The sequence below is a fragment of the Desulfurellaceae bacterium genome (assembly GCA_021296095.1).
In the GTDB taxonomy this organism is placed as follows: Bacteria; Desulfobacterota; Binatia; order Bin18; family Bin18; genus JAAXHF01.
Window position 1 is genome coordinate 1 of sequence record JAGWBB010000051.1, and the last position, 47,598, is coordinate 47,598.

46 protein-coding genes and 2 tRNA genes are annotated in these 47,598 nt (G+C 62.6%); 18 read left to right on the forward strand and 30 right to left on the reverse strand.

Annotation, left to right across the window (positions count from 1 at the left end):
• Positions 1 to 56 precede the first annotated feature (56 nt).
• The 12 genes from J4F42_13120 to J4F42_13175 all read right to left on the reverse strand — a co-directional run bounded on the left by J4F42_13120 (position 57) and on the right by J4F42_13175 (position 13,986).
• Complete coding sequence (locus J4F42_13120; protein MCE2486452.1) at positions 57 to 365, reverse strand: hypothetical protein; 309 nt, start codon at positions 363 to 365, stop codon at positions 57 to 59.
• 1 nt (position 366) lies between these two features.
• Positions 367 to 765 carry a CRISPR-associated protein Cas8a1/Csx13 gene (gene cas8a1, locus J4F42_13125; GenBank protein ID MCE2486453.1) on the reverse strand — a complete coding sequence of 133 codons (399 nt, stop codon included), beginning with the start codon at positions 763 to 765 and terminating at the stop codon, positions 367 to 369.
• Positions 704 to 1,942 (reverse strand): type I-MYXAN CRISPR-associated Cas8a1/Cmx1, encoded by a 1,239-nt coding sequence (gene cas8a1, locus J4F42_13130; protein MCE2486454.1) that lies wholly within the window; start codon positions 1,940 to 1,942, stop codon positions 704 to 706. Before cas8a1 (J4F42_13130) ends, cas8a1 (J4F42_13125) begins: the two co-directional genes overlap by 62 nt.
• Complete coding sequence (gene cas3, locus J4F42_13135; protein ID MCE2486455.1) at positions 1,930 to 3,681, reverse strand: CRISPR-associated helicase Cas3'; 1,752 nt, start codon at positions 3,679 to 3,681, stop codon at positions 1,930 to 1,932. The genes cas8a1 (J4F42_13130) and cas3 overlap by 13 nt, the downstream gene beginning before the upstream one ends.
• A 91-nt stretch (positions 3,682 to 3,772) precedes the next feature.
• Complete coding sequence (locus J4F42_13140; GenBank protein MCE2486456.1) at positions 3,773 to 4,756, reverse strand: transcriptional regulator; 984 nt, start codon at positions 4,754 to 4,756, stop codon at positions 3,773 to 3,775.
• Between the two features lie 83 nt (positions 4,757 to 4,839).
• The gene (gene murJ / locus J4F42_13145; protein MCE2486457.1) at positions 4,840 to 6,420 is read right to left on the reverse strand and encodes a murein biosynthesis integral membrane protein MurJ; all 1,581 of its coding nucleotides are present in this window, start codon (positions 6,418 to 6,420) and stop codon (positions 4,840 to 4,842) included.
• Positions 6,421 to 6,663: 243 nt separating this feature from the next.
• Positions 6,664 to 6,894, reverse strand: coding sequence for a hypothetical protein (locus tag J4F42_13150; protein MCE2486458.1), 231 nt, complete (start codon positions 6,892 to 6,894; stop codon positions 6,664 to 6,666).
• The gene (locus J4F42_13155; GenBank protein ID MCE2486459.1) at positions 6,891 to 7,907 is read right to left on the reverse strand and encodes an FAD binding domain-containing protein; all 1,017 of its coding nucleotides are present in this window, start codon (positions 7,905 to 7,907) and stop codon (positions 6,891 to 6,893) included. Before J4F42_13155 ends, J4F42_13150 begins: the two co-directional genes overlap by 4 nt.
• Before the next feature lie 21 nt (positions 7,908 to 7,928).
• A complete protein-coding gene (locus tag J4F42_13160) occupies positions 7,929 to 10,289 on the reverse strand; it encodes a xanthine dehydrogenase family protein molybdopterin-binding subunit (GenBank protein MCE2486460.1) in 2,361 nt (786 codons plus the stop codon).
• A 3-nt stretch (positions 10,290 to 10,292) separates the two neighbouring features.
• On the reverse strand, positions 10,293 to 10,937 hold the full coding sequence (locus tag J4F42_13165) for a (2Fe-2S)-binding protein (protein ID MCE2486461.1): 645 nt from the start codon (positions 10,935 to 10,937) through the stop codon (positions 10,293 to 10,295).
• 38 nt (positions 10,938 to 10,975) lie between these two features.
• A complete protein-coding gene (locus J4F42_13170; protein MCE2486462.1) occupies positions 10,976 to 12,514 on the reverse strand; it encodes an AMP-binding protein in 1,539 nt (512 codons plus the stop codon).
• A 308-nt stretch (positions 12,515 to 12,822) separates the two neighbouring features.
• Positions 12,823 to 13,986: an amidohydrolase gene (locus J4F42_13175; GenBank protein MCE2486463.1), complete on the reverse strand. Its 1,164-nt coding sequence runs from the start codon at positions 13,984 to 13,986 to the stop codon at positions 12,823 to 12,825.
• A 141-nt stretch (positions 13,987 to 14,127) separates the two neighbouring features.
• On the opposite strand from J4F42_13175, the gene J4F42_13180 reads away from it, so the two are divergent.
• From J4F42_13180 to leuB, 13 genes are all read left to right on the forward strand, one after another.
• Positions 14,128 to 14,214, forward strand: a tRNA-Leu gene (locus J4F42_13180).
• Positions 14,215 to 14,308: 94 nt separating this feature from the next.
• The gene (locus tag J4F42_13185) at positions 14,309 to 17,593 is read left to right on the forward strand and encodes a valine--tRNA ligase (protein ID MCE2486464.1); all 3,285 of its coding nucleotides are present in this window, start codon (positions 14,309 to 14,311) and stop codon (positions 17,591 to 17,593) included.
• A gap of 5 nt (positions 17,594 to 17,598) precedes the next feature.
• Complete coding sequence (gene nadC, locus J4F42_13190) at positions 17,599 to 18,447, forward strand: carboxylating nicotinate-nucleotide diphosphorylase (protein ID MCE2486465.1); 849 nt, start codon at positions 17,599 to 17,601, stop codon at positions 18,445 to 18,447.
• A gap of 27 nt (positions 18,448 to 18,474) precedes the next feature.
• Positions 18,475 to 19,311, forward strand: a complete 837-nt coding sequence (locus tag J4F42_13195) for a biotin--[acetyl-CoA-carboxylase] ligase (protein MCE2486466.1) — start codon at positions 18,475 to 18,477, stop codon at positions 19,309 to 19,311.
• Complete coding sequence (locus J4F42_13200; GenBank protein MCE2486467.1) at positions 19,295 to 20,059, forward strand: type III pantothenate kinase; 765 nt, start codon at positions 19,295 to 19,297, stop codon at positions 20,057 to 20,059. Before J4F42_13195 ends, J4F42_13200 begins: the two co-directional genes overlap by 17 nt.
• A 51-nt stretch (positions 20,060 to 20,110) precedes the next feature.
• Positions 20,111 to 22,186, forward strand: coding sequence for an elongation factor G (fusA, locus tag J4F42_13205; GenBank protein MCE2486468.1), 2,076 nt, complete (start codon positions 20,111 to 20,113; stop codon positions 22,184 to 22,186).
• Between the two features lie 74 nt (positions 22,187 to 22,260).
• Positions 22,261 to 22,494, forward strand: a complete 234-nt coding sequence (locus J4F42_13210) for a hypothetical protein (GenBank protein MCE2486469.1) — start codon at positions 22,261 to 22,263, stop codon at positions 22,492 to 22,494.
• 100 nt (positions 22,495 to 22,594) lie between these two features.
• Positions 22,595 to 23,146 carry an acetolactate synthase small subunit gene (gene ilvN / locus J4F42_13215; GenBank protein MCE2486470.1) on the forward strand — a complete coding sequence of 184 codons (552 nt, stop codon included), beginning with the start codon at positions 22,595 to 22,597 and terminating at the stop codon, positions 23,144 to 23,146.
• Positions 23,143 to 24,159 carry a ketol-acid reductoisomerase gene (gene ilvC / locus J4F42_13220; GenBank protein MCE2486471.1) on the forward strand — a complete coding sequence of 339 codons (1,017 nt, stop codon included), beginning with the start codon at positions 23,143 to 23,145 and terminating at the stop codon, positions 24,157 to 24,159. The genes ilvN and ilvC overlap by 4 nt, the downstream gene beginning before the upstream one ends.
• Before the next feature lie 56 nt (positions 24,160 to 24,215).
• Positions 24,216 to 24,884 carry a phosphatidylserine decarboxylase family protein gene (locus tag J4F42_13225; protein ID MCE2486472.1) on the forward strand — a complete coding sequence of 223 codons (669 nt, stop codon included), beginning with the start codon at positions 24,216 to 24,218 and terminating at the stop codon, positions 24,882 to 24,884.
• The gene (pssA, locus tag J4F42_13230; protein MCE2486473.1) at positions 24,881 to 25,738 is read left to right on the forward strand and encodes a CDP-diacylglycerol--serine O-phosphatidyltransferase; all 858 of its coding nucleotides are present in this window, start codon (positions 24,881 to 24,883) and stop codon (positions 25,736 to 25,738) included. Before J4F42_13225 ends, pssA begins: the two co-directional genes overlap by 4 nt.
• Positions 25,739 to 25,992: 254 nt before the next feature.
• A complete protein-coding gene (locus J4F42_13235) occupies positions 25,993 to 27,549 on the forward strand; it encodes a 2-isopropylmalate synthase (protein MCE2486474.1) in 1,557 nt (518 codons plus the stop codon).
• 45 nt (positions 27,550 to 27,594) lie between these two features.
• On the forward strand, positions 27,595 to 28,668 hold the full coding sequence (leuB, locus tag J4F42_13240; GenBank protein ID MCE2486475.1) for a 3-isopropylmalate dehydrogenase: 1,074 nt from the start codon (positions 27,595 to 27,597) through the stop codon (positions 28,666 to 28,668).
• Between the two features lie 46 nt (positions 28,669 to 28,714).
• On the opposite strand, the gene J4F42_13245 is transcribed toward leuB, so the two are convergent.
• The 9 genes from J4F42_13245 to J4F42_13285 form a co-directional block, all read right to left on the reverse strand.
• Positions 28,715 to 29,287 carry an NUDIX hydrolase gene (locus J4F42_13245; protein ID MCE2486476.1) on the reverse strand — a complete coding sequence of 191 codons (573 nt, stop codon included), beginning with the start codon at positions 29,285 to 29,287 and terminating at the stop codon, positions 28,715 to 28,717.
• 15 nt (positions 29,288 to 29,302) lie between these two features.
• On the reverse strand, positions 29,303 to 29,719 hold the full coding sequence (locus tag J4F42_13250; GenBank protein MCE2486477.1) for a CoA-binding protein: 417 nt from the start codon (positions 29,717 to 29,719) through the stop codon (positions 29,303 to 29,305).
• Positions 29,706 to 30,206 carry a hypothetical protein gene (locus tag J4F42_13255; GenBank protein MCE2486478.1) on the reverse strand — a complete coding sequence of 167 codons (501 nt, stop codon included), beginning with the start codon at positions 30,204 to 30,206 and terminating at the stop codon, positions 29,706 to 29,708. The genes J4F42_13250 and J4F42_13255 overlap by 14 nt, the downstream gene beginning before the upstream one ends.
• Before the next feature lie 49 nt (positions 30,207 to 30,255).
• A complete protein-coding gene (locus J4F42_13260; GenBank protein MCE2486479.1) occupies positions 30,256 to 31,185 on the reverse strand; it encodes an SDR family NAD(P)-dependent oxidoreductase in 930 nt (309 codons plus the stop codon).
• A gap of 189 nt (positions 31,186 to 31,374) precedes the next feature.
• Positions 31,375 to 32,787 carry a type I glutamate--ammonia ligase gene (gene glnA, locus J4F42_13265; GenBank protein ID MCE2486480.1) on the reverse strand — a complete coding sequence of 471 codons (1,413 nt, stop codon included), beginning with the start codon at positions 32,785 to 32,787 and terminating at the stop codon, positions 31,375 to 31,377.
• Between the two features lie 45 nt (positions 32,788 to 32,832).
• Positions 32,833 to 33,171 (reverse strand): P-II family nitrogen regulator, encoded by a 339-nt coding sequence (locus J4F42_13270; GenBank protein MCE2486481.1) that lies wholly within the window; start codon positions 33,169 to 33,171, stop codon positions 32,833 to 32,835.
• 183 nt (positions 33,172 to 33,354) lie between these two features.
• Complete coding sequence (gene plsY / locus J4F42_13275; protein MCE2486482.1) at positions 33,355 to 34,002, reverse strand: glycerol-3-phosphate 1-O-acyltransferase PlsY; 648 nt, start codon at positions 34,000 to 34,002, stop codon at positions 33,355 to 33,357.
• Between the two features lie 38 nt (positions 34,003 to 34,040).
• Positions 34,041 to 34,117: transfer RNA gene (locus J4F42_13280), tRNA-Pro, on the reverse strand.
• Between the two features lie 127 nt (positions 34,118 to 34,244).
• A complete protein-coding gene (locus tag J4F42_13285) occupies positions 34,245 to 34,679 on the reverse strand; it encodes a hypothetical protein (GenBank protein MCE2486483.1) in 435 nt (144 codons plus the stop codon).
• A gap of 268 nt (positions 34,680 to 34,947) precedes the next feature.
• Here J4F42_13285 and rlmD point away from each other — a divergent pair, with 268 nt between their 5' ends.
• Both rlmD and J4F42_13295 read left to right on the forward strand, forming a co-directional pair.
• Entirely contained in the window at positions 34,948 to 36,240 is a 1,293-nt protein-coding gene (rlmD, locus tag J4F42_13290) for a 23S rRNA (uracil(1939)-C(5))-methyltransferase RlmD (protein MCE2486484.1), read from the forward strand.
• An 87-nt stretch (positions 36,241 to 36,327) separates the two neighbouring features.
• Positions 36,328 to 36,594: a hypothetical protein gene (locus J4F42_13295; protein MCE2486485.1), complete on the forward strand. Its 267-nt coding sequence runs from the start codon at positions 36,328 to 36,330 to the stop codon at positions 36,592 to 36,594.
• A gap of 40 nt (positions 36,595 to 36,634) precedes the next feature.
• On the opposite strand, the gene J4F42_13300 is transcribed toward J4F42_13295, so the two are convergent.
• Complete coding sequence (locus J4F42_13300) at positions 36,635 to 37,021, reverse strand: Rieske 2Fe-2S domain-containing protein (GenBank protein MCE2486486.1); 387 nt, start codon at positions 37,019 to 37,021, stop codon at positions 36,635 to 36,637.
• 76 nt (positions 37,022 to 37,097) lie between these two features.
• On the opposite strand from J4F42_13300, the gene J4F42_13305 reads away from it, so the two are divergent.
• Positions 37,098 to 37,724, forward strand: a complete 627-nt coding sequence (locus J4F42_13305) for a hypothetical protein (GenBank protein ID MCE2486487.1) — start codon at positions 37,098 to 37,100, stop codon at positions 37,722 to 37,724.
• A 6-nt stretch (positions 37,725 to 37,730) separates the two neighbouring features.
• Here the strand turns inward: J4F42_13305 and J4F42_13310 are convergent, their stop codons facing one another.
• The 3 genes from J4F42_13310 to J4F42_13320 form a co-directional block, all read right to left on the reverse strand.
• A complete protein-coding gene (locus J4F42_13310; GenBank protein ID MCE2486488.1) occupies positions 37,731 to 37,934 on the reverse strand; it encodes a CDGSH iron-sulfur domain-containing protein in 204 nt (67 codons plus the stop codon).
• Positions 37,935 to 38,681: 747 nt separating this feature from the next.
• Positions 38,682 to 39,812, reverse strand: coding sequence for a glycine oxidase ThiO (gene thiO / locus J4F42_13315; protein ID MCE2486489.1), 1,131 nt, complete (start codon positions 39,810 to 39,812; stop codon positions 38,682 to 38,684).
• Between the two features lie 38 nt (positions 39,813 to 39,850).
• On the reverse strand, positions 39,851 to 40,696 hold the full coding sequence (locus tag J4F42_13320) for a heme-dependent peroxidase (protein ID MCE2486490.1): 846 nt from the start codon (positions 40,694 to 40,696) through the stop codon (positions 39,851 to 39,853).
• 192 nt (positions 40,697 to 40,888) lie between these two features.
• On the opposite strand from J4F42_13320, the gene J4F42_13325 reads away from it, so the two are divergent.
• On the forward strand, positions 40,889 to 42,034 hold the full coding sequence (locus J4F42_13325) for a CoA transferase (protein MCE2486491.1): 1,146 nt from the start codon (positions 40,889 to 40,891) through the stop codon (positions 42,032 to 42,034).
• A gap of 188 nt (positions 42,035 to 42,222) precedes the next feature.
• On the opposite strand, the gene J4F42_13330 is transcribed toward J4F42_13325, so the two are convergent.
• Both J4F42_13330 and J4F42_13335 read right to left on the reverse strand, forming a co-directional pair.
• Positions 42,223 to 42,852 carry a glutathione S-transferase gene (locus J4F42_13330; GenBank protein ID MCE2486492.1) on the reverse strand — a complete coding sequence of 210 codons (630 nt, stop codon included), beginning with the start codon at positions 42,850 to 42,852 and terminating at the stop codon, positions 42,223 to 42,225.
• A 177-nt stretch (positions 42,853 to 43,029) separates the two neighbouring features.
• Positions 43,030 to 43,488, reverse strand: a complete 459-nt coding sequence (locus J4F42_13335) for a VOC family protein (protein MCE2486493.1) — start codon at positions 43,486 to 43,488, stop codon at positions 43,030 to 43,032.
• A 189-nt stretch (positions 43,489 to 43,677) separates the two neighbouring features.
• Here J4F42_13335 and J4F42_13340 point away from each other — a divergent pair, with 189 nt between their 5' ends.
• Complete coding sequence (locus J4F42_13340) at positions 43,678 to 44,805, forward strand: amidohydrolase (GenBank protein ID MCE2486494.1); 1,128 nt, start codon at positions 43,678 to 43,680, stop codon at positions 44,803 to 44,805.
• 105 nt (positions 44,806 to 44,910) lie between these two features.
• Here J4F42_13340 and J4F42_13345 read toward each other — a convergent pair whose 3' ends face one another.
• From J4F42_13345 to J4F42_13355, 3 genes are read right to left on the reverse strand one after another with little or no spacing between them, the layout of a single operon-like run.
• Positions 44,911 to 46,311 (reverse strand): amidase, encoded by a 1,401-nt coding sequence (locus J4F42_13345; protein MCE2486495.1) that lies wholly within the window; start codon positions 46,309 to 46,311, stop codon positions 44,911 to 44,913.
• A 3-nt stretch (positions 46,312 to 46,314) separates the two neighbouring features.
• A complete protein-coding gene (locus J4F42_13350; protein MCE2486496.1) occupies positions 46,315 to 46,506 on the reverse strand; it encodes a hypothetical protein in 192 nt (63 codons plus the stop codon).
• 37 nt (positions 46,507 to 46,543) lie between these two features.
• Complete coding sequence (locus J4F42_13355) at positions 46,544 to 47,503, reverse strand: isocitrate lyase/PEP mutase family protein (protein ID MCE2486497.1); 960 nt, start codon at positions 47,501 to 47,503, stop codon at positions 46,544 to 46,546.
• Between the last annotated feature and the right edge of the window lie 95 nt (positions 47,504 to 47,598).

Consider the following 47,598-nt stretch of genomic DNA (forward strand, 5'->3'; position numbering starts at 1 on the left):
TTTGGCTACCGCGAACAGTATAGCTCATCAGGGTAGGCAATTCTCACGGCTTCTCCCTAACTGATGACACGCCCTAGGAGATCGTCATCAATATGGGTATTTCCGCCCTTCTTTTTCCATCCTTCAAATTGATGGTCTTGCCATGTGTTTGTCCGTGTATCTTCGTCCCAGCGTCTGTTCGTCTCTTCGACATCCGCCAAGCGGCGACGAAGGGCGAAGCGCACAGCTTCAGCGCTCACCGTCGTATGGACCTGTCCTTGCCACAGCAGCTTCTGAAGAGTGGTGATGTTTCCATCGCTTTCTCCACGGTTGTTCGCGGCGGTTCCGTGATGGGTGATAATAGCGGCAAAAAGATGTTGACTCATATTATTCCTCCACTTCGTCTGTTTCAGTCTCAGTCAGATCAATGTTTTCCTGTTCTTTTCCTTGGTAACTCGCAAGAGCAATTAAGGCTAAATCGCGCGTCAGTTGCCATTTTGTATTGCTCAACAGCGGCAAGATATGCGGCCAAGATTCCCGTAACACGCTATTGGAACCCGCCCTGCTCCACAGGTCGGCAAGTGCGTGCCTGAGGGCATCGGCAGTCTTCGCGCCGACAAAAGCAAGGCGTTGGCGCTCATACTCGCGAGTCATACGGTTCTTCATTGCAGCTTGCTTCCCTGCATTCTCGGCTGCAATGCGTCCGTACCGACATCGCATAGCCTCATGTACAGCCCGGACGATTACTTCTTCTCCGGGGTGGTCCCAGTGAATTTCTTCGGTCATTGTATGTAGAAGCGGTCTCAAAAACCTGTCTGATAAGGTAGAATGGGGGTAAGGTCAAGGACAAGGAGAGGCTGATGGCCGGCCGCGACCAAGGGCGCCCCAAGGCAAGGTTTTCGGCAATAAACGGCCGAGCGTAGCTTTTGGGCCAGAAATACTCGCCTTTCTTGGTTTGCCGCGGCGAAGGGGGCGCGAGAACGGCCATAGCAATCTCGAACTGGTCAAGCGCGATATCCGTTGCGTCAACGCTTACCTCCGTTACCGCAGAAGGAGGTTGTAGGCGTGAGTTCCAGTCATTTGGGCAACACCAGACACAACGGAGGGCAGAGAGTGTTTCAAGGTCAAGGAGATTTCTGCTGCGCAATCGAAGTTCCGCTTGAAGGGCGGCATCAGCCACGTTGGAGATTTGGCAGTCCCGCGCGTTCCTGGGGATAATAGTCGGCAAAAAATACTCTACTTCTAAGAGCGTGTTCAGGTCGGGAATCAGCAGAGCCGCACCGGGTTTGAACCTCCGGGTTCCTCGATCATTGACCTTTTTCCCTCCAGCCTTCAAAGCCATTGTTCCGACAGGGGCAAACAGCAGTGGAAGGACAAGCTCTGCGCTCTGTGTCACCTGACTTGCAGAATGGGCAGCGTGTCGCTGAATTGCCCCTGGAAAGAGTGCGCTCGTCAGCCCAATCGGTTCTGTCAGACTGTCAACAATAAGCGCACTTCCATCCTTCCCCTTACCACGTCCTTGGGTATTCTGATGCTTGTACCACGATAGCGGCAAATACCGGTATGAGACGGGCTTATCGTCAATTTCGTAGGTGCTTTCTATTGCGGTCTCACTCCCCCTTGAGGTGGGTCCGTGGTCATAGAAGCTTAATAGCAGCCCTTCGTGTAAAGCCGCCCGTACTTCAAGCGGTAGAGAGAGTTCTCCATACTGCCCTGGTAGATAGATAAGCCCCTCTTGAATCTGAAAGGCACAGTTGAACAGCCGATCAAAGAATGGCTTAGCTCCTGCTTCTTCCCAACTGAGAGTCACCGAGCGTTCATCAATGGTCCATCGCCCAGGCGGGCGCTCCTCATCTGGAAGGCTTTTTTCGATCCAGCGTAGAGTACTGACCAGTCCTCCCAGCCCCGCTCTGTGAAGAGGGGTCATTCCTGGCGCGAAAAGATCACATGTCAACGATTCCATCTGGCTCCTCTTTCCGGGTGGTAGTTAATACATTCAGGAGGCGGCACCTTGGCGAACGCCACTTGAGACCATCTCTTCCAGTCAAGCCAATTCGGTTCTGTCATCGGAATGCGGACCCGGACGGGATCCATTTCCCCGCGTTCTACTGCGAGCGCGTCTCCCTGGAGCAGGACGGTCAGCCCTGGCGTAGATTCTCTGAGATGACGTGGAGTTGTTTCAAATCCGCCGTCTATCCAGGCGCTTTCCAAGGGTTTTTGCCGCCCCCCCTCATCCAGTCCACTCCACGTCTGAGCGAGATCGCTTTGAGAGATGGCCCCCATTCCGAGGCGTTCCAGCCATAGACGAGAGGCGGCAAAGGGGTCCGGTTCGTCTTGGCTTTTATACGGGGCGGGGGTGTCGGGTTCGATGATGAGAAAAGGCTTCGGAGCCTGCGGATTCTTTGGCGTTGAGCGTCGATTGAGACGGCCTAAGCGCTGTATGAGCGCTGGAACCGGGGCTAAATCCGTCACCAGCAGATCAGCCGAAAGGTCCAGACTCATCTCTGCCACTTGCGTGGCGATGGCAAGCACCGGTCCGTCTTGGCGAAAGGCAGAAATAATCCGGCCATGCTGCCGGACGCGGTCTTCGTATCGAAAACGGCTATGGTACACGAGTGGTTGAAAACCCCGTCCAGAAGCCTCATCGGCAAGGCTGAGCGCACGCCCTACCGTATTCGCGACCCACAAGATTTTCTCGCTGTCTCTGAAGCGCTGCTCTACGATACCCCACGGGTCGTCAGTGGCGAGTCTTTGGTAGCGAGGGAGTATTTCCAGGTCTGTCGGACCAGAAACGGTTTCCAAAGATTCACCGATTGAGGAGAGCGCATCCTTGAGGGCGTTAAGCCGCGATTGTGGCAGGCTTGCTGTCATCAGCAGACATGGCACGCCGCGACAGTTCAAGAGGAAACGGAATAGGCTGGAGAATAAGCGCTCATCATAGGCATGGATTTCGTCAAAAACGAACGCTGCATTGACGAACGCCGGCCAGGCATACAGCCCCCTGCGTTGGTTCTGTGTCAAGCCGAGTACGGTGTCTACCGTGCAACTGGTAATAGAGGTAGACCATGCCTCAAGAGCGGCAAGAGGATTGACCTGCTCTCCTTCGTCATCGACTCCAAGTAACTCCAAGTCCACAGCAGCTCGGCTGTGAACGAGTTGAGTGTTCAATGTTGGGTCAATCAAATAGTCACGAAAACCTTCGGTGGCTGTTCCTGTTGTCGGGTATGAAAAGAAGAGACGTTTTCCAGGAGCCCTTTGGGATGCCCAGACATACGCCCCGAGTGTCTTTCCGCTACCACACCCGGCTTGAGCAAGGACAACCCGTGTCGTTGTCTTTCCGAGTGCTTCTTGGAGAAAGCCCTTGATCGTGACCAGCCGGGCGCGGAGACGAGCGACCGGACGCAGAGCACGGACTTCCGGTACCCCGACGCTGAGCGGGTGTTCGTCTACCTCTACCCTTTTCCCGGCCAGCTTCAGATATGCCTGAATCTGTTGGTCTGGAAGACGTAGAATCAGGCGCGAGAAATCCGCCAAGTGCAGCGCGCCGTTGCCGCTATACATGCCCCGAATGGGCTGCACGCCGATGTCTTTTGCCGTGTGAATGTCCGGCAGAATCCGGCTCAGCGCGGCGTATAAGGCATAGCCGTGGTCAACCGGAACGACCGATCCAGTCAGGCGAAATGCCAAATCAATCGAATCCATATACTGCTTTCCTTTCCCCCTCACCCCAGCCCTCTTCCAAGGGAGAGCGAACATAACGGGCATGCTTAGCAGACAGGTGTGACATCCGGGGTCACTCGTGCTCAGAAATTTTTCGGGCTTCTTCCCGAACTTGGTCCCTGAACGACGCCGGGCTGACGACCTGCACCCCGCTGCCAAAGTGCAACACCCAACCGACCAGCTCACGGGTATCCGCAGCGCGCAGCGACATACGCAGACGGCCATCCTTTTCGAGCGTGGTCTTCTGGCTGGGATGCCACTGGCGGTCTTTGACCCAGGCCGTGGTGGGTTTGTCGAACAATAGCTCGATCTCAATCGGCTTGCCGCGCATGACGACCAGGGCGTCTCTGACATAGGCGTCCAGATCGAAATCGAGCGGCATCTGACACGGGCGGTTGGTCAGCGTCAAGGACCGAATCCGGTCCACTGCAAATATGCGCACATCTTGGCGCAGGTGACAGTGACCGATCAGATACAGCCCGCCGTCTATGTACCGCAGGTGGTAGGGATCAACCTCGCGGCGGCTGGTCCGGTCGCGCGAGGCCGTGTAGTAGCGCATCTGCACGGTGCGGGTCTGGGCAATAGCCTGGGACAGCTGGTCTATGGTCTGCCGGTGCTGACTGTAGCGCTTGTGGGCGCCCACACCGACCGAAAAATGGCCGCGTAGCTGTTCGATATAGCGTGTCCCCTCAGCCGGCAACGCGGCCGCAGCCTTGTTCAAAGCCGAGTCGAGCGACGCCTTGAGTTCGGTTCCGTCCAGAGGCTTGAGCAAGTCCCGGCTGAAGACCAGGGCCATGAGTTCGGTTGGCGAGAGGGTCAACGGCAGGGCCTGACGATAGCCGTCCATCAGACGCCAGCGCGTCCGACCGTTGCCGCGCTCCGCTATCAGAGGAATATGGGCGGCCTCCAGGGCTTCGAGGTCGCGCCGAATCGTCCGGGGATGGCGCGACAAGTCTTCTGGCAGAGACGCGGCCAACTCTTGGAGGGTCGCTCCTCGGGAGTGCTCCAGCTTCTGCAACAGCAACCACTGACGGGTGACCTGATCGTTACGCGGCACCTTCTTCTCCCTCAGTCTCAACAGGGGATGTCAGAGAACGATTTTCTCTGAAGGCCATAAATTTTCTGAGAAGCTGCCCCCGTCTACCCCCCCAGCTTGCGCCTGAGCAGCCGCCACAGTGCCCACACTTCTTCGACCTTGAACACAAAGCCCAGCATGAGGTACAGCCCGCTCCCGGCTGCGACGATGGCGGCCAGCTGCGTGAGGTAGAGCGGCGTCATCAGCGAGCCCGGCACGTCGGCCAGCGGCTGACTCAAGCCAAACACACACCCGCCCAGGGCTGCGGCCAGCAGGAAATGGGTGGCGAACTGACGGGCCAGCAGCGCTTCGTTCAGCGGCCCGCGACGGCGACGGAAAATGGCGTACAGGATCAGCGTGTTCAGGCCCGAGGCGAGCGAGATCATCAACGCAATGCCCCAGTGACCCCACACCTGCATCAGCAGCCAGCCACCAAGCGCGTTGAGGCCGACCGAGACCAGACCGACCACGGCCGGAGTACGGGTATCCTTAGTCGCGTTGAACAGCCGGACCATGACCTGACTGCTGCCGTAGGCCACGATCCCGACGCCGTAGGCCATCAGCGCCTGGCTGGTCAGCACGACATCCTCGGGCGTGAACTGACCCCGCTGGTACAGCAGACGCGTGATCGGCATGGCCAGGCCGACCACAAGAGCCGTGGCCGGCAGGCCGACCGCAAACAGCAGGGACAGACCCGCGGCGGCCTTGTCCTTGAACTCCCGCTCGGCCCCGTCGGCCTGATGGGCGGCGGACAGGTCGGTCAGCAGCACGGTATACACCGGGACGGCGAACAGACTCACCGGCAGCAGGAAGATGCGGAAGGCATAGGCCAGGGCCGAGATGCTGCCCTCGGCCAGAGTCGAGGCCAGTGCGCGGGCAACAAAGGCGTTGATCGGCACCACCGCAGTCGCAATGAACGCGCCCAGCACCAGTCCGCCCATCTCGCGCAGGGCCGGATGACGAAAGGCGAAGCTGGGTCGGTAGCGAATCCCGGCTCGGGCCAGAGCCGGGATCTGTACCAGCAGTTGGACCAGGCTGCCGGCCACCACCCCGATGGCCAGGCTGCGAATGCCGTAGGCCCCGGCCAAGCTCAGGGCACACGCGATCATCACCAGATTGAAGAATACCCCGGCATACTCGGGCATGGCGTAGTGGTCCAGGCTGTTCAGCGTGCCCTTGATCACAGCCAGCAGACAGTGCACGACCAGCATCGGCAGCATCAGACGGAACAGGAAGACCGCCAGGTCGTGATCGTCTCCGCCCAGGCCGGGAGCGGCGACGGTCAGAATGGCCGGGGCGGCCACATAACACACCCCGGCCAGCACCAGGGCGATGCCAAAGGCGGCGTCCAGGGACAGGCTGAAGACCCGGTTCAGCTCGGCCGCACGGTTTCGGTAGCGGGTAATGACCGGCACAAAGAAATTGCTCAGCACGCCGCTGAAAAACAGGGTCTGGATCATTTCCGGCACGTTATAGGCAACCAGAAAGGCGTCGGTCAGCCGTGAGGCGCCGAACAGGGCAGCCTGGACAGCCTCACGCACAAAACCCAGCGGCCGGCTCAGCAGGGTGGCGATGACGATCGGGCGGCCCTTGCGGACCAGACCGGAACGGGACGACGGGGGAACAGGTGAGGCGGGGGGCGACACGCCGGCACTGTAGCAAGGAAGCGCGGCAAGATCAGCCAGACCTCAGCGGTAGGGGCGGGTTTGAAACCCGCCCCTGCGAGACTCCTCGCCCCCTCCAGAAATCCCCCTGCGCTCCGCGCCCTTCGGCGGGCTCAGGACAGGCTTCCCCCTTTGTCAGAGGGGGATTGAGGGGGATTTGTCCGGCGCGGATGCCTCGGTCACCAGCTATACGGGCCAAACGGTTTCAAACCGAGGCAGCCCGCCTCAGACCCGGATCGGCGGCGCGCTGTAACAGCTCCTGCCGGCCTGACACCAGGCGGCGTGGACGGCGGTTCCGTCGGGTCCGCAGTTATCCAAAGCCCGCACACACCAGAAACGGGTCGTCTCGTCGTACTCGGTTGGCCCCAGCCGAAAGGCGCTCTGCATGCGCAGAAAGCGGCACGGCGGGCCGGGAGTCCGAATCGGGTTGGGCTGAAAGGGTGCGTGTTTGGTCATACGACCATCACCTCGTCCTCGGCCGGCAGCTGGCCGGCCGCCTTAAGGACGGCCCGCCGCACCAGCTCGGCCAACAGAGTCACTTTGTGTTCGTTGTGGGCCAGCGGCGTCGCTCCCCGGGTGGCGGCCTGCCCAGCCTGCCGCGCCAGCTCGGCATCAACCGTCCGGCCTTCCAGAATGTGTTCGGCAGCCTGAGCCCGAAACGGAACGGGCGCGACCGAACCGAGCACAATCCGGGCGGCCTTCACCAGCTCGGCCTCCCTGTGTAAGACCACTGCAACCTCAACCAGCGGCCAGTCAAACGACCATTTGTGCTTGAAGTTCAGGTACGCGCTGGCGTCCGCCTCACGTGGCCGGGGAAGCGTCACTGCGGTCAGGAACTCGGTCGGTCGCAGGACGTTTTCCCGCTGCACGTCGCGCTCGGGAGCAACAAAAAACCGGGCCAGCGGAAGACTCCGTTGCGCCCCGGTCTGGTCTACCATCTCCACTCCGGCATCGTAGGCCAGCAGGGGCACGGCTGCGGCCGAGGGGTGGGTGCTGGTACACGTGTAGTTGGCAAAAATGGCGTGGTCACGGTGCTCGCCGAGCTGGGCAAAACAGGTCGAGCCGCCCTTTTTGCGGCACGGATAGGCCTCCTGACGAAAATACCAGCAGCGGGGTCGCTGACACAGGTTGCCGCCCAGGGTGGCCATATTCCTGATCTGCGGCGTTGCCGCGCTGGCCAGGGCTTGGCCCAGGGCCGGCCAGTGGTGCTGCACCTCGGCGTGCTGGGCGAGCTGGGCCAGGGTCGTCAGCGCGCCGAGCCGCAGCGCCCCGGTCTGAGGCTCGACCGCGATCCCGCTCCAGTCCGCCACCCGGCTGATGTCGATGACCACGGCCGGCGTCACAATACGCTCCTTCATCAGATCCAGCAGATCGACGCCGCCAGCCTTGACCACCGCCTGCGGGTGGCGGGCCAGGGCGGCCAGGGCGGCGGCCGGGGTCTCGGCCTGGATGTAGGCAAAACGGTCCATGCTCATTCCTCCATGGTCCGCTCAGGTCTGCCGATGCCGGTCACGCGCGGCCAGGGCGGCCAGCAGCCGGGCCGGGGTAATCGGCAGTTCGGTAATCCAGGCGCCGGTGGCGTTGTAGATGGCATTGACGACGGCGGCAATGGTCGCCACCTTGGCCGGCTCGCCGAGGTTACGGGCGTCGGTGCTGGTCTGACCCTGGTAGACGTTCAGCAGCACCGTGTCGATGTCCGGCATTTCGCGCGCCCCGGCCAGCTTGTAGAACAAGAAGTCGGGGTTCAACATCCGGCCTTCCAGCTCGTCCATGACCCGCTCCTCAAACACACCGAAGCTCAGGGCGTTGATGACACCACCCTGCAGCTGACTCTCGGCCAGCAGCGGGTTGAACACCCGGCCGCAGTCCTGAACGGCGACGATCCTGTCAACCGTCAGCTGTCCCAGGCGCTCGTCAACCGTCACCTCGGCGAACTGCACGCCGGCCATCAGATCGTGACCCATGGACAGGCGCGAAAAGGCCACGGCCGGTCCGTCGTAATCGTCGGGCCGCTCGCCCAGGGCGGCGGTCTTGCCACCGGGCAGCAGGGCGCAGGCCTGCTGCCAGTCCAGACGCTCGCCCGAGGCGGCCACAATCGTTCCGCCCGGCTCAAGACGCACGGTCTCGAGGCCGACCCCAAGGTGGCGCGCCGCGCCGCGCAGCAGGGTGTGTTTAACCCGATAGGCGGCCTGGCGGGCGGCCGGGGTGACGGTCGAGGTGAGCTTGCTGCCGCCGGGAGCCGGAGAGTAGGGGTAGTCGGCATCGGCCAGACGCACCTCGATGTGCCGGGCTTCCAGCCCCAGCTCTTCGGCAATGGCCTGGGCAATAACCGTTCGTGAGCCCCCGCCCGGCGCCGAGGTGCTGGTAAAGGCGACCACGCTGCCGTCTTTGTTGAGCTGGACCTCGACCTGGGCGCCGGGATTGTACACGCTGTACCAGACGCTGTTGGCCACCCCAATGCCGCGCTTGAGCGGTCCCCGACTCGCCCCCGGCATCGGGTCGCGGCGGGTGTTCCAGCCAATGCGCTGGGCTCCGATGCGCAGCTCCTCGGCTCGCCAGGGCGTGCGCTGACAGCTGTTGAGAAGCCGGAACTCGACCGGGTCGTGGCCCAGGCGCTCGCACAACATATCGATCGCCACCTCCAGGGCAAACGCGCCCTGGGGATGACCCGGCGCCCGGAAGGCGCAGGCCGGACCGGTGTTCATCAGCACGTCATAATCCGCAGCCGCCACATTGGCGCAGTCGTACACGCTGAAAAACGGCCCGGCCGCACCCGCGCCGAAGCCCGCACCGGCCGAGCCGTGGTTGACCAGTTCGACTGCGGCCAGGGTGCCGTCCCGCATGCCGGCCACCCGGACCTGCATCCGGTTCTGGGGACGGTTGCCGCCGACGAGGTGTTCGTCCTGGCGGGACAGGACGATCTTGACCGGCCGCCCAGCCTGCTTAGCCAGCTGGGCGGCCATGACCGAGTACGGCAGAGCCGAGGCTTTGGTGCCGAAATGTCCGCCGATGAAGTCGTTGCGAACTCGCACCTGCGTGTGAGACAGACCAAAATAGTCGGCCAGCTCGGCCCGGGCACGGGTGACCGACTTGGCCCCGCAGTGGACGACGAGACGGTCGGCAGCCTCCCAGTAGGCCACCGCAGCGTGGGTCTCCAGACAGCTGTGGGTCTGCACCGGGGTACGAAACTCCTGCTCGACAACGGCATCCGAGATCTGGACCGCGTGGGGCACGTCGCCGCGATTTTTGCCGAACAGCGAACCTGCGGCCGGTCCGACGACGTTACCCTGCTGGGCCGGTCCCTGGGCTGCCCAGGCCAGGCCGACCGGCCGGACCCCGGTCCGGGCTTTGACCTGCTCACCTGCGGTCGGCCCGCCCGGCATCACCAGCGGGGCGTCGGCCCGCATGGCCTGGTCCAGGCTGACCACAAACGGGCGAGGCTTGAACCGAATCCGCACCGCCCGCGCCGCGTCATGGGCCTGGTCCTGACTGTCTGCGGCCAGGGCGGCGATTTCGTGTCCCTGATAGCGTACCCGGCTGCGCTCCAGCACGTAGACCGCCCGCACCCCGGGCATTTTTTCCGCAGCCGTCGTGTCCACCGCCTCGACCTCGGCCGCAGCGTGCGGCGAGCGGATAATCACCCCGTACAGCATGCCGGGCAGATGGAGATCGCGGGTGTAGCTCGCCCGGCCGGTGACTTTCTCCCGGGCGTCAACCCGGGGGACGGACTGGCCCACGACTCGCAGTCGGGTGTCGGCGTCCCAGGGCGGGGGTTCGTCCTCGGGGATGGAACGGGTCACCGTGGTGAAATGACCCTGGTAGCCGATTTTTAACGCAACGCTGCGGGCCATGGTCTAGCCCTCGTCGTCCTGTCCCGAGGCGGCCAGGACTGCGGCAAAGACGTGCGGATAGGTGCCGCAGCGACAGATATTGCCGCTGATCGCGGTCTTGATGTCGGCTCGGCTGGGGCTGGGATTGCGGGCCAGCAGCGCCTTGCAGCTCATCAGCATCCCCGGCGTACAATAGCCGCACTGGAGGGCGTCATGGGCGATAAAGGCGTCTTGCAGCGGGTCGAGTTGGTCGCCCTGGGCCAGGCCCTCAACGGTCTGAATGTGTTTGCCCTGGGCGGCAACGGCCAGCAGCATGCACGACACGACTGGCTCGTTGTCGAGCAGCACGGTACAGCCGCCGCACGCGCCCCGGTCGCAGATCACCTTTGTTCCATTCAGCCCCAGCTGATCCCGCAGCGCGTCGGCCAGGGTCACCCGCGGCTCACACCGCGCCGCATACAACTGACCGTTGACCTGAAAGCGGACCGGAACCGGGTCGGGGCCCAGGGTGACCGCCTCGTCGGGCCGGGTCTGCTCGGCCTCAAGGGCCGGCAGGCCGAGCTGGCTCGCGGCCAGGCCTGCGGCGCCGGCGCTCTTCAGAAACGAGCGGCGGCTGACACCCGAGCGGGGCGGGGGAGTCTTGCCGGACGCTTTGTCTCTCGTACTCATGGTTTCCTCTGTCCACAAGGGGCGCGCTGGCGCCTCGCTCAGTCTTGACCGCCCAGGTCTTTGAGCTTGGCCCGCTCGACCTTGCCCATGGCGTTGCGGGGAATCTCGTCCAGAAAACAGTAGCGTCGCGGCCGCTTGTAGGGCGCCAGGTCTTGCTCAACTCGGGTTCTGAGCCGGGCCTCCAGGGCGGTCGGGTCGTGTCCCTGGCGCGGCACGATAAAGGCGGCGATGATCTCGCCGAGGTCCGGGTCGGGCAGGCCGGCGACCGCGCATTCGTGCACCCCGGCTTCCGGCTCCAGCACCGCCTCGACCTCTCCGGGGGTGACATTGGTGCCGCCGACGATGATCAGCTCCTTCATCCGGCCCAGAATCGACACATAGCCGTCTCGGGACACCGCGCCGAGGTCGCCGGTCCGAAACCAGTCGCCCGCAAAGGCGGCAGCGGTCGCCTCGGGGTCCTGCCAGTAGCCGCCAAACACATTCGGGCCCCGGACCCACAGTTCGCCGGTCTGATCGTTGTCGAGCGCGCGGCGCGTTTCCGGGTCAAACACCCCAACCTCCACCCCCGGCAGCGGCAGCCCGACGCTGCCCGCTTTTTGCTGTCCGTGGAGCGGGTTGGAGGTATTGATGGCCGTCTCGGTCAGGCCGTAGCGCTCAACCGGGGCAGAGCCGAAGCGGGCCTCAAAGCGGCGGAAGGTTTCGACCGACAGGGGGGCCGAACCGCAGGTGAACAGCCGCATGGAGGCCAGCGACACCTCGTCCTCGACATCCAGCATGCGGTGATACATGGTCGGTACGCCCATGAACACGCTGATGCGCTGGCTGTCCAGCGCCCGCACGACCACGGCCGGCTCAAAACGCTCCAGCAGGACGGCGCTACAGCCGGTGTACAGGCTGCCGTACAGGCCGAGCCCCAACCCGTGCAGATGGTGGGGCGGGAGGGCGTGCAGCAGGCGGTCGTCTTCCCCCATCTCCCAGGTGTCTACCAGGAGGGCTTGGAGATTGGCCTGGAGATTCCGGTGGGTCAGGCCCACCCCTTTTGGCGTGCCGGTGGTCCCGCTGGTGAACAGCAGGAGCGCCAGCTCCTGCTCGTCCCGCTCGATGGGCTCCGGGCCGGCCTGGACCGTAGCCAGGATATCGGACATCAGGCTCGTTCCCTGGGGCTGGTCGGCAGCGCTGCCGCTCACCCACCACGGTCCGGCGACCGCAGCCGTCATGCCTGGCGCTCGGCGCAGCGTTTGCGGCGTGGTGATGGCCAGCTTGACCTCGGCCCGGCGTAAGACAGCCTCAGTCTCACGCGGCGCCAGAGCAGGATTCAGCGGCACCACCCCGGCCCCAAGGCCCAGGATGGCCAGGTGGGCTGTGACCAGGCCGTCCGCCTTGCCCAGCGACAGCGCCACCCGGTCGCCGGCCTCAACCCCCGCCGCCCGCAGAGCGGCCATCCAGCGCGAGGCGTCCTCCAACAGCTCGCCGCGCGTTTGCCGTCGGCTCACCTGTCCGTTTGGCTCCAGCCGCTCAAAGACCGGTCGGCTGTCATCGCGGCTGAGACGCCGCCAGAAAACCTGTGCCAGAGTCATGCTCCGAGTGTCTACCACACCCCCCCAGCCAGGAAAAGGCGCGGGCGCAGGCCGGGCCAGATTGCCGGGAATAACCAGTCATATAGGTCGAAACGGCGGCGGACAGAGAAGTCAGGACAGCCAGAAGACCAGCACTAGGCAATTCGATCCGAAACTGCTCTAGCATCGCTATCGGATTTTGTTTACCGTCCAAGACAACAGGGTTGAGATTCTCCACATCCGGCATGGGGCACGGAAGCCCCGCTGAATGATTCCCTCAATGCCTCCCGCCGTGCGTCGTCGATCTTTTCCCCGAGTCTGCGGATTAATCAGTCGCCCAGCTTATACACCTGGGCCACATTCTCGCCGATAATCTGCCGGCGAGCCGTATCGGACAGTGGTGTGACGAGGCGTTGCAGGGCGGGCACATAATCATCGCTGTGATCTGGATGCGGAAAATCCGAGGCCCAGAAGAAGCGGTCGGCGCCGACAAATTCGATGATTTGCGACAGGGCTTTTTCGTCGGGGTCGGCCGAGATCCAGCACTGGCGGCGGAAGTAGGTGCTGGGCGATTCCTTCATTTGGGTCGAGCGTGACAGGGGACCCTCAAACACCGCGTCCATCCGGTCGAGCAGATAGCCGATCCAGCCGGCCTGCGATTCCAGGATCACGGCCTTGACGTGTGGGAAGCGCTCGAACACGCCGTAGTGGAACAGGGAGACCAGACACTGCTGCATACCCTGAGCGACCAGCACGTCAAAGTACCAGTTGAAATCCACCGGTTCACCCATTCGCAGATCGTCAAAGCGGGTATGCACCGTATGGCTCAACGGCTCAAACGTGGGGTGGATGGCCAGCGGCACATCGAGTTCCTGGGCGGTCGCCCACAGCGGATCGAAATCGGGGTGACCCGGCGCTTTTTTGTCCCACGAGAAGGGTGCGATAAAGCCGCCCTTGGCCCCGGATTGGACCGCCCGCTCCAACTCGCGGGCCGCTTCCTGGGGGTTGCTGGCCGGCACATGAGCAATCGGGACAAGACGGCCGCCCGACTCGGAACAGAAATCGACAATCCAGCGGTTATAGGCTCGGCAGTAGGCGGCTGAGATCTCGGGGTCCTGGACCTCGGCCTCCCACAGCAGGCCGATCGTGGGGTACAGGATGGCTTTGGACAGTTTTTCCCGGTTGAGTCGCTCAACGCGTTCCTTGGCGTTCATGGAGCCGTACGGCGCGCCCCTGAGATAGGTGCGCTCGGGGCTGGGCACAATGTCTTCGGCGCCCATTGCGCCCATCATGCCCGGCATGCCGGCACGCACCAGCCTGGACGCCTGCCCGTCAAACTCCAGGTATTCCAGCCCCTCGTCGTTGGTCCGAATCCGAATCGCCCGCTCCCGGTATTGGGGGTCCAGATAGGTTTCCCATAAATCGGGCGGCTCCAGGATATGCCCGTCACAATCAATGGCCCCGTCAACATTAGCCAGATTTTCTGTCGTCATGGGTAGTCCTCCTTGTTTACGTTCCTGTTCGTCTTAGCCGAAATGCCCGGTCGGGACCAGAGCTGTCTCTCCGCAGCGGGCCAGGCGGCACCATGTGGGATTGACACCCACAAGCGGTGTCGGCTAATACATTCTGCTACCGGGCGAAAGTGGCGGAATTGGCAGACGCGCAGGATTCAGGATCCTGTGGGGTAAAACCCGTGGGGGTTCAAGTCCCCCCTTCACTCTCGTATCGAGACAGGCCCTTTTTTTGTGTACACTGGGGGGCCTTGCCCCTGGTCAGAGCTGGAACACCTGACCCGCTTCCCCGAGGAGGCTCAGCATGCCACAAGCACTTGCGCCCCAATACGATCCGTCCGGCCTTGAGCAGCACATATCCCGGCAGTGGGCTGAGGCTAAAGCCTTTGCCGCCATCCCCGACGACAACCCACACCGCTATGTCATCATGATGCCGCTGCCGAATGTGACCGGCGCGCTGCACATGGGCCATGCCATGGATAATGTCATGCAGGACATGCTGACCCGCTGGCACCGTATGCTGGCCGACAACACGCTGTGGATGGCCGGGACCGATCACGCCGGGATCGCCACCCAGGCGGTGGTTGAGAAGCGATTGCTGGAGTTGGAGGGAAAAACCCGCCACGATATCGGTCGGGATGCTCTGGTGGAAAGAATCTGGGACTGGAAAGAGCAGTACCAGGCCCGCATCGTCAGCCAGCAGCAGGCCATGGGCTGTTCGTGCGACTGGGACCGGCAGCGGTTTACCATGGACCCGGTGTGCGCCCGGGCCGTGTCCTGGACCTTTTTTCGGCTGTTTGAGGACGGCCTGATTTTCCGTGGCACACGGCTGGTCAACTGGGACTGTCATCTGCAGACTGCGGTGGCGGATGATGAAATCGTGTATGAGACCGTCCAGGGTCACTTCTGGCATCTGCGCTATCCCATTATTGATCCCCAGCCGGGTGAGCCCGACCATGTGGTGGTGGCCACCACCCGACCCGAAACCATGCTGGGCGATACTGCGGTGGCGTGTCACCCCGACCCGCGCGGTGCGCTCGAAGATCTCATCGCCAAAACCCAGGCCCGTTTGGCTGCGGCCGGCCAGAAAGAACGGGCCGAGATCGAGGCCGAGCTGGCCCGGCTGACCCAACGCCGCCAGACCCATCTGCCGCTGTTGGAGCGGCTGACCGCCATGGCCAGGGCGGGCCGCATGGTCCGGCTGCCGCTCCTCGACCGTCCCATTCCCCTGCTGTGCGATGAGTGGGCAAAACCCGAGTTGGGCAGTGGCTGCGTCAAAATTACCCCAGCCCACGACCCCAACGACTACGAGGTGTGGACGCGTCACAGCGAGGCGATTGGTCTGATCAATATCCTGGACACCGACGGCTCGTTGAATGCCAACGCTGGTCCCTACCAGGGGCTGGACCGCTTTGCCGCCCGCGACAGGATCGTTGCCGATCTTGAGTCTCAGGGCTTGCTGGAGCAGGTCGAAGACCGCGAAACCGAGGTCGGCCATTCCGACCGTTCCAAGACCCCGATTGAGCCGTATCTGTCCGAGCAGTGGTTCGTCCGCATGGGCGACGTTGCGGGCGGGGTGGTGTGTGGACGCGGAACGGACAAGGAATTCACCACCCCGGGGCTGGCCCAGGCCGCGATTGATGCCGCCCAGGAGACCTGGCGTTCGCCGTCCGGACGGCAGGTCTCGTTTCATCCCGACGTACGCTACTGCAATACCTATCTCACCTGGCTGGCCGAGAAACGCGACTGGTGCATCAGCCGCCAGCTGTGGTGGGGACACCGCATTCCGATCTGGGCGATCCGCCTGAGCGGCCGGGCGGTGGCCGACAAGCTGGCCTGGCTCGAACCCCATCTTGACCGACCGGACCTGGTGGCTCGCCTGCTGTACGCCGACGGCTCAAGCCAGCTGCTGCGGCCGGGCAGCGACCGGCGCCCGGCCGAGGACGAGGATGCCCAAGATGCCCAAGATGCTGAGGTCCAACTGCTGGTCTGTCTGCGTGAGCCGGCCGCACAGGAACCGCTGGCTCGGGAACTTGAGGCGGTCGGCTTCGAGCGCGATCCCGATGTGCTCGACACCTGGTTTTCGAGCGGGCTGTGGCCTCACAGCACGCTGGGCTGGCCCGACCCCGACACCGCTGCGGTCGAGCCCGGTCAGACGCCCCTGGGGCAGCACGGCGGCGCGGACTGTCTGTCGTTCTACTATCCCGGCAGCTGCCTGGTGACCGGGCGCGATATCATCACCCTGTGGGTCGCCCGGATGGTCATCCTGGGGCTGTATAACTTGGGGGATGTTCCGTTTACCGATGTCTTTATCCACGCCACGATCCTCGACGGCAAGGGCGAGCGGATGAGCAAGTCCAAGGGCAACGGCATCGATCCGGTCGATATCATCGAGCGCTATGGCTGTGACGCCATGCGTTACGTGCTGTGTGAGATGCAGACCGGCTCGCAGGACATTCGGCTGCCGGTCCAGGCCCTGTCGCCGTATACCAATACGCTGGTCGATCTGGCCACGGCCAAGCACGGCCGCACGATTTTCACCTATGTGTGTCCCGAGACCGGCAAAGAGTTTGACGTGCTGGGCACGATGCCGGATATCCCGGCGGCAAAACTGGTCAGCGAGCGGTTTGAGGTCGGCCGCAACTTCTGTAACAAGCTGTGGAATGCGACCCGGTTTGCCCTGCTCAACCTGGAGGGAGCGAGCTTCCGGCCGCTGCGTATCTCAGGCCTGGCGCTTGAGGATCGCTGGATCCTGTCGCGGCTGTCGCGGGCCACGGCCGAGGTCCGGGCCCAGCTCGAAGCCTATAATCCGGCGGCGGCGATTGCGGCCGTCCGCGAGTTTTTCTGGTCCGAGCTGTGCGACTGGTATGTGGAGATGATCAAACCCCGCCTGCGCGAGGCTGGGCAGGCCGATCCGGCCCGCCAGGTGCTGGCCTTTGCCATTGATCAGGTCCTGCGTCTGCTGCACCCGTTTATTCCGTTTTTGACCGAGTTTCTGTGGCAGCGGCTCAACGAACAGACGCCGCAGCGCGGGATTGACCAGGCCCTGCCGAGCCCGCAGCTGCTGACTACGGCGGCCTGGCCCCGCGCCCAGGCCGACTGGCAGGACACCCAACTCGAACACGAGCTTGACTTCTTGCGCGAGACGATCCGGGCAATCCGCGATATTCGCAGCCAGTACACGGTCGCGCCCAGGCACACCCTGGTGGTCCGCATCAAGGTCGAGGCTGCGGATGCAGCGGCCGCCCGCATGCTCCAGACCGGGACGGCCCACCTGCGTTCCCTGGCCGGGGTCGAGTCCCTGCAGATTGGCCCGGATGTGGAGCGAACGACCGATGCGGCAACCGCAGTGGTGGGTGAGGTTGAGGTCTATGTTCTGGGGGTGGTTGATGTGGAGAAAGAACGCGTCCGGCTGGCCGGCCAGATCAAAAAACTGACCGGCAGCCTGGAGGGCACGCGCAAGAAACTGGCCAATGAGAAGTTTGTATCCCGGGCCAAGCCCGAGGTCGTGGCCAAAGAACGGGGCCGGCTGGCGGATATGGAGTCGCAGCTGGCGACCCTGCACGCCAACCTGAGCGCCCTGGGGTGAAATCCATGCATCCTTTTGATCATCCTGCTGTGACCCGTCTGATTGCCAGCGCCCTTGAGGAAGACCTTGGCCGGGGCGATGTGACTACCGCAGCGACCATTCCGGCCGAGTGTCCGGCCGAGGCCAGCATCACCGCCAAAGCGGATCTCAGGCTTGCCGGACTGCCCCTGATTGAACGGGTGGTGAAGGCCGTAGACCCGAACGCCAGGGTCAGCCTGCGGGCTGGCGAAGGCAGTGCGGTCCAAGCCGGCACGCTGGTGGCCGAGGTGTGGGGTGGGGCGGCCGGTCTGTTGATGGCCGAGCGGACCGTGCTGAATTTCCTCCAGCACATGTGCGGTGTGGCAAGCCTGACCCGGCGCTTTGTCGAGGCGGTTGCCGACACCGCCTGCACGATCATTGACACGCGCAAAACCCTGCCGGGGTTTCGCTTGCTGGATAAATATGCCGTGACCCAGGGCGGGGGAACGAACCATCGGATGGGTTTGGACGACGGAGTGTTGATCAAGGACAACCACATCAGTGTATGCGGCGGGGTCGGGCCGGCCGTCCGTCAGGCCCGGCAGCGGGCCTCGGCCCTGCTGCGGATTGAGGTCGAATGTACCAGCCTGGAACAGGTCGGCGAGGCGCTGGCGGCCGAGGCCGATATCCTGCTGCTGGACAACATGACGACCCGAGACATGCGCGACGCGGTCCAATTGGTAGGCGGCCGCGCCCTGCTTGAAGCCTCGGGCAATATGAGCCTGGAGCGGGTTCGGGAGGTCGCCCAGACCGGGGTGGATTTTATCTCGGTCGGTGCCCTGACCCACTCCGCCCCAGCCGTTGACCTGAGTATGGCGGTGTCGCCCCAGACCTGAGGTGCCCCCCGTCAGGAGTCCTCAACCATGTCCGAACCAGACTTTGGTGTTGCCGTCGGGAGCCGACTCAAGACACGTTTGCTTGGCAGACCGCTCCATTTTTTTGAGACGATCGACTCCACCAATACCTACGCCGGGCAGCTGGCTGCCGAGGGCGCGGCCGAAGGCACGCTGGTAGTCGCCGACGCCCAGACCGGCGGCCGGGGTCGCCTCGGCCGCAGCTGGGTCTCGCCGGCCGGGGTGAACCTGTACTGCTCGCTCATTCTGCGTCCGCCTATCGCCGCCAGTCTGGCTCCCCAGATCAATCTGGTGGCTGCGGTGGCGGTGGCCGACACGATTGCCGGGCTGGACGGGCTGCCTCCGGCCATCAAATGGCCCAACGATGTGTTGCTCTCGGGCAAAAAGGTGTGCGGCATCCTGGCCGAGATGCAGACCCGGGGCGAGCACTTGCAGGCCATCATTCTTGGCATCGGGGTGAATCTCAACGCCCGGCTTGAGGCGTTTCCCGAGGAACTACGCGACAAAGCGGCCTCGCTGTTTGTGGTGACCGGCACGCCGGTTGAGCGCGCCGCCTTCACCGCCAGCCTGCTGACCCACCTTGAGCAAGCCTATCTTCTCTGGTTAGAAGAAGGCTTTCCGGCTCTGCGCGCGGCCTGGGAGCGCTATGCCGCCGACCTGATCGGCCGCCAGATTGCGGTCGCCGCCCAGGGTGAGGCGATCAGCGGGACGGTCCTGGGCCTGGATACGGACGGAGCCTTACTCGTGCGGGAGCAGACAACCGAGACGCCGCGCCGGGTGGTGGCGGGTGAGGTCAGCGTGATCGGCGGGTATCAACAGGGTGGAACACATGATCCTCGTGATTGACGTGGGCAATACCCACACCGTGCTCGGCATCTATCAGCACGATACGCTCAGCCATCACTGGCGTCTGACGACCGATGCGGGACGTACCTCGGACGAGTATAGCGTGCTGCTGAGCAGCGTCTTTGCGGCTTCCGACATTGCGTTTGCGTCGATTGAGGGCATCGCCGTGTCGTGCGTGGTGCCGCCGATGATTCGGGTCGTTGAAGAGTTGAGCCACTCCCTTTTCCGCCGCTCTCCGCTGATTATCGGTCCCGGCACCAAAACCGGCATGCCGATCCTGTACGATGTGCCGCGCGAGGTGGGCGCGGACCGGATTGTGAACGCCGTGGCCGCCTATGAGCGCTATCAGGAGGCCACAATCGTGGTTGATTTTGGCACCGCGACGACGTTTGACTATGTGACGGCCAACGGCGAGTATCTGGGCGGCGCGATTGTGCCCGGCGTCGGGATTTCCCTCGACGCCCTGTATACCAAAACGGCCAAACTGTACCGGGTGGAGCTGACCAAGCCGCCCAAGGTGGTCGGCCGCAACACTGTGCATGCAATCCAGTCCGGGATTTGTTATGGATATACCGCGCTCGTTGACGGCATGGTTGACCGGATTCGCCGGGAGAACGCCAGCCGCGCCCGGGTCATTGCCACCGGAGGATTTGCCGAATTGATTGCCGACGAATCGTCTACCATCGAAACGATAGACGAGTTCCTGACCCTGGCCGGGCTCCGTATTCTATATGAACGCAACCACTGACACGGGGCGCCGCCGACCGCGCCCCGGCCCGCGACACACAGGAGGGCTCCGATGGCTGATGACATCCGCCGTATTCGTACTATTGGTCTCTTGGCTGAGGGGGGAGCGGGGAAAACAACCCTGGCCGAAGCCCTGTTGTACGCCTCTGGCACCACGACCCGCCAGGGCCGGGTCGATGACGGCAACTCGGCGTTTGATTTTGAGCCCGAGGAGATCCGTCGCAAAGCCTCGCTGTCCACTGCGGCCCATTCCCTCAGCTGGCAGCGCCACGCCATTTGCCTCCTCGATCCCCCCGGCATGGCCAACTTTTTATCCGACACGCGCTACGCCATGGAGGCCATGAGCGGGGCGGTGTTTGTGGCCGGCCCGGCCGGTCAGCTCAAGGTCGAGAGCGAACGCGTGTGGGGCTGGGCCAACCTGTTGCAGCTGCCCCGGCTGGTGTGCCTGTCGCGCCTGGACCGTGAAGAGGGCAGTCTGGAGACCGCCCTCGGCGGGCTGCGCGACACCCTCGAAGGCCAGTTTGTGCCGGTCCAGATCCCGATCGGTTTCCAGGCCGACTTCAGCGGGGTGGTGGACCTGCTGACGATGAAGGCGCTGATGTTCAGCGGGGATAATGGCGCGGTTGAGGAGCAGGATATCCCGGCTGAGGTGCAGGACGAGGCCGATACCCGGCGTGAGCAGCTGGTTGAGGCGATTGCCGAACTCGACGACGACCTCCTCAACCGCTACCTCGAAGGTGAGGACATCACCACCGACGAACTCAAACAGGGCCTGGCCAAGGCGGTTGCCGCCGCCCAGCTGTACCCCGTGCTGTGCGTGTCGGGTGGGCAGTGCGCCGGCATCCAGCCTCTGCTCGACGCCCTGGTCGCCTATCTGCCCTCGCCCGACCAGACGCCGGCGGTGACCGGTAAACATCCAAAAAGCCAGGACGATGAAGAGCGGGCGCCCGATCCGGCCGCGCCGTTTTCGGCCCGGGTGTTCAAGACCCTGGACTCGCCTACCGGTCGCCTGTCCCTGGTGCGGGTGTGTTCGGGCACGCTGGCCAGCGACTCGGTGGCGTATAATGCCAGCCGTGATGCCCGGGAGCGGCTCGGCCAGCTGTTTGGTCTGGACGGCAAAAAACAACAGCCGGTGGCCTCGGCCCTGCCCGGTCAGGTGGTGGCCATTGCCAAGCTCAAGGAGACTCGCACCGGGGATACCCTGTGTGACGAGAAGACGCCGATTGTGCTGCCGCCGCTGCCGGAGTTTTCTCCGGCTATCTCTTTTGCCCTGGGGCTCAAGGCCCGCGGCGACGAGGAAAAAATCCTGTCTTCTCTGAGCCGCCTGGCCGAGGAAGACATGGCCCTCAAGGTTGATCGTGATGCCCAGTCGAACGATATTCTGATTTCCGGCGCCGGCCAGCTCCACATTGAGGTCGTGGTCGAGAAGCTCAAGCGGCGCTACGGAGTCGAGGCAGAGCTGAAAGCCCCCAAGGTGCCCTACCGCGAGACGGTCAACGGCACGGCCGAGGCTCAGGGGCGGCTCAAGAAGCAGTCCGGTGGACGCGGGCAGTTCGGGGACACCTGGATCAAGCTGGAACCCCTGCCGCGTGGCGCTGGTTTTGAATTTGTCGATAAGATTCGCGGCGGAGCGATCCCGCGCCAGTATATCCCGTCGGTCGAAAAAGGGGCGGTCGGCGCCCTGGCCAAGGGCTTTCTGGCCAGCTATCCCCTCGTCGATGTCAAAGTGACGCTGTACGACGGGTCCTACCACGAGGTGGATTCGTCCGATATGGCCTTCCAGATCGCCGCTTCCATCGGCATTCAGAACGCCCTGGAAAAGGCCAAGCCGGTCATTCTGGAGCCGATCATGCAGATGGAGATCACCGTCCCCGAGGAGTATACGGGTGACATCACGGGCGACCTGAATCGCCGCCGGGGACGGCTCAACAGTGTTGACGCCAAAGGCCACAATCAGGTCATTCAGGCCTCCGTGCCAATGGCTGAGATTCTGACCTACGCGCCCGATCTGCGGTCAATGACCAGTGGCCGGGGAACCTTTGAGATGGCGTTTTCGCACTACGAAGAGGTCCCTCACCATCTGACCGACAAGATCGTCCAGGAGTCCAAGCAAGCCCGGGACGAATAGCCGGGTGTGACATTGACAAGCCGAGTCCGCCTGTATTACAGTCGGGGCGTCGTCCAAGTCTCAGGAGGACCCGTATGGAAGCCAAAGAAGAAGAGCTGATCCGCTCGTTGATCGATACCGATCCCGAGCTGCGTCGCTGCTACGAAGAACACCAACAGCTCAAGCACCGCCTTGAACAGCTCCGCCAACAGGCCCACCTGACCGAGCAGGAGGAGCTTGAGGAAAAGCGGATTCAAAAACAGAAACTGGCCGGAAAAGACCGTATCATGCAGATTCTGGCCCGTCACCGACAGCGGACCGCAGCCTGAACGCGTCGCGATTTTTCCTGCCGTGTGAGTCTGTGTGAGGGGGGAGCGGGAGCGGTCCCCCCTCACTTTCTCCCACACCCTTCCCCACGCCGAAAACCGTATGCGCCACACTATCTCCATACTTGTCGAAAACGAAGCCGGCGTCCTGGCCCGGGTGGCCGGTCTGTTCAGCGGCCGGAATTTCAATATCAGCAGTCTGTGTGTCGCCGAAACGACCGATGACACCGTGTCCCGGGTTACCCTGGTCACCGACGGCGACGATCAGGTCGTCGAGCAGATCACCAAGCAGCTGCATAAGCTGATCTGTGTCATCAAGGTGGTCGATTTTCAGGACAGCCCGCACGTCGAGCGTGAGATGGCGCTCATCAAGGTGGCGCCGGATGAGCGGGCGCGCAGTGAGGTACTCAATATCGTCAATATTTTCCGGGCCAAGGTGGTTGACGCGGGTCCGCGTTCCTACGTCATTGAGGTGACCGGAGACGAAGGCAAGATTACGGCCATTCTGGAACTGCTCAGACCGCTCGGCGTCCGGGAAGTGGTCCGCACCGGCAAGGTTGCCATCCAGCGCGGCGTGCAGGTGTTGTCGGCCGCCAACGGGGGCGAGACGCTGGAACTCAACAAGCGAAAAATCCACAAGGAGAAGGCAGCATGAATATTTACTACGACAAAGACGCCGACCTGTCCCTGCTCAAGGACAAGAAGATCGCCATTGTCGGCTACGGCAGCCAGGGCCACGCCCACGCGCTCAACCTGCGTGACAGCGGCATGGACGTGCGGATCGCCCTCAAGTCGGGCAGCGGCTCGTGGCCCAAGGCCGAAAGCGCCGGTTTTCTGGTCCAGGAGGTCGCCCAGGCGGCCAAAGAGGCCGATATCATCATGATTCTGACCCCGGACGAGGTGGCCAGCGAAATGTATGAGGCCGATATCAAAGCCGGGCTGCGGCCGGGGACCTGCCTGGCCTGTGCTCACGGCTTCAACATCCATTTCAAAAAGATCGTCCCGCCGGCCGATGTGAACGTCTTCATGGTCGCGCCCAAGGGGCCGGGCCATCTGCTGCGCAGCGAGTTTGAAAAGGGCCAGGGCGTGCCGTGTCTGATCGCCATCGCCCAGGACCCGTCGGGCAGCACCAAGGATATTGCTCTGGCCTACGCCTCGGCCATTGGCGGTGGCCGGGCGGCGGTTCTGGAGACATCGTTCAAGGAAGAGACCGAGACCGATCTGTTTGGCGAACAGACCGTGCTGTGCGGTGGGGTCACCGAACTCATGCGGGCCGGTTTCGAGACCCTGGTCGAGGCTGGCTATGCGCCGGAGATGGCCTTCTTCGAGTGCATCCACGAGATGAAGCTGATTGTCGATCTGGTCTACGAGGGCGGCATCACCAATATGCGCTACTCGGTCAGCAATACCGCCGAATACGGCGACATGACCCGTGGCAAGCGGGTCATCGGCGAGGAGACGCGCACGGCCATGAAGGCCATCCTGACCGATATCCAGTCCGGCAAGTTTGCCGACGAGTGGATTGCCGAACACCGCTCCGGCTCGCCCAACTTCAACGCCCTCCGGGAGGCGGCCAAGGGCCATCAATCCGAAGTGGTCGGCACCCATCTGCGGGGCATGATGCCCTGGATGCAGCAGAACCGCCTGGTTGATAAGGCGAAAAATTAGGGATGCAGCGCTGGGCCTGAGGCCATGTCCCGGGCCTCCGCTCCGGCGCCTCGCGTATGCACTTTGCGCCACAGGGCTACCCCTGGATCTTCGGCCTCGGTTCGGCCTCGCTGATCCTCGGCCTGCTTGAGTTTCGTATTCCCAGCCTGGGGATCTTCTTTCTGTGTCTGTTTGTCGCCTATTTCTTTCGTGACCCGAACCGCACGCCTCCCGAGGGCCAGCGCCTCATTGTTGCGCCCGCCGATGGCAGGGTCGTGACGGTTGAGCAACCGTGTCAGGACCCCCGTTTTTTGCCCGCTCCGACCATTCGAGTGGGTATTTTCATGTCGCCGCTCGACGTGCATGTGAACCGTCTGTCGGTCTCGGGCCGGATCGAGGCGGTCCGCTATCAGCCCGGAAAATTTCGTCCGGCCTTTGCCGAGGCAGCGGCCGAGGTCAACGAACAGAATGCCGTGACCATCCGGGACGAACAGGGGGGCAGGATTGCGCTGGTCCAGATTGCCGGTATCCTGGCCCGACGGATCGTGTGTCGGCTGAAAGGCGGCGAGCGGGTCGAACAGGGCGCGCGCTACGGCATGATCATGTTCGGCTCCCGGGTCGATGTGTACTGTCCGCCCCAGGTCGCACTGAAAGTTGAGGTCGGACAGCGGGTGAAGGCCGGCGAGACAATTCTGGCGGTCTATCCTCCGACCAGCGGCGAAGACGGAAGGATCGAAACGGCATGACACAGGCCACCCCCCAGACAAAGCTACGCTCCCTGCCGCGACGCAAAATGGGCCCGCCGCTGCGCAAAGGGGTCTACCTGCTGCCCAGCCTGTTTACCACCGGTGGGCTGTTCTGCGGCTTCTACGCCATTATTGCCACCCTGGGCGAGGCGTATGTGTTTGCCGCGATTGCGATGCTGGTCGCCATGGTCTTTGATGGGCTCGACGGGCGTATCGCCCGGCTGACCAAGACCTCGAGTAAATTCGGCGTTGAGTATGACTCGCTGGCCGATCTGGTCGCCTTCGGGGTGGCACCCGGGGTGCTGGCCTACTGCTGGGCGCTCGAATCGTGGCAGGCCTGGGGCTGGCTGGCCGCAGCCCTGTATGTCACCTGTGGGGCGCTGCGGCTGGCCCGCTTCAATGTCAAGTCTGAAACCGCAGATAAGACCCATTTTGTCGGCCTGCCGATTCCTGCCGCCTCGGCGGTGGTGGCCACGACCGTCCTGCTGGACGATTTTCTGGGTGGAGCCGGGGGCAGCGCCAAGCAGATTGCCCCGCTGGTGCTGATCTATACCCTGGCCGGTCTGATGGTCAGCAATATTCGCTACTACAGTTTCAAGGAACTCAAGCTGCGCGACCGCAAGCCTTTCTGGCTGCTGCTGCTGTCCATCATTGCGATTCAGATCACGATCGCCCAGCCGCACGTCATGCTGTTTGGCGTCTCCTGGTGTTATGCCGCCTCCGGGCCGCTGTGGCTGCTGGTCCGGTTGGGTCGGCTCGGGTTGGGCAAGCTGAAAAAGGCGCCGCCCGCCCCCCCGCTGGAAAACGTCCGTCCGCTGCAGACGCTTGACACGGATAAGGAAGGTCCGTTATAGGTAGCCGGATACAGACTGTAACGGGAACATCATGATTGCGCACAAGGTGACTCTTGGACTGTTCGGCGAGCTGGGACGTGGCCTGCTGCTAAGCCTACTGCTTAGCACCCCGCCTGCTGGTTCCAAGAGACACGCGTAAACACAAGAGCTGTCGGGGACCACGGGCGGGATTCTCAGCCTGTGGCCTCGTGTTCGTCAAAAGGGCTGCGGGATACCTCGCAGCCCTTTTTTTGTGACATCGAAGGAGGACCGCTATGGAACGGGAGATTGTCCAGATTTTTGACACCACACTGCGTGACGGTGAGCAGTCGCCCGGCGCCACCATGAACATCGAGGAGAAGGTCATGGTCGCCCGTCAGCTCGAAAAGCTCAACGTTGATGTGGTCGAAGCCGGGTTTGCCGCGTCGTCAGAGGGAGATTTTGAGTCGGTCAGGCGGGTTGCCGAACTGATGCCGACGCCGATCGTCCTGAGTCTGTCGCGGACCAAGGAGGACGATATCCGACGGTCGATTCAGGCGGTCGAGGGCGCCAAAAATCCCGGCATTCATATTTTTATTGCGACCTCGGATATCCACCTCAAGCACAAGCTGATGATGAGCCGCCAAGAGGCGCTCGACGCCTCGGTGTGGGCGGTCAGCTATGCCAAAAAATATCTCGACTATGTCGAGTTTTCGGCCGAGGACGCGTCGCGGACCGACCCCGATTACCTGGTCGAGATTTTTGGCGAGGTCATCAAGGCCGGGGCGGTCACCGTCAACGTGCCGGATACCACCGGCTATGCGGTACCCGAACAGTACGGCCAGCTCTTCACCTTTTTGCGTAACACCGTGCCCGGTGGCGAAACGGTTAAGTGGAGCGCTCACTGCCACAACGATCTGGGTCTGGCGGTGGCCAACTCGCTGTCGGCCATTGAGCACGGCGCGCGCCAGGTCGAGTGTACGATCAACGGCATCGGCGAGCGCGCCGGTAATACCTCGATGGAAGAGGTCGTCATGGCGCTCAGGACGCGCAAGGACGTCTTTCAGGATGTCACCACCCGTGTCGTCACCGAGCAGATTTATCCGTCCAGCCAGCTGCTGTCACAGATTACGGGCATTACCGTGCCCCTGAACAAACCGGTGGTCGGGGCGAACGCGTTTGCCCACGAGGCCGGCATTCACCAAGATGGGGTGCTGAAGAACAAGCTGACCTATGAGATCATGCAGCCCCAGACCATCGGACTGGCCAGCAACAAGCTGGTTCTGGGCAAGCACTCCGGTCGCCACGCGTTTGTCGACCGGCTGCAAACCCTGGGCATTGACTACACCGGGACCGACATGAACAAGGCTTTTGCGCGTTTCAAAGCCTTGGCCGACAAGAAAAAGAACGTCTACGATGAAGACCTGATTGCCATCGTCACCGAGGAGACCGTCCGGCTGCCGGATCAGTACGAGCTGCTGTATCTGAATGTGACCTCGTCGAGCATGGCCGTGCCCCACGCCACCGTCAAAATGAAGGTCGGCGAGGACGAGATCGTCGACAGCGCGGCCGGCGACGGCATGGTGGACGCCTGTTTCAAGGCGGTGACCAAGATTGCCGGCCTCGACCCCCAGCTTGAGCGCTATACGGTCAAGGCGATTACCGGCGGCGCCGATGCCCAGGGCGAGGTGTCGTGCATGATCCGCGAGAACGGCACCTCGGTCAACGGTCAGGGCTCCCATACCGATATCATCATGGCCAGCGCCCTGGCCTTTGTGAACGCGCTCAACAAACTCGCCAACCGCGAGCGCTATTATCAGAGCCAGACGGCCGCCGGACGGGAGGGACCCTAGGCAGCGGCCCACCGACCCACACGCGTATGAAAAGAAGGAGACAGCATGGCCCATAAAATTGCGGTCTTTGCCGGTGACGGCATCGGCCCTGAGGTGATTGGCGAGGCTCTGGAAACCCTCAAGCTCGTTGAAAAACGGTTTGGCCTGAGCTTGGCCTGCGAACAGGCCCTGGCCGGCGGCTGCTCGATTGACGCCCACGGCGTGGCCCTGACCGACTCTGCGCTACGGGTCGCCACCGAGAGCGACGCGGTTCTGCTCGGCGCGGTCGGCGGCCCCAAGTGGGACGACCCGCAGTCTGCGGTCCGGCCCGAGCAGGCCATTCTGGGACTGCGCAAAGAGCTCGGTCTGTACGCCAATCTGCGCCCGCTCCAGGTCAACCGGCATCTGGTCCACGCTTCGACCCTCAAGCCCGAGGTGCTGGACGGGGTGGATCTGATTGTCGTCCGTGAGCTGACCGGCGGGGTGTATTACGGCCGGCCGAGCGAGCGCCGGACCGGACCGGACGGCCGGGAGGCGGTGGACACGATTTTCTATACCGAGGGTGAGGTCGAGCGGCTGATGCGAACCTCGTTTGATCTGGCCCGCAAACGCCGCAAAAAGGTCACCTCGGTGGACAAGGCCAACATCATGGCGACCTCGCGGATGTGGCGCGAGGTCGCCAATGAGGTGGCCAAGGACTACCCGGACGTTGAATACGAGGATGTTCTGGTCGATGCCATGTCGATGCATCTCATCCGCCGGCCGCGCGACTTCGATGTGATTGCCGCCGAGAACATGTTCGGCGATATTCTGACCGACGAGGCGTCGATGATCGCCGGCTCCATGGGCCTGCTGCCCTCGGCTTCCTTGGGCGAGGGTTCGCGGGGGCTGTTTGAGCCCATCCACGGCACCGCGCCCGATATTGCCGGCCAGGACAAGGCCAACCCTCTGGCTGCCCTGCTGTCCACGGCCCTGCTGCTGCGTTTGTCGTTTCAGCACGAAGAGGCGGCTCAGGCGATTGAGACGGCGGTCGATGCGGCCCTGTCCGAAGGCTACCGCACGCCCGATATTGCCCAGCCCGAATGCCGTCTGGTCGGCTGCAAGGAGATGGGCCGTATTGTCCGAGATAAGCTCGGCTAAGGCGAGTCTCGCAGGGCGACTTAGCGCATTGTCGGATTACGCTTCGCTAATCCGACCTACCGGTCAGCAGGTCGTACCAGTGAAAGGCTACGACCACCAGGGCGTGGGTGATCTGTCCCCGGCGAATGAGGTCGGGAATATCGGCCAGCGGAACCAGGACCACCTCGGTTTCCTCGGTCGTATCAAAGTGGGTCTCAAACCGCTTCTGCACGTTGCGGGCCACAAAGCTGTGACAGCGGTTGGCCTGAATGGCCGGGTTGGGATGAATGGCGCCCAGGGAGACTACCTCAGCCGAGTCATAGCCGGTCTCTTCCTGCATCTCGCGCCGGGCGGCGTGGAGCGGGGAGGGGTCTTCCGCATCGACCATACCGCCCGGAATCTCCAGCGTCATGGCCTCGACCCCGTGCCGGTACTGCCGAATCAACACCACCTGTTCGTCGGCGGTGAGCGGAATGATGTTCACCCAGTCGCCCGCCTCCAGGACGTAGAAGTCATGTCCCCGGCCGGTCCGGGGGGAGCGCTTATGGTCTTCCCGGAGCGAGAAGATGCGACACGAATAGACGATCTGGGAGCGGAGACGTTGCCAGGCTTTGAGCGTGGTTGAGCCGTCGGAACTCATGCCGTGTCCCGCCGGCTAAAAGAGGCGGCGATACTCAATCGCCGGACACCGATCCATCACCACCGTTAGCCCGGCCTGCTGGGCTTTGCGGGCGGCGGCCTCGTCAATGACGTCGAGTTGGAGCCACAGGATTGAGGCTTGCTCGGCAATGGCTTCGTCGGCGATCTGAGCCACAAACTCCGAGCGGCGGAACACGTCAACCATGTCAACCGGCTCGGGAATGTCGCTCAGGCTGGCGTAGCAGCGCTGACCGAGGATTTCCCGGCAGTTGGGGTTGACCGGGATGACGGTGTGGCCCCTGGCCTTGAGCAGGGCGGCAATCTGGTGGCTGTCGCGGTCCGGGTCGGGCGAACAGCCAATCACGGCAATCGTTTTGGGCGCAGCCAGAATGTCGTAAATCTCGGGATCCGACGGGTTTTCAAAGGTTTTCATGGGCCAAGCTCAACAGATCGTCAAAGGAGTTTTCCAGACAGCGCTGGATCTCGACCATGCGGGCTCGAAAGGCGTCTTCGCCCTGCATCGCCGGGTCGTCGATATCGCCCTCCTCGCCGGCAAACTCCTTGAGGGTGTAGGCTGGCGTGCCCTCGGCCTCGGGGTAGGCGTCAAGCATGTCTTTCTGCTCGTGGGTCATGGTCAGGATCAGGTCGGCCTCGTCGATCAGATACCGGTGGCGTTTGAGGTCGGTCGAGACAAAGTCTTCGGCTTGCAGGTGAATGTCGTGTTCGCGCAGGATCAGACGCGCGTCGAGCGAGGCGTACATCCGATCCCGGGCGTAAATCGCAATCCCGCCCGAACGGATAGTGATATGCTCAACATCCCGCTCTGCGAGCATTTTCTCAAGCAGGGAGTGAGCCATCACGCTGCGGCTGGTGTTGGCGTGACAGACGATCAGCACGCGGTAGGGGTGGGGATGGGTCACAGGGCTCTGGGAGACGCGCGGCCGCAGGGCGCGGCCGCGCGTGTGGGATTCAGGATTTGAGCGACTTGAAGACGGAGCCGAGGTCTTCCTTGGCCGTTCCGCCCTTGGCCAGCTCGCCCTTGAGCGTGTCGCCCAGCTCGTTCGGGTCCCAGTCGCCCAGCTTTTTGACTGTGCCGGCCGAGTGCCAGCCCTTCATCAACCATACGCAGCCGCCGCCGACACGGAAGACCTCGCCGTGGACCCCGGCCGCGTCATCACTCGCCAGCCAGGCCACCAGCGGGGCGACGTGGTGGGGGCTGAAGTAATCGTGCTCGCCCTCTTTGGCGTCCATCAGGCCGGCCGTCTGGGGCGTAGCGTCAACCGTCAGGCGGGTGCGCGCCAGCGGGGCAATCGCGTTGCCGGTTACGCCATATTTCTGCATCTCGCGGTCAACGATGATCGCCATGGTGGCGACCGCAGCCTTGGCCGGGCCGTAGTTGGGCTGGCCGGGGCTGCCCAGCAGGCCGGCGTCCGAGGAGGTGTTGATCACCCGGCCGTTCAGGATAGTGCCCGCCTTGTGCTGCTCGCGCCAGTATTCGCAGGCGTGACGGCTGCAGTTGAAGGAGCCTTTCATGTGCACGTTGATGACCGCATCCCACTCTTCTTCCGACATATTGAAGATCATCCGGTCGCGCAGGATGCCGGCGTTGTTGACCAGAATGTTCAGATGCCCGAAGGTATCGACCGCCTGTTCGACGATCCGTTTGGCGCCCTTGAAGTCGGTCACGCTCTCGGTATTGGCCACCGCTTCGCCTCCGGCGGCCTTGATTTCATTGACGACCTGTTGGGCCGGACCGACATCTGATCCGGTTCCGTCGAAATGACCGCCGAGATCGTTGACCACCAGCTTGGCGCCGTGTTTGGCCATGAGCAGGGCTTCTTCGCGGCCGATGCCTCGACCGGCACCGGTGACGATGGCAACCTTGCCGTCTAGTAACATGATAGGCTCTCCTTTTGCGATGTAGGCAAGATGGACAAGATGAACAGCGTGAAGTCCGCCTCTTGTCTGCCTGACTTGCCCGGATTTGTCAACCGGTTTGGGGCTGAACGGAATCGGACTGGAAAGGGAAAAACAAAAGAGGGGGAAGAAACCTTCCCCCTCTTTGATATCCGTCAGACGGACTGCGGTTTAGACGTCGTAGTACAGCGAGAACTCGTACGGGTGGGGCCGCAGACGGAGCGGGTCAACCTCGTTCTCACGTTTGTAGTCCACCCAGGTCTCGACCACATCTTTGGTGAACACGTCGCCCTTGAGCAGGAACTCATAGTCGCTCTCCAGGGCGTCGAGGGCGGCGGGTAAGGAGCCGGGCACGGATGGCACGCCGGCCAGTTCCTCGGGGGTGAGCGAGTAGATATCCTTGTCGAGCGGATCGCCCGGATTCAGTTTGCGCTCAACGCCGTCAAGCCCGGCCATCAGCATGGCCGAGAAGGCCAGATAGGGATTGCTCGACGGGTCCGGAAAACGGACTTCGATGCGTTTGGCCTTGGGGCTCGGCGAGTACATCGGGATGCGGACCGCCGCCGACCGGTTGCGAGACGAGTAGGCCAGGTTGACCGGCGCCTCAAAGCCGGGCACCAGACGCCGGTAGGAGTTGGCAGTCGGGGCGACAAAGGCGCACAGGGCCGGGGCGTGGGCCAGGACGCCGGCGATGTAGTGCAGGCCGAGTTCGCTGATCCCGCCGTAGCCGTCACCAGCAAACAGGGGCTGGTCGTTTTTCCACACCGACTGGTGGGTGTGCATACCCGAGCCGTTATCGCCAAAGATCGGCTTGGGCATGAAGGTGGCGGTTTTGCCGTGCCGCTTGGCCACATTCTTGACGATATACTTGTACCACTGGAGCGCGTCGGCCATTTGGACCAGGGGCAGGAAACGCATGTCGATTTCGGCCTGTCCGGCGGTCGCCACCTCGTGGTGATGCTTCTCGATCCGGATCCCGATGTCCTCCATTATCCGGATCATTTCGGTTCGAATGTCCTGGTAGGAGTCCAGCGGCGACACCGGGAAATAGCCCTCTTTGTGACGGGGCTTGTAGCCCAGGTTCGGCCCTTCCTCCTGGCCCGAATTCCAGCTGCCCTCAATTGAGTTGACATGGTAGTAACCCTCGTGGGCATTCTGGTCGAAGCGAACGTCGTCGAGGATGAAGAATTCGGGCTCCGGCCCGAAATAGGCCACGTCGCCCACGCCGCTCGATTTGAGATACGCCTCGGCTTTGCGGGCGATATTGCGCGGGTCGCGCGAATAGTCCTCTTTGGTGATCGGATCGACGATATTGCAGATCAGGGACAGGGTCGGGGCTTGACAGAACGGATCGAGGCGCGCGGTAGCCGGGTCGGGGATGACGAGCATGTCCGAGGAGTCAATCGACTGCCAGCCGCGAATCGAAGAACCGTCAAAGCCGAGCCCGTCCTCGAAGATCTCTTCTTCGTATTCGCTCAGCGGGATGGAAAAATGCTGCCAGGTGCCGATAAAGTCCATGAACTTGAGGTCCACGACCTCGGCGTTTTTCTCCTGCGCTAAGGCAATCGCGTCTTTGGGTGTCATACGTCTCCTGTCCTCCTGTACTCCAGTGCGTTCGGATTCGTCAGCTTACACGGCGTCTTTGCCGCGTTCGCCGGTGCGGATCCGGATGACGTCTTCAACCGAAGAGAGGAAGATTTTGCCGTCTCCGATCCGTCCGGTATTGGCCGCCTTTTCAATCGCCTCAACCACGCTGGCGGCCAGATCTTCTTCCACGATGATTTCAAGCTTGACCTTGGGCAGGAAGTCAACGACGTACTCAGCTCCTCGGTACAGCTCGGTGTGGCCTCTCTGACGCCCGAAGCCTTTGACTTCGCTGACCGTCAAGCCACGGACGCCGAGGGAGTTCAGACTCTCTTTGACTTCGTCGAGTTTGAAGGGCTTGATGATCGCTTCAACCTTTTTCATAACGCCTTCCATAGAGTTGACCTCCTCAAGCCCTCTCTAGTGTAAAACGGTCGGCTTGTAAAGCATCTATAGAGAGCAGCAAAAAGAATACCAAACCCCTCGACCTCTGAATAGGCGGTTTCCGGCCCGCGGCTCTCTTTTTCCGGCCCCCGGCTTGCCTATTTCGCGGGCAGCGCTCTTTTTTTAGGCAGAAGAATCGGGCTCTTCAGGCGCGGTGTGTTTTCCGTCAGAGGCGAGTCGAAAGGGAGCCTCCTGGCCTTTCCACAGGCGCCTGATATTGTCGCGGTGGCGGGCGACGACGAGCAGGGCCAGCAGCGAGACGGCGAACAGGTAGGGCCGGGGATAGGCCAGAACGGCCAGCAGGGGCGGCACGGCGAGTGTGGCGGCCAGAGACGCCGCAGATACGATTCGGCTGGCGGCAAAGACGCCGATGAACACGACCAGGGCCGACAGGGTGGCCAGCGGAGTCAGACCCAGCAGCACGCCGAAGCCCGAGGCTATGCCCTTGCCGCCGGTAAAGCCCAGGAAAATCGAAAACATATGGCCGACCACCACCGCCACCGCAGTAGCGGCCTGAACGACCTCTCCAAAGCCGAGCAGTCGCACTGCCAGCACCGGGATCAGCCCCTTTGCCATGTCGCCGGCCAGGGTCAGCAGGCCGGCCGTTCTGCCGGCGGTGCGGGCCAGGTTGGTGGCGCCGATATTACCGCTGCCGGTCTGGCGGACCGCAATGCCCAGATGGCGACCGATGAGATCACCGGTCGGGATCGAGCCGCATACATAGGCGATGAGGGGAGATAGCAGACAGGCGACACAGGCGAATTCTTGCATGGCCGATGCGGGAAGAAGACCGAGGGACGGAACAAACGTGGTCGGGGTGACTGGATTTGAACCAGCGACCCCACGGTCCCGAACCGTGTGCTCTACCAGGCTGAGCCACACCCCGACCTGCCAGGGAGGAGGGTCAAGTAGGGGATAGTGAGAAGAGAAGGCAAAACTCAAATGGCAAAAGGCAAAGGTCAAATGTAGAGGGCGACCCGACGGGTCGCCCTCGGGGGAGAGGCCAAAGGCGGTCAGTCCAGGGAGCAGGCGAACAGAGGGCCTGTTGCGGCGAATCCGTTTTGCGTCAACAGCTGTCGGTCGGCTCGGTCGGATTGCACAAGCAGCTGTTGACAGCCCCGGCGCCGGGCTCGGGCCTTGGCAAAGCCGAGCAGGGCCTGAACGATATCCGGTGCGGCAGCAGGACGAACGATGAGGTCAAGGAGGGCCTGCCAGCCGGGCGATCCCAGGGTCCGCACGTAGCACACTAGCAGCATGCCCTGAACGGCGCCGGCCTGTTCGGCGATGTAGAAGTCGAGCCGCGGGTCACTCGCCAGGCGTCGCCAGTAGCGGGTTTCGGCGCGGCTGACCAGCTCAGCCCCAGCCGGCGCGGCGAGGAGCCGCAGGGCCGGGATGTCAGTCCGTTTCGCACGACGTATGCGGAGTCTCTCGTATGATCGCTGAGCCATGGCCCGCCGTACTTACCATAAAGCCCGCTGACGCGGAAGGAATGCCGCAGACTGCTATCGCCTCGGTTTGTGTTGCTGCCCCGGAGGGGGATTTCTGAGGGTGGAGCAGGGGCGGGTTTCAAACCCGCCCCTCCCGCTTTCCAAACCGGACACCGGCCACAGACCTGCTGCCCGCCGCTCTTTACGTCCGGGGTGGGACGGTTTAGGGTGCAGGCACTGCGAGCCTGGGCGCTCTTGCCCGGGCACCCCCGAAGCGCTGTTGAAGCCTATGTCTGCCGAGTCCCACCGCCTGACCATCGAGCGTCTGTCCTACGGCCCGGCCGGCATCGGCCGGCTCGACGGCAAGGTCGTCTTTGTGCCCGGCACGGTGCCCGGCGACACGGTCGAGGTGGTGATTGAGGAGGACAAAAAGACCTATGCCGTGGCCCGTCTGGTGGCTGTCCACCGGCCCTCGGCCCAGCGTCGGCAGCCGCCGTGTCCGTATATTCCCCGCTGTGGCGGCTGTCCGTGGCAGCACATAGACTATGCCGAGCAGCTGCGGGCCAAACAGGAGCTGGTCGAGGAGCATATGCGACGGATTGGCGGCCTGTCCGCCCCGCCGGTCCTGCCCATTATTCCCAGCCCCCGGGAGTGGCACTATCGACACCGCATTCGGCTGCGGACCGAGCCGCTGGCCCGGCTGGGCTTTTATCAGGCGCGCTCGCACGAGCTGGTTGAGATCGAGTCGTGTCTCATCGCCGGGGAGACGAGTCCGCAGCAGCTGCGGACGGCGCGCCAGTGGTTGGCCGGGCTGCAAACGGTCGTGCGGCGGCTTGAGTTGCTGAGTGGCGAAGCCCGAACCGGACCGTCCCCAACCGTGTTGGTCGGCAACGCCGAGGGGCTGTTCCAGGCCGCTGACGCCGAGACGTGTGAGCGTTTTGTGGACGACCACCCCGAGCTTGGCGGGCTGGTGTTGTTTGGCCGTGGCTGGCGTCGTGAGTGGGGTGAGGTCGGGATCAGCCTGGACCTCGGGGTTGACAATCTCTGGCTGTCCGTCAGCAGCGGAGTTTTTACCCAGGTAAATCTGGCCGGCAACCGGACCCTGGTTGAAACCGTGCTGCGGATGGGTGACTTCAGCCCCCACGACCGGCTGGTCGAGCTGTACTGCGGAGCCGGGAATCTCAGCCTGCCGCTTGCTTCTCGGGTCGGCTCGCTGATCGGCATAGAACAGGATCGGGTGGCGGTTGCCGACGCCCGCGCCAATGCGGCGCGGCTCGGGTTTGACACCCTGCGCTTTGTCCACGCCTCGGCGCGCCAGGGCATTGAGGCCTTGCTCGCCAGCGGACAACAGGCCGACGTTGTGGTGCTGGACCCGTCGCGGGCCGGAGCCGCGGATATCATCGACAGGCTGCCGCAGTTCGGGGCGCGCAAGATCGTGTATGTGTCGTGCGATCCGACCACCCTGGCCCGCGATCTGCGGCGTCTCGGACAGCATGGCTATCGGCCTGTCAGCCTGCAACCGCTCGACCTTTTTCCCCATACCTACCACGTGGAGACGGTCGCCCTCGCTGTATTGACTTGACGATATCCAGCCCCTATGCTTCCTGGCGCCAGCGATGAGTTCCGGTGTGGCAGAGGACGCAGCAGGCGTGCGAGTCGGAGGTGAGCCATGTCAACGACGACCCAGAAAAGCCCCAACCCAGAAAGCCCCAAACGACCCAAAGTCACCCTGATTCCCGGCAAAGGAGTCTCGCTGACGATTAACTATCTGCTCGAAGACCGCGATGAGCTGGAGTGGCTCGTCGCCGTTGGCCGCAACAAAAAGGGCGAGATTTTCTTCTACGATACCGGCGGAGATATTATCGAGGACCTTGGCGCGCTGGAGTATCTGAAACAGCGTCTGGGCCGGGCTCACCTCGGCGAGGAATGGGACTAAGAACGAGAAACGGCCGGCGTGGAACCGGACACCGGCGCTGTCAGTCGTCCGGCGCCTCGGGCTGCCCGGCAATGACCTGCTGGCCCTCAATGGTGAGCGGCACTCTGGCCAGGAACTGACCGCACGGCGGACCAAAAATACACTCGCCGGTATCCGGCTCGTAGGCCGCGCCATGGGTGGCGCACAGGATATAGCGGCCGTCCTCATTCAGAAACTGGTTTTCCACCCAGTCCATCGTCATCGGCACATGGCGGCAGCTGTTGATGTAGGCAAACAGCTCACCCCCATAGTTCACAATGAAGCACTCGGTTTCGCGTCCGTTCACGGTGCGGATGAATTTCTTTGTACAACCGGGTGCGATCTCACCCAGCCGAGCCACAACCCGCTCCCTGGTGTAGGCTGGTTCGTCGTCGTTCTGATACGCCACGTGTGTCTCCCGTCCCGCCCTTGTACCACACGGCCGGGCAGAGCATAAGAAGGCCAAGTCAAAAGGCAAAGGGCACATGTCAAAGGGCACATGTCAAAAACGCTTGGTTTGCCTGTTGGGTGGCGTGGCGTGGGGGCTGTGGCTGGTGGCGGGGGCCGTGGCCCAGGACGGCGCTCCGGTGCCGCCGCTGGAGGCCGGGCTGGTGCTGACCCTGCACCCGGTGTTCGTCCATTTTGCGGTAGCGCTGACGGTCTGGGGTTGTGTGCTGGACTGCGCAGGCAGTGTGTGGCGCCGGCCCGGCTGGCAGCGGCTCGGTCGCCCGAGTTTCTTTGCCGGCGTCGGGGCGCTGGGTCTGGCCGTGCTGAGCGGCTGGATCGAACAGCAACTGCCCCAGCCGAACAGTGCCTTTGACGCTCAGATCCAGGACCTGCTCGTTTACCATGAGTATCTGGGCTATGGCCTGTTCGGATTTTTTCTCGTCCTGGCGGTGGTGCGGACTCAGATTGCGGGCCGTCTGCCGCTGTTTTTTGTGCTGCTGACCGGGCTTGGCCTCGGTGGGTTGATCGTGCAGGGCCACTGGGGCGGGGAACTGGTATACCGCTATGGAACGGGAGTGCGGGCGGTTCACATCCTGAGCCAGCCGGCGTCTACACATGATAACGCCCCGAAGCGTGGCTCCGGGGCGTCTGGTGTGGACGAATAAGGGAGCTTAGCCGGCGGTTTCTTCGGCCACAAAGCCGCAGCTCTGGTGGGTTCCGTCACAGAACGGCTTGTTGGAGGACTGGCCGCAGCGGCACAGATACATGGGGTCTTCCTGGCCGGTGTACTCGGCCCGCTTCTGATCGGTAAGTTTTGCGCCGCCCCGCACCTCGTACGGACCGTTTTTCAGCGCACGAATCGTCACATCTGCCATACCTGTCCCTCCTTGGTGTATGAGAAAGTGCCATATCGGTCTGGCGCCAGAATTATGGCATACCCCCTATCCAGCCGCAATCTCCGCCCGGCTGTGGGTACTGGCCTAATTAGGCTGTGCAAAGTCAAATTAGGCTGTGCGGCCCCGTCCTCCCTGAATGACACGCAACCTCGGCCGCTCCCGTGGCGCTGGGTCAGGCGCGCGACTCGACTGGGCCGTCTCAATCAACTCCCCGACCTCCGAAGCCTGAAGATTCCGTCTTCAGGCTTTGTTTATCAACCGCTCGGCGCGCTCTCAAGAACAGCAGCGCCCGTCAACTCCTCATACGTCAACCGTTTATCGGTCAAGGCATTGACGATATAGACAAAGCGGTCGGCGTCGCGGCCACCCCGGGCATTGAACCGGAACACCTGCTCATCCAGATACCGGTCTGGCCGTGGGGGGGGCGAAGACGATCATGACGGCAGGGAGACACCCACCCATGGACTATTTTTGGCGGACATTCGGGATTGTGTTTGGGGCGCTGAGTGCGATTGTCGTGTTTATCGTGCTCATGTTTTTTGCAGCAGTGATGTTGGAGGGATGTTGAAAAAGAAAGGCCCCAGCAAGATATAGTGGTCCCGGCTCTTAGCAGAAACCGAGCCGGTGGGGAACAGCCTACATAATTTCCCTAATTAGGCTGTGCGTGCGGAAAGTGGGCTGTGCGGGGTCAAACTAGGCCAGTACCCGGCTGTGGGACCTGCGGTCTCACTCGGCCTCTTCCACAGCGTGGTGCGGCTCGGCCGGCAGCCCGAACGGCTCGAGCGACAGGCTGGTGCGGCCGGTCGTAATCAGCTCGCCGACCAGCTGCCCGGTAATCGGAGCCAGGAGAATACCGTTGCGGTGATGGCCGGTGGCCAGCACGACATTCTCCAAGCCGGGCGCCCGACCCAATATCGGTCGCCGGGTCGGAGAGTAGGGGCGCAGCCCCGCCCAGCAGCGGCTGAGCGGGGCTTTGCCGATGCCCGGCACCACGCTGTCGGCCCACTCGGCCAGACGCCGCACCGCTTCGAGCGTCACGTCCTTGTCATAGCCGGTGAATTCAACCGTGGAGCCAAGAATGACCTCGCCGTTCTTGCGCGGCACCAGATAGCGGTCGTCGCTCGCAATGACATGGCGGAGCTGGCTGGCGCGAATGGCCAGCATCTGTCCCTTGGCCGGTTGGACCGGAATCCGCAGCTTAAACAGCTCGCCGACCTGGGCGGACCATGAGCCGGCGGCGATCACCACGCTGCCGACGCTCACCCAGTCGTCACCGACCCGGACCTCGGCGACCCGCCCATTGCTCATGCGGGCCTCGGTGACCGTTGTGTCTGTGTGCAGGCTGACCCCGCGCTGGCGGGCCGCTTCGGCCCAGGCCCGGGCCAGCTTGCCGTTGTGCAGGTGATGGTCTGCGGCAAAATGGACGGCCGCCCGCAGGGCCGGGGTGAGGCTCGGCTCGTGGCGCCGGGCCGCCTCGGCCGACAGCCAGCTGACGGCGTGGCCCTGCTCGGCGCGCAGTTCGTACAGCCGCCTGTAGCGCTGCTCGTCCGCCTCGGTCAGCAGAATCTCGAAGATGCCGGGGGTTTGATACTCGATATCGATTCCGGTGCGTTCTTCCAGCTCACGCACCAGGGCCGGATACAGCGCCTGACTGGCGCGTTTGAGCCGATACATCGGGCCGCGCTTAGAGCCGCCGCTGGTGGCGGCCAGCATTCCGGCGGCGGCGGCGGACGCTTCCTGGCCGGGTTGCCCCTTGTCCACCAGCCAGGTCCGGATCTTCTGCCCGGCCAGCTGATAGGCCACCGCGATGCCGATGGCCCCTCCGCCGATAACGACGACATCCGTTGTGGTTGCCATGGCCGGGTATTGTAACGAGGGGGCGGAGAAAGAAAAGCTCAGGCCGGACTGCAGTTGAAGGCCGGCAGACGGCCGCCGAGCAGGGCGCCGAGGTCTGCGGCTGCAATCCGCAGGCCCAGATAAAAGGTTCCGAACAGGCCGTATACGGCGCTGGCCTCATCAAAACGCATCTCATACACCAGCTGCTTGAAGACCTGCGGGTCGTCGGCAAACAGGTCCACCCCCCACTCCCAGTCGTCAAAGCCGACCGAGCCGGAAATGATCTGGTTGACCCGACCGGCGTAGCGGCGGCCGACCATGCCGTGTTCGCGCATCATTTTCTGGCGCTCGGCAATCGGTACGTGGTACCAGTTGCGGACCTCGCCCCGTTTTTTATCCATCGGGTAAAAGCACAGGTAGCGCCGGGCCGGGATGGCCGGCGCCAGACGCGCGGCCATGGCTTGGCGCTGGCGTTCGCGTTCGGCCGCCACCGCCTCGTCCCAGTCCGGCGTGTAGGGCTCAAGCCCCCGCTCGTGCAGGGCCGTATACAGCCGTACCGACGCCTCGTACAGACCCAGTTCAACCGTTGACAGATACGAACTGCTGGGCTCCAGAAACTCCAGCAGTTGCAGCTGGGCGAGGCGCAGCTCGACCGCGTTCAGCTCGTCAAAGCTGGGCCGGAAATGGACCAGCATCAGGTCGCCCTTGTGGCCGAGTTGGGAGAACACGGCGCTGGTGCCCGCCTGTTCCATCTCGGTCAATACGTGGGCGGCGTCCTCCACCATTGCCTGTTGTTCGACAGCCGCCACGGCGTTCCAGGCCGGCCAGCGAATACGAAACATCTGGTGCAGGATGGCAGACCCGTCAAGGGTGAGCGGAACGGGCGGGATAGGCTCGACTGTCATACGCGCGTCCTTTGGTGTCACAATCTTTGTCTTTCATCTAACGGCTGCGGTCTGCGCTGTCAAAGCGCCAACGCTTTCTTCCGGTCGGCGGCCTGTGCTAGAGTCCGGTGGTATTCCGTCTTGCGATAAAGGAGGGCACAAACATGGCGAGACCTCTGGATGGTATTCGGGTGCTGGACTGGACGATTCACCATGATGCTCGGCGACCTGGGGGCCGAGGTGATCAAAATCGAAGAGCGGGTCGGTGGCGACCCCGGCCGGGGGGTGATGCAGATTGCCGGCAGCAAGACCGGCGGCACAAAACGCAACTACTACTTTGAGGCCAACAACCGCCAGAAAAAAAGCCTGACCCTCGACCTCAAAAAACCCGAGGCGCGGGAGATCGTGTATCAACTGGTCGAGAAATCCGACGTGTTTGTCCAGAATTTTCGTAAGGGCGTGGCGGCCAAGCTCGGCGTCGATTACCCGACCCTGTCCCGCCACAATCCCCAGCTGATCTATGCCAGCGCGACCGGCTACGGCCCGAGCGGACCGGATTCGGGCGAGCCGTCGTTTGACTACATGGGCCTGGCCCGCTCGGGGATCATGAACACGGTCGGTGAGCCAGACATGGACCCGATGAACATCACCGGCGGTATTGCCGACCAGATGGGCGCCATCATGCTCGCCCACGGGATCGTCGTGGCCCTGCTGGCGCGGGAGCGCCTGGGCGTCGGCCAGGAGGTGAACACCTCCCACCTGGGCAGCATGATGGCCCTCCAGGGCCTGAACCTGGCCTGCCGGCTGACCCTGGGCAAGGAGTTCAAGCGCTTTTATCGGACCGAGGCGGTCAACCCGCTGTGGAATCACTACAAGTGTCAGGATGACAAATGGATCTGCCTGGCCATGCCACAGGCCGACCGCTACTGGTCGGATTTCTGCACGGCGCTGGGCATCGCCCACCTGGAGAACGATTCGCGTTTTGAGACCATGCGGGCTCGGGGCAAGAACGCCAAGGAGTTGATCGCCATTCTGGACGAGATCTGGGCCGGCAAACCGCGTGACGAGTGGATGACCATCCTGAAAGGCGGCGGCGACTTCATCTATACCATCGTCAACAGCATCAACGACCTGCCCGACGATCAGCAGATGATCGACAACGACTATGTGGTCGATTACGACCATCCGTCCTGGGGACCGAGCAAGATTGTCGGCTCGCCGCTCATCCTAAGCGAAACCCCGGCCGACCCCAAGGCGCCGGCGCCCGAGTTTGGCGAGCACTCGGAGCAGATTCTGCTCGATCTGCTGGGCTATTCCTGGGAGCAGATCGGTCAGCTCAGAGAGCAGGAAGTGATTTAGCGCCTGGTGGGGAGGAGGGCTTCTCCTCCCCCGCCAAAGCTTGTGAACTCGACGACGAGTGGTTTGCAAAGGCGCGTCCGGCGAGCGATATGCGCCCCCGAATCGTTGAACGCGACAGACGCCGCAGGGGCCGGCAGACACGCTTGGACGACACCCTGCGGCCGGCGGTCTTCGGTCAGAGGGAGTGACTACGCCTTGGCGCTCGGTCGTGAGGAAACGTCCGCGTGCCAGCGCTTGGTGTTGGTATTGGCCTCGGGAATGCCCATCTTGGCAAAACTGGCAAAATCGACCACACACAGCGCGGTGATATCGGCAATCGTGTACCGTTCTCCGGCAATATAGGTGCTCTGGCTGAGGCGGTGTTCCAAGCGCTCATAAAAACGCTCGACGCCGGCCTTCCCCCGGGCGGCCAGTTCGGGAATGGCCTGGACATTCTCCAGACCGGGCAGCCCCCGATTCTTAAAAGGGTCAAACGAGTTGCGAAACATTTCGCCCGTAGGATTGAGGCCGTCGAATTCCATATGGCGCTGCCACGACTCGATCCGGGCCTTCTCCAAGGCGTCCCGGCCCATGAGGTTGGGCTCCGGCTGCGTCTCCTCGATATAGCGGCAAATCGCGATGGTCTCGTCAATGCGGCTCCCGTCGTCGAGTTCAAGCGTGGGCAGCAGGCCGCGCGGATTCACCGCCAGGTATTCCGGCTTGAGGTTTTCTCCTTCGATGATACTCACCTCGGTCTTCGGAATATCGACCCCCTTTTCCGCCAGAAAGACACGCACCCGACGTGGGTTAGGGGCCATTTGGCAATCATACAATTTCATACTGTTCTCCTTTCCTGTGGTGTGAAGGCCGGGAAGAACAATAGCCCTCCCAAGCCGGGATGCAAGCCCGGCAGGGCCGACTGCCGGACTATTCCTGGGAGCAGATCGGCCGCCTCAGAGAGCGGGAAGTGATTGAGGGCCGAACGCGGGGGGCTTTCCCTCCCGCGCCACCCGTTCCTAGTCCTTGACCATCTGCATGAGTTCGAGGGTTGTGCCAAACGGGTCTTTGCAATACACCGCCTTGGCCGTGCCATAGCCCTCGAGGCTGAACGTCTGCGGGCGCGAGTAAAACTCCACGCCGTGGCTGCGCAGCGCCTCGTAGGTCTTGTCAATATCTTTGACCCAGAAGGCAATCTCGGTAATTCCGTTGTGGGTGAGGCCCTCATACGGCTGTCCACCCTGTCGGGCGGATTCGCTGAAGCACAGCAATTCAACCGGGGCGCTGCGGTGGTCGTCTTCGTTGCGCAGGAAGACCGACCGCACCTTTGTGCCAGGCACCTGGATCATATCGCTGATCTCTTCCCCCTCGACACTGAAATCGCCAATCACTTTCAGCCCCAATACGTCCTGATAGAAGGCAATGGCTTGGTCCATATCCGGGACGGTGATACCTACATGTGCGACAGCTCCGAGCATACTGACCTCCTTATGGTCTGTGTCCCCGAGATTGTCCTGTCATCGCCGGTGGTTTGTCAAGCCGGCAAGACTGCGTCGCAAAAAACCTTGCAAGGTCCGCAAGCCGAGTCCTATAATTCTTTGGCTGAGAGCACTGTTTCATTGCCGGACTATATCTCACAGATGGGTAACCAGTCAGGAGGAATGCAAATGGGAAATTACAGAGTCATTTCATCCGATAGCCATGTCTTTGAGCCCCCGGATTTGTGGACCAGCCGGGTGGAGTCGAAGTTCAGGGACCGTGCCCCACATGTTGTCCATCGCGCGGAAGATGACACCGACTGGTGGGTGTGTGAGGGCATGAAAGGAGTGAGTGGGGGGTCGGGCGGCTCCCAAGCCGGCAAGCGGTTTGACGCACCCGAGACGCTTACTATGGCCGATAAAATGGAAAACGTGCGGCCGGGGGGCTACATTCCCGCAGAGCACCTCAAGGACATGGAGTTGGATGGGGTGCAGGCGAGTATCGTGTATCCGAGTCAGGGCTTATTGCTGTACAGCGTCCCCGATAGCGAACTGCTGTCGGCCCTGTGTCGAGCCTATAACAACTGGCTGGCCGATTTCTGCCGACCGTTTCCTGACCGGATCAAAGGCATTGCGATGCTCAACCTCGATGATGTTCACGAGGGCGTGAGCGAACTCACCCGGTGTGCCAGGCTCGGACTTGCGGGAGCCATGATCACCGTGGCTCCACCCGCAGGCAGGAGCTACAACTTGCCGGAGTATGAACCGCTGTGGGCTGCGGCTCAGGACTTGGCCATGCCTTTAAGCCTCCACGTTGCCACCAACCGGTCCACCTCGCGGAACCCGACCTTGGATCTGGAAGCCTTCGATCCGGCTTTTCTCACCAACATCGACCATTGGGTGCGCATGTCCCTGGCCTCTATCATTTTCGGCGGTGTCTTCGAGCGCTATCCCAGGCTCCAGATCGGCTCGATAGAGCAGGAGCTGTCGTGGGTGCCGCATTTTCTGGACCGGCTCGATTACACCTATACCCAGCGCGCTCAAAGCACAGCGTGGCGGAAGTTCAAGACCGACCTGCTGCCCAGCGATTATTTCCATCGCAATGTGTTTCTGAGCTTCCAGGAAGATGCCCTGGGCATCCGCGACCGGCACCTGATTGGCGTCGATAACCTCATGTGGGGATCAGATTACCCGCACCCAGAATGTACCTTTCCACGCTCGCGACAAGTGTTGGAAGAGGTCCTGGCCGAGTGTAGCGAGGCGGAGAAGGCCAAGATTGCCGGGGGCAATGCCGCCCGGGTGTACCATTTCGATTGAGAGTTCAGGGTGGATACGCCGCGCGTATCCACCCGATGGGGCTGTCGCTCAAACGACCCTAGCCACGCATTGAGGAGTCATGACGCACGAGTCTTGCCCGGCGCGCTACAGTGTCGGGTGTCGCTCGTGCCATCCCGCCGCCTGTTCGTAGGCATGGCCGACCTGGAAAACCGTTGTCTCATCAAACGGCCGCCCCGCCAGCTGGAAGCCAATCGGCAGCCCAGCGCTACTCACGCCGCACGGCAGAGCCAGGGCCGGGAAGCCCGTCAGATTGAACAACGGCGTATAAATAGCGAAGTCCGGCGCCATCAGATACAGGCCGGGCGACTCCGACCGGATCGGCGCCGGCATCACCCCGGTGGTGGGCAGCATGAACACATCAACCGTCTCCAACTGCCGCAGCATGTGCGTGCGGATTTGCTCCCGCACGCGCTGACATTGCAGATAGCTCGTGCCTCTGACCAAATTTCCGAGCGCCAGTATGAGGCGCAGGTCGGGATTATAGTCCTCAGCCTGGGTCTGCATGTCGGCCAGATGATAGGCGGCCGCGTCAGCACAGGTGAGCGGCCAGAACGTTGCCTGGAGTTCGGCATGGGTGACGGAGTCCACATCGACGATCTCAGCCCCCAGCGTTTCCATCTGGGCTACGGCGGCATTGAAGGCGTCGAGAATCTCCTCCCCACAGGTGTCTTGGAAGAGCGTACGGGGAATACCGAGACGCAGGCCCTTGATATCGTGTCCCAGCTTCTCACTGAAATTGGGCACGGGGATATTGGCCGAGGCTGGATCGAGGGGATCGTAACCGGCACAGGCCTGGAGCATGAGGGCATTGTCCCGAACGGTCCGGGTCATGGGGCCGGTATGGTCGAGATTCCACGACAGGGGGAACACGCCGACCCGGCTCACTCGGCCATAGGTGGCCTTCATGCCGACAATACCGCAGCAGAACGCCGGCCAGCGGATGGAGCCGCCCGTATCACTCCCCAGCGCCCCAAAAATCAGTCCGGCAGCCAGCGCTGCTCCCGAACCGCTGCTCGATCCGCCTGGATCATACTCGAGGTTCCACGGGTTGCGGGCCGGTTGGAAATGTGAACTCAGCGTCGGTAAGCCAGCCGCAAATTCGTAGGTTGCCAGTTTGCCAAGCAGCAGTCCGCCGGCGTCCTTGAGTTTCGCCACCGTCGTGCAGTCCTGCTCGGCGGTATAGTCTGTGCGTAACTTTGAGCCGCCGGTCGTGCGGCCGGCCTCATAGATGTCTTTGACGGCCAGCGGAATGCCGTGTAACGGCCCCTTATAGTGCCCCGCCTGGATTTGTTGTTCGGCCTCCTGGGCGGCGGCCAGCGCCTCTTCGGCAAAGACGGTGACGTAGGCGTGGACCTGCGAGTCGAGCGCCGCAATGCGTTCCAGCATGGCTTGCGTCAGCTCAACGGGCGAGAGTTGTCCGCTTTTGATCAGATCAGCCGCCTCAGCCAGCGACAGGAAAGCGAGATCCGAGCTGTGGTGTGTCATGCTTCAGCCCTCCACTTTTGCCTTGAAAATCAGAGCCGGTTCGGTCTCCGGTCGCACCATGCCCTGCACCACAGCTTCCCATTCGAGCAGGGTGGCATAGGCTGTGGTGAGCTGTTCAAGGTCCTCATTGCTCAGCGTGATGCCGACTTCTGACAGCTTGGCTTCTACGAGTTGTCGGTGGTCCATCCGGTCCATAGTGCACCTCCTTACATGTGTGCGCGAAACCCCCGACTCAGCGGCCCAGGCTGGCCTTGTCTGTCGGGTCGTACAGGCCCAGGGACTGTTCGTACTTGCTCAGCTGCTCCTGGGGCAGGTATTTTTCCTCCCATTCCCGTACCTCGGGGAATCCCACTAGGTCAAAGAAACGCAGGCCGCCCAGGGGGTGATCCTTGGTCCGCTGGAGGAACTCCTGTTCCGCCTCGACACCCCGCCGCTGAAAATCCTGGAGAAAGTCCCACGAGGCGATCATCCCGGCAAAGGCGGCCAGGGCGGGATAAAAGGCTGCGCTCAGCCCCAGCTGTTGCAGCTCCTCCAGCGGCGGTGACGGCTTGATGGCCACGACCGTGGCCATCAGCGGGCCTTCGATCTCCTGGCGCACGATTTTCACTTCCTCCAGGGACTGCGGCGCCTCAAAGTAGACCACATCCACGCCCGCCCGCTTGAAGGCTTTCATCCGGGTCAACGCCTCCTCCAAGCCGCCGCCCACAGCGGTGCGGGCATCGCACCGGGCGATGATCACGAAGTCGGGGTCCAGTTCCCGCTTGGCCTCGACCGCCGCCCGGTACTTTCCGACCGCCTCCTCGAGCGGAATGATTTCCTTACCTTTGACAAAGCCACAGCGCTTGGGGAAGGGCTGGTCCTCGATGTGAATGCCGGCCACTCCAGCCTGGATAAAGGACTGGACGGTCCGGCGCACGTTGACCGCATTGCCAAAGCCCTGGTCGGAGTCCGAGATGAGCGGCAGGGAGATGGCGTTGGCCATCCGCCCGGCGTTCTGGACCATTTCGGTCATCGTGATCAGCCCCGCGTCGGGCAGGCCCAGGACATGGGCTGTGGTCAGGGCGCCCGACATATAGGCGCACTCAAAGCCACACGCCTCGACCATCTTGGCGTGTAGCGCACACCCCCCTCCGGCGATCACAAAAATCTGCTCTTGCTGAAACAGCTCTTGCAGGCGGCTTGTCTTTTTCATACGCCCCTCCTTTGTTTTGGTGTCTACTCCCACCACAAGGAAAAAGAAACCGGTTTTGCGAAGATTGACAAAACAGGATTGTCCGATTATGGGCG

Coding starts and splice junctions, on each gene's coding strand:
- J4F42_13165 (MCE2486461.1), bottom strand. CDS start 10,937: ATGAGTACGAGAGACAAAGCGTCCGGCAAGACTCCCCCGCCCCGCTCG.
- J4F42_13305 (MCE2486487.1), top strand. CDS start 37,098: ATGTCAAAGGGCACATGTCAAAAACGCTTGGTTTGCCTGTTGGGTGGC.
- J4F42_13200 (MCE2486467.1), top strand. CDS start 19,295: ATGATCCTCGTGATTGACGTGGGCAATACCCACACCGTGCTCGGCATC.
- J4F42_13210 (MCE2486469.1), top strand. CDS start 22,261: ATGGAAGCCAAAGAAGAAGAGCTGATCCGCTCGTTGATCGATACCGAT.
- ilvC (MCE2486471.1), top strand. CDS start 23,143: ATGAATATTTACTACGACAAAGACGCCGACCTGTCCCTGCTCAAGGAC.
- J4F42_13345 (MCE2486495.1), bottom strand. CDS start 46,311: ATGACACACCACAGCTCGGATCTCGCTTTCCTGTCGCTGGCTGAGGCG.
- J4F42_13330 (MCE2486492.1), bottom strand. CDS start 42,852: ATGAAATTGTATGATTGCCAAATGGCCCCTAACCCACGTCGGGTGCGT.
- fusA (MCE2486468.1), top strand. CDS start 20,111: ATGGCTGATGACATCCGCCGTATTCGTACTATTGGTCTCTTGGCTGAG.
- J4F42_13340 (MCE2486494.1), top strand. CDS start 43,678: ATGGGAAATTACAGAGTCATTTCATCCGATAGCCATGTCTTTGAGCCC.
- J4F42_13225 (MCE2486472.1), top strand. CDS start 24,216: ATGCACTTTGCGCCACAGGGCTACCCCTGGATCTTCGGCCTCGGTTCG.
- rlmD (MCE2486484.1), top strand. CDS start 34,948: ATGTCTGCCGAGTCCCACCGCCTGACCATCGAGCGTCTGTCCTACGGC.
- J4F42_13185 (MCE2486464.1), top strand. CDS start 14,309: ATGCCACAAGCACTTGCGCCCCAATACGATCCGTCCGGCCTTGAGCAG.
- J4F42_13260 (MCE2486479.1), bottom strand. CDS start 31,185: ATGTTACTAGACGGCAAGGTTGCCATCGTCACCGGTGCCGGTCGAGGC.
- J4F42_13120 (MCE2486452.1), bottom strand. CDS start 365: ATGAGTCAACATCTTTTTGCCGCTATTATCACCCATCACGGAACCGCC.
- J4F42_13150 (MCE2486458.1), bottom strand. CDS start 6,894: ATGACCAAACACGCACCCTTTCAGCCCAACCCGATTCGGACTCCCGGC.
- cas8a1 (MCE2486454.1), bottom strand. CDS start 1,942: ATGGAATCGTTGACATGTGATCTTTTCGCGCCAGGAATGACCCCTCTT.
- leuB (MCE2486475.1), top strand. CDS start 27,595: ATGGCCCATAAAATTGCGGTCTTTGCCGGTGACGGCATCGGCCCTGAG.
- J4F42_13155 (MCE2486459.1), bottom strand. CDS start 7,907: ATGGACCGTTTTGCCTACATCCAGGCCGAGACCCCGGCCGCCGCCCTG.
- J4F42_13235 (MCE2486474.1), top strand. CDS start 25,993: ATGGAACGGGAGATTGTCCAGATTTTTGACACCACACTGCGTGACGGT.
- J4F42_13350 (MCE2486496.1), bottom strand. CDS start 46,506: ATGGACCGGATGGACCACCGACAACTCGTAGAAGCCAAGCTGTCAGAA.
- J4F42_13320 (MCE2486490.1), bottom strand. CDS start 40,696: ATGACAGTCGAGCCTATCCCGCCCGTTCCGCTCACCCTTGACGGGTCT.
- pssA (MCE2486473.1), top strand. CDS start 24,881: ATGACACAGGCCACCCCCCAGACAAAGCTACGCTCCCTGCCGCGACGC.
- ilvN (MCE2486470.1), top strand. CDS start 22,595: ATGCGCCACACTATCTCCATACTTGTCGAAAACGAAGCCGGCGTCCTG.
- plsY (MCE2486482.1), bottom strand. CDS start 34,002: ATGCAAGAATTCGCCTGTGTCGCCTGTCTGCTATCTCCCCTCATCGCC.
- J4F42_13250 (MCE2486477.1), bottom strand. CDS start 29,719: ATGAAAACCTTTGAAAACCCGTCGGATCCCGAGATTTACGACATTCTG.
- J4F42_13245 (MCE2486476.1), bottom strand. CDS start 29,287: ATGAGTTCCGACGGCTCAACCACGCTCAAAGCCTGGCAACGTCTCCGC.
- J4F42_13335 (MCE2486493.1), bottom strand. CDS start 43,488: ATGCTCGGAGCTGTCGCACATGTAGGTATCACCGTCCCGGATATGGAC.
- J4F42_13295 (MCE2486485.1), top strand. CDS start 36,328: ATGTCAACGACGACCCAGAAAAGCCCCAACCCAGAAAGCCCCAAACGA.
- J4F42_13325 (MCE2486491.1), top strand. CDS start 40,889: ATGATGCTCGGCGACCTGGGGGCCGAGGTGATCAAAATCGAAGAGCGG.
- J4F42_13310 (MCE2486488.1), bottom strand. CDS start 37,934: ATGGCAGATGTGACGATTCGTGCGCTGAAAAACGGTCCGTACGAGGTG.
- J4F42_13175 (MCE2486463.1), bottom strand. CDS start 13,986: ATGACGACAGAAAATCTGGCTAATGTTGACGGGGCCATTGATTGTGAC.
- thiO (MCE2486489.1), bottom strand. CDS start 39,812: ATGGCAACCACAACGGATGTCGTCGTTATCGGCGGAGGGGCCATCGGC.
- J4F42_13355 (MCE2486497.1), bottom strand. CDS start 47,503: ATGAAAAAGACAAGCCGCCTGCAAGAGCTGTTTCAGCAAGAGCAGATT.
- J4F42_13160 (MCE2486460.1), bottom strand. CDS start 10,289: ATGGCCCGCAGCGTTGCGTTAAAAATCGGCTACCAGGGTCATTTCACC.
- nadC (MCE2486465.1), top strand. CDS start 17,599: ATGCATCCTTTTGATCATCCTGCTGTGACCCGTCTGATTGCCAGCGCC.
- glnA (MCE2486480.1), bottom strand. CDS start 32,787: ATGACACCCAAAGACGCGATTGCCTTAGCGCAGGAGAAAAACGCCGAG.
- J4F42_13170 (MCE2486462.1), bottom strand. CDS start 12,514: ATGACTCTGGCACAGGTTTTCTGGCGGCGTCTCAGCCGCGATGACAGC.
- J4F42_13285 (MCE2486483.1), bottom strand. CDS start 34,679: ATGGCTCAGCGATCATACGAGAGACTCCGCATACGTCGTGCGAAACGG.
- cas8a1 (MCE2486453.1), bottom strand. CDS start 765: ATGACCGAAGAAATTCACTGGGACCACCCCGGAGAAGAAGTAATCGTC.
- J4F42_13270 (MCE2486481.1), bottom strand. CDS start 33,171: ATGAAAAAGGTTGAAGCGATCATCAAGCCCTTCAAACTCGACGAAGTC.
- cas3 (MCE2486455.1), bottom strand. CDS start 3,681: ATGGATTCGATTGATTTGGCATTTCGCCTGACTGGATCGGTCGTTCCG.
- J4F42_13195 (MCE2486466.1), top strand. CDS start 18,475: ATGTCCGAACCAGACTTTGGTGTTGCCGTCGGGAGCCGACTCAAGACA.